Origin of the sequence: Streptomyces sp. NPDC051563 (assembly GCF_044454225.1) — a bacterium.
Lineage (GTDB): Bacteria > Actinomycetota > Actinomycetes > Streptomycetales > Streptomycetaceae > Streptomyces.
Window position 1 is genome coordinate 281,592 of sequence record NZ_JBITDL010000001.1, and the last position, 55,159, is coordinate 336,750.

The 55,159-nt window shown below is 72.2% G+C and carries 53 protein-coding genes, 4 tRNA genes and 1 pseudogene (2 of these 58 only partly in view); 33 read left to right on the forward strand and 25 right to left on the reverse strand.

The window, feature by feature from the left end; translation table 11 throughout:
- The 5 genes from ACIA8F_RS01310 to ACIA8F_RS01330 all read left to right on the forward strand — a co-directional run.
- A protein-coding gene (locus ACIA8F_RS01310) for a S1C family serine protease (RefSeq protein ID WP_399376096.1) crosses the window boundary here: on the forward strand, positions 1–8 show its 3' end. Its footprint begins 1,651 nt before the window's first position; only the last 8 of its 1,659 coding nucleotides appear in the window; its start codon lies off the left edge, out of view; the stop codon is at positions 6–8.
- A 91-nt stretch (positions 9–99) separates the two neighbouring features.
- Positions 100–1,005, forward strand: a complete 906-nt coding sequence (locus tag ACIA8F_RS01315; protein WP_399376097.1) for a LysR substrate-binding domain-containing protein — start codon at positions 100–102, stop codon at positions 1,003–1,005.
- 107 nt (positions 1,006–1,112) lie between these two features.
- Positions 1,113–1,667, forward strand: coding sequence for a cysteine dioxygenase (locus tag ACIA8F_RS01320; RefSeq protein WP_399376098.1), 555 nt, complete (start codon positions 1,113–1,115; stop codon positions 1,665–1,667).
- Positions 1,667–2,725: a YeiH family protein gene (locus tag ACIA8F_RS01325; RefSeq protein WP_399376099.1), complete on the forward strand. Its 1,059-nt coding sequence runs from the start codon at positions 1,667–1,669 to the stop codon at positions 2,723–2,725. Before ACIA8F_RS01320 ends, ACIA8F_RS01325 begins: the two co-directional genes overlap by 1 nt.
- Positions 2,726–2,781: 56 nt before the next feature.
- Positions 2,782–2,868, forward strand: a tRNA-Ser gene (locus ACIA8F_RS01330).
- Between the two features lie 80 nt (positions 2,869–2,948).
- Here ACIA8F_RS01330 and ACIA8F_RS01335 read toward each other — a convergent pair.
- Both ACIA8F_RS01335 and ACIA8F_RS01340 read right to left on the reverse strand, forming a co-directional pair.
- Positions 2,949–3,284 (reverse strand): annotated as a pseudogene (locus tag ACIA8F_RS01335) (alpha/beta hydrolase); the annotation flags it as partial.
- 92 nt (positions 3,285–3,376) lie between these two features.
- Positions 3,377–4,585, reverse strand: coding sequence for an FAD-dependent monooxygenase (locus tag ACIA8F_RS01340; RefSeq protein WP_399376100.1), 1,209 nt, complete (start codon positions 4,583–4,585; stop codon positions 3,377–3,379).
- Positions 4,586–4,891: 306 nt separating this feature from the next.
- On the opposite strand from ACIA8F_RS01340, the gene ACIA8F_RS01345 reads away from it, so the two are divergent.
- From ACIA8F_RS01345 to ACIA8F_RS01385, 9 genes are all read left to right on the forward strand, one after another.
- Positions 4,892–5,302 (forward strand): DUF6344 domain-containing protein, encoded by a 411-nt coding sequence (locus ACIA8F_RS01345; RefSeq protein ID WP_399376101.1) that lies wholly within the window; start codon positions 4,892–4,894, stop codon positions 5,300–5,302.
- A gap of 864 nt (positions 5,303–6,166) precedes the next feature.
- Entirely contained in the window at positions 6,167–6,478 is a 312-nt protein-coding gene (locus ACIA8F_RS01350) for a hypothetical protein (protein WP_399376102.1), read from the forward strand.
- Positions 6,479–6,660: 182 nt separating this feature from the next.
- Positions 6,661–7,818, forward strand: coding sequence for an acyl-CoA dehydrogenase family protein (locus ACIA8F_RS01355; RefSeq protein WP_399376103.1), 1,158 nt, complete (start codon positions 6,661–6,663; stop codon positions 7,816–7,818).
- Between the two features lie 161 nt (positions 7,819–7,979).
- Positions 7,980–8,858 carry a bifunctional MaoC family dehydratase N-terminal/OB-fold nucleic acid binding domain-containing protein gene (locus tag ACIA8F_RS01360; protein WP_399376253.1) on the forward strand — a complete coding sequence of 293 codons (879 nt, stop codon included), beginning with the start codon at positions 7,980–7,982 and terminating at the stop codon, positions 8,856–8,858.
- On the forward strand, positions 8,858–9,904 hold the full coding sequence (locus ACIA8F_RS01365) for an acyl-CoA dehydrogenase family protein (RefSeq protein WP_399376104.1): 1,047 nt from the start codon (positions 8,858–8,860) through the stop codon (positions 9,902–9,904). Before ACIA8F_RS01360 ends, ACIA8F_RS01365 begins: the two co-directional genes overlap by 1 nt.
- Positions 9,901–10,344 carry a MaoC family dehydratase gene (locus ACIA8F_RS01370; protein WP_399376105.1) on the forward strand — a complete coding sequence of 148 codons (444 nt, stop codon included), beginning with the start codon at positions 9,901–9,903 and terminating at the stop codon, positions 10,342–10,344. The genes ACIA8F_RS01365 and ACIA8F_RS01370 overlap by 4 nt, the downstream gene beginning before the upstream one ends.
- Positions 10,341–11,507: a lipid-transfer protein gene (locus tag ACIA8F_RS01375; protein WP_399376106.1), complete on the forward strand. Its 1,167-nt coding sequence runs from the start codon at positions 10,341–10,343 to the stop codon at positions 11,505–11,507. The genes ACIA8F_RS01370 and ACIA8F_RS01375 overlap by 4 nt, the downstream gene beginning before the upstream one ends.
- Before the next feature lie 211 nt (positions 11,508–11,718).
- Positions 11,719–12,252 carry a SigE family RNA polymerase sigma factor gene (locus tag ACIA8F_RS01380; protein WP_399376107.1) on the forward strand — a complete coding sequence of 178 codons (534 nt, stop codon included), beginning with the start codon at positions 11,719–11,721 and terminating at the stop codon, positions 12,250–12,252.
- A gap of 195 nt (positions 12,253–12,447) precedes the next feature.
- Positions 12,448–14,097: a long-chain fatty acid--CoA ligase gene (locus ACIA8F_RS01385; protein ID WP_399376108.1), complete on the forward strand. Its 1,650-nt coding sequence runs from the start codon at positions 12,448–12,450 to the stop codon at positions 14,095–14,097.
- Between the two features lie 18 nt (positions 14,098–14,115).
- On the opposite strand, the gene ACIA8F_RS01390 is transcribed toward ACIA8F_RS01385, so the two are convergent.
- From ACIA8F_RS01390 to ACIA8F_RS01400, 3 genes are all read right to left on the reverse strand, one after another.
- Positions 14,116–14,694 carry an antibiotic biosynthesis monooxygenase gene (locus ACIA8F_RS01390; protein ID WP_399376109.1) on the reverse strand — a complete coding sequence of 193 codons (579 nt, stop codon included), beginning with the start codon at positions 14,692–14,694 and terminating at the stop codon, positions 14,116–14,118.
- 13 nt (positions 14,695–14,707) lie between these two features.
- The gene (locus tag ACIA8F_RS01395; RefSeq protein WP_399376110.1) at positions 14,708–18,208 is read right to left on the reverse strand and encodes a PAS domain-containing protein; all 3,501 of its coding nucleotides are present in this window, start codon (positions 18,206–18,208) and stop codon (positions 14,708–14,710) included.
- Positions 18,209–18,327: 119 nt separating this feature from the next.
- On the reverse strand, positions 18,328–18,783 hold the full coding sequence (locus ACIA8F_RS01400) for an SSI family serine proteinase inhibitor (RefSeq protein ID WP_399376111.1): 456 nt from the start codon (positions 18,781–18,783) through the stop codon (positions 18,328–18,330).
- Between the two features lie 186 nt (positions 18,784–18,969).
- Here ACIA8F_RS01400 and ACIA8F_RS01405 point away from each other — a divergent pair.
- The 12 genes from ACIA8F_RS01405 (at position 18,970) to ACIA8F_RS01460 (ending at position 29,695) form a co-directional block, all read left to right on the forward strand.
- Positions 18,970–19,060, forward strand: a tRNA-Ser gene (locus ACIA8F_RS01405).
- Positions 19,061–19,376: 316 nt separating this feature from the next.
- Positions 19,377–19,449: transfer RNA gene (locus ACIA8F_RS01410), tRNA-Arg, on the forward strand.
- A 272-nt stretch (positions 19,450–19,721) separates the two neighbouring features.
- Positions 19,722–20,087, forward strand: coding sequence for a PH domain-containing protein (locus ACIA8F_RS01415; protein WP_399376112.1), 366 nt, complete (start codon positions 19,722–19,724; stop codon positions 20,085–20,087).
- Positions 20,088–20,204: 117 nt separating this feature from the next.
- Complete coding sequence (locus tag ACIA8F_RS01420; protein WP_399376113.1) at positions 20,205–20,639, forward strand: Lrp/AsnC family transcriptional regulator; 435 nt, start codon at positions 20,205–20,207, stop codon at positions 20,637–20,639.
- A gap of 44 nt (positions 20,640–20,683) precedes the next feature.
- The gene (locus ACIA8F_RS01425) at positions 20,684–21,529 is read left to right on the forward strand and encodes a DUF2797 domain-containing protein (RefSeq protein WP_399376114.1); all 846 of its coding nucleotides are present in this window, start codon (positions 20,684–20,686) and stop codon (positions 21,527–21,529) included.
- Positions 21,530–21,654: 125 nt separating this feature from the next.
- On the forward strand, positions 21,655–21,996 hold the full coding sequence (locus ACIA8F_RS01430) for an antibiotic biosynthesis monooxygenase family protein (RefSeq protein WP_399376116.1): 342 nt from the start codon (positions 21,655–21,657) through the stop codon (positions 21,994–21,996).
- The gene (locus tag ACIA8F_RS01435; protein WP_399376117.1) at positions 21,977–22,858 is read left to right on the forward strand and encodes an amidohydrolase family protein; all 882 of its coding nucleotides are present in this window, start codon (positions 21,977–21,979) and stop codon (positions 22,856–22,858) included. Before ACIA8F_RS01430 ends, ACIA8F_RS01435 begins: the two co-directional genes overlap by 20 nt.
- Positions 22,859–22,934: 76 nt before the next feature.
- Entirely contained in the window at positions 22,935–23,702 is a 768-nt protein-coding gene (locus tag ACIA8F_RS01440; RefSeq protein WP_399376118.1) for a response regulator transcription factor, read from the forward strand.
- The gene (locus ACIA8F_RS01445) at positions 23,702–25,372 is read left to right on the forward strand and encodes a sensor histidine kinase (protein WP_399376119.1); all 1,671 of its coding nucleotides are present in this window, start codon (positions 23,702–23,704) and stop codon (positions 25,370–25,372) included. Before ACIA8F_RS01440 ends, ACIA8F_RS01445 begins: the two co-directional genes overlap by 1 nt.
- A gap of 25 nt (positions 25,373–25,397) precedes the next feature.
- On the forward strand, positions 25,398–26,663 hold the full coding sequence (locus tag ACIA8F_RS01450) for a glycosyltransferase (RefSeq protein ID WP_399376121.1): 1,266 nt from the start codon (positions 25,398–25,400) through the stop codon (positions 26,661–26,663).
- Entirely contained in the window at positions 26,663–28,870 is a 2,208-nt protein-coding gene (locus ACIA8F_RS01455; protein ID WP_399376122.1) for an ArnT family glycosyltransferase, read from the forward strand. Before ACIA8F_RS01450 ends, ACIA8F_RS01455 begins: the two co-directional genes overlap by 1 nt.
- Positions 28,871–28,930: 60 nt before the next feature.
- Positions 28,931–29,695, forward strand: a complete 765-nt coding sequence (locus tag ACIA8F_RS01460; RefSeq protein WP_399376123.1) for a TetR/AcrR family transcriptional regulator — start codon at positions 28,931–28,933, stop codon at positions 29,693–29,695.
- Between the two features lie 9 nt (positions 29,696–29,704).
- On the opposite strand, the gene ACIA8F_RS01465 is transcribed toward ACIA8F_RS01460, so the two are convergent.
- Together ACIA8F_RS01465 and ACIA8F_RS01470 are read right to left on the reverse strand one after the other, a co-directional pair.
- The gene (locus tag ACIA8F_RS01465) at positions 29,705–31,309 is read right to left on the reverse strand and encodes an MDR family MFS transporter (RefSeq protein ID WP_399376124.1); all 1,605 of its coding nucleotides are present in this window, start codon (positions 31,307–31,309) and stop codon (positions 29,705–29,707) included.
- Positions 31,310–31,323: 14 nt separating this feature from the next.
- Positions 31,324–31,800 carry a MarR family winged helix-turn-helix transcriptional regulator gene (locus tag ACIA8F_RS01470; protein WP_399376125.1) on the reverse strand — a complete coding sequence of 159 codons (477 nt, stop codon included), beginning with the start codon at positions 31,798–31,800 and terminating at the stop codon, positions 31,324–31,326.
- Between the two features lie 80 nt (positions 31,801–31,880).
- Here ACIA8F_RS01470 and ACIA8F_RS01475 point away from each other — a divergent pair, with 80 nt between their 5' ends.
- Complete coding sequence (locus tag ACIA8F_RS01475) at positions 31,881–32,120, forward strand: hypothetical protein (RefSeq protein ID WP_399376126.1); 240 nt, start codon at positions 31,881–31,883, stop codon at positions 32,118–32,120.
- A gap of 48 nt (positions 32,121–32,168) precedes the next feature.
- Here the strand turns inward: ACIA8F_RS01475 and ACIA8F_RS01480 are convergent, their stop codons facing one another.
- From ACIA8F_RS01480 to ACIA8F_RS01525, 10 genes are all read right to left on the reverse strand, one after another.
- A complete protein-coding gene (locus ACIA8F_RS01480; RefSeq protein WP_399376127.1) occupies positions 32,169–32,987 on the reverse strand; it encodes a hypothetical protein in 819 nt (272 codons plus the stop codon).
- Between the two features lie 86 nt (positions 32,988–33,073).
- Positions 33,074–33,928 (reverse strand): RNA polymerase sigma factor SigF, encoded by an 855-nt coding sequence (locus tag ACIA8F_RS01485; protein WP_243341827.1) that lies wholly within the window; start codon positions 33,926–33,928, stop codon positions 33,074–33,076.
- A gap of 246 nt (positions 33,929–34,174) precedes the next feature.
- Positions 34,175–35,110: an RNA polymerase sigma factor SigF gene (locus ACIA8F_RS01490; protein WP_399376128.1), complete on the reverse strand. Its 936-nt coding sequence runs from the start codon at positions 35,108–35,110 to the stop codon at positions 34,175–34,177.
- Positions 35,111–35,327: 217 nt separating this feature from the next.
- The gene (locus ACIA8F_RS01495; RefSeq protein WP_204357628.1) at positions 35,328–35,489 is read right to left on the reverse strand and encodes a hypothetical protein; all 162 of its coding nucleotides are present in this window, start codon (positions 35,487–35,489) and stop codon (positions 35,328–35,330) included.
- Between the two features lie 383 nt (positions 35,490–35,872).
- Positions 35,873–36,193: a hypothetical protein gene (locus ACIA8F_RS01500; protein ID WP_399376130.1), complete on the reverse strand. Its 321-nt coding sequence runs from the start codon at positions 36,191–36,193 to the stop codon at positions 35,873–35,875.
- 140 nt (positions 36,194–36,333) lie between these two features.
- Positions 36,334–36,420 (reverse strand) — tRNA-Ser (locus ACIA8F_RS01505).
- A 56-nt stretch (positions 36,421–36,476) separates the two neighbouring features.
- Positions 36,477–36,905, reverse strand: a complete 429-nt coding sequence (tadA, locus tag ACIA8F_RS01510; protein WP_399376254.1) for a tRNA adenosine(34) deaminase TadA — start codon at positions 36,903–36,905, stop codon at positions 36,477–36,479.
- Between the two features lie 77 nt (positions 36,906–36,982).
- The gene (locus ACIA8F_RS01515) at positions 36,983–37,585 is read right to left on the reverse strand and encodes a hypothetical protein (RefSeq protein ID WP_399376131.1); all 603 of its coding nucleotides are present in this window, start codon (positions 37,583–37,585) and stop codon (positions 36,983–36,985) included.
- A 239-nt stretch (positions 37,586–37,824) separates the two neighbouring features.
- The gene (locus tag ACIA8F_RS01520) at positions 37,825–37,998 is read right to left on the reverse strand and encodes a hypothetical protein (protein ID WP_254381952.1); all 174 of its coding nucleotides are present in this window, start codon (positions 37,996–37,998) and stop codon (positions 37,825–37,827) included.
- A gap of 105 nt (positions 37,999–38,103) precedes the next feature.
- Complete coding sequence (locus tag ACIA8F_RS01525; protein WP_399376132.1) at positions 38,104–39,132, reverse strand: universal stress protein; 1,029 nt, start codon at positions 39,130–39,132, stop codon at positions 38,104–38,106.
- 193 nt (positions 39,133–39,325) lie between these two features.
- On the opposite strand from ACIA8F_RS01525, the gene upp reads away from it, so the two are divergent.
- Positions 39,326–39,961 (forward strand): uracil phosphoribosyltransferase, encoded by a 636-nt coding sequence (gene upp / locus ACIA8F_RS01530; RefSeq protein ID WP_243341834.1) that lies wholly within the window; start codon positions 39,326–39,328, stop codon positions 39,959–39,961.
- A 135-nt stretch (positions 39,962–40,096) separates the two neighbouring features.
- On the opposite strand, the gene ACIA8F_RS01535 is transcribed toward upp, so the two are convergent.
- Together ACIA8F_RS01535 and ACIA8F_RS01540 are read right to left on the reverse strand one after the other, a co-directional pair.
- The gene (locus ACIA8F_RS01535) at positions 40,097–40,741 is read right to left on the reverse strand and encodes a LytR C-terminal domain-containing protein (RefSeq protein WP_399376133.1); all 645 of its coding nucleotides are present in this window, start codon (positions 40,739–40,741) and stop codon (positions 40,097–40,099) included.
- 145 nt (positions 40,742–40,886) lie between these two features.
- Complete coding sequence (locus ACIA8F_RS01540) at positions 40,887–41,183, reverse strand: type II toxin-antitoxin system VapB family antitoxin (RefSeq protein ID WP_112446725.1); 297 nt, start codon at positions 41,181–41,183, stop codon at positions 40,887–40,889.
- An 88-nt stretch (positions 41,184–41,271) separates the two neighbouring features.
- Between ACIA8F_RS01540 and ACIA8F_RS01545 the strand changes: the two genes are divergently transcribed.
- Together ACIA8F_RS01545 and opcA are read left to right on the forward strand one after the other, a co-directional pair.
- Positions 41,272–42,843 (forward strand): helicase HerA-like domain-containing protein, encoded by a 1,572-nt coding sequence (locus ACIA8F_RS01545; RefSeq protein WP_399376135.1) that lies wholly within the window; start codon positions 41,272–41,274, stop codon positions 42,841–42,843.
- Between the two features lie 55 nt (positions 42,844–42,898).
- Positions 42,899–43,834 (forward strand): glucose-6-phosphate dehydrogenase assembly protein OpcA, encoded by a 936-nt coding sequence (opcA, locus tag ACIA8F_RS01550; protein ID WP_399376136.1) that lies wholly within the window; start codon positions 42,899–42,901, stop codon positions 43,832–43,834.
- Here opcA and ACIA8F_RS01555 read toward each other — a convergent pair.
- A complete protein-coding gene (locus ACIA8F_RS01555; protein ID WP_399376137.1) occupies positions 43,780–44,256 on the reverse strand; it encodes a cupin domain-containing protein in 477 nt (158 codons plus the stop codon). The two genes, opcA and ACIA8F_RS01555, sit on opposite strands and share 55 nt — an antisense overlap.
- 89 nt (positions 44,257–44,345) lie before the next feature.
- Entirely contained in the window at positions 44,346–45,017 is a 672-nt protein-coding gene (locus ACIA8F_RS01560; RefSeq protein ID WP_399376138.1) for an HhH-GPD-type base excision DNA repair protein, read from the reverse strand.
- Between the two features lie 108 nt (positions 45,018–45,125).
- On the opposite strand from ACIA8F_RS01560, the gene ACIA8F_RS01565 reads away from it, so the two are divergent.
- A complete protein-coding gene (locus ACIA8F_RS01565) occupies positions 45,126–45,938 on the forward strand; it encodes a VOC family protein (RefSeq protein ID WP_399376139.1) in 813 nt (270 codons plus the stop codon).
- Positions 45,939–45,960: 22 nt separating this feature from the next.
- Here ACIA8F_RS01565 and ACIA8F_RS01570 read toward each other — a convergent pair whose 3' ends face one another.
- A complete protein-coding gene (locus ACIA8F_RS01570) occupies positions 45,961–46,308 on the reverse strand; it encodes a DoxX family protein (protein WP_399376140.1) in 348 nt (115 codons plus the stop codon).
- Between the two features lie 127 nt (positions 46,309–46,435).
- Positions 46,436–46,882, reverse strand: a complete 447-nt coding sequence (locus ACIA8F_RS01575; RefSeq protein WP_399376141.1) for a molybdopterin-dependent oxidoreductase — start codon at positions 46,880–46,882, stop codon at positions 46,436–46,438.
- A gap of 198 nt (positions 46,883–47,080) precedes the next feature.
- Between ACIA8F_RS01575 and ACIA8F_RS01580 the strand changes: the two genes are divergently transcribed.
- Positions 47,081–49,765, forward strand: a complete 2,685-nt coding sequence (locus ACIA8F_RS01580; RefSeq protein ID WP_399376142.1) for a PKD domain-containing protein — start codon at positions 47,081–47,083, stop codon at positions 49,763–49,765.
- Between the two features lie 62 nt (positions 49,766–49,827).
- Here the strand turns inward: ACIA8F_RS01580 and ACIA8F_RS01585 are convergent, their stop codons facing one another.
- The gene (locus ACIA8F_RS01585) at positions 49,828–52,629 is read right to left on the reverse strand and encodes a molybdopterin-dependent oxidoreductase (protein WP_399376144.1); all 2,802 of its coding nucleotides are present in this window, start codon (positions 52,627–52,629) and stop codon (positions 49,828–49,830) included.
- Entirely contained in the window at positions 52,626–53,462 is an 837-nt protein-coding gene (locus ACIA8F_RS01590; protein ID WP_399376145.1) for an FAD binding domain-containing protein, read from the reverse strand. Before ACIA8F_RS01590 ends, ACIA8F_RS01585 begins: the two co-directional genes overlap by 4 nt.
- 243 nt (positions 53,463–53,705) lie before the next feature.
- Here ACIA8F_RS01590 and ACIA8F_RS01595 point away from each other — a divergent pair, with 243 nt between their 5' ends.
- Positions 53,706–55,159 carry the 5' portion of a helix-turn-helix domain-containing protein gene (locus tag ACIA8F_RS01595; RefSeq protein WP_399376147.1) on the forward strand. It continues 31 nt past the right edge of the window, so 1,454 of the gene's 1,485 nt are visible here — the first part of the coding sequence; its start codon is at positions 53,706–53,708; its stop codon lies beyond the right edge, outside the window.

A 55,159-nucleotide genomic window follows, 5' to 3' on the forward strand; every position in this document is an offset into this window, starting at 1 on the left:
AGAAGTAGCCGGTGCGACGGATCCAACTGGCTTGATGGCGAGGGGCCGTAGGCGCGATTGTGCCTGCGGCCCCTCCCAACGTCCGCTTATGCTTCGACCGTGTTCGATTCGCGGCACATACGGACGTTCCACGAAGTGGTCGCCTCGGGTTCCTACTCGGCCGCCGCCCGGGTCCTCGGGTACACCCAGCCCGCGATCACCCAGCAGATGAAGGCGCTCGAACGCGCCGTCGGCACACCGCTGTTCACCCGCATCGGGCGCCGCATGCAGCTCACCGAGGCCGGGGAGTCCATGGCCCGGCACGCCGAGGCCATCCTCGGCAGCCTCTCCGCCGCCGAGGCCCAGCTGAAGGCGTACGCCCGGCTGCGGACCGGGCGCGTCCGGCTGTGCGGCTTCCCCAGCGCCAACGTCACCCTGGTCCCGGAAGCCCTGAGCAGCCTGGCCAAGGAGCATCCGGGCATCCAGGTCGAACTGCTGGAGGGGGAGCCCCCGGACTCCTTGCGCAGGCTGGAACGCGGCGAGTGCGACATCACCCTGGCCTTCACCTATCCCGGCCTCCACGATGAGGTGCCGGAGGAGGTCGCCGAGGTCAGGCTCATGGAAGACCAGCTGACGGTGCTGCTGCCGACCGGGCACCCGCTGGCCCGGCGGCGGGCCGTGAACCTCGCGGACCTCTCCGAGGAGCGCTGGATCGCGGGCTGCCCGCGGTGCCGGGCGAACCTGCTGCACGAATGCGCGGGGCTCGGCTTCGTCCCCGACATCCGCTTCGCCACCGACGACAACCTGGTGGTCCAGAGCCTGGTCGCACAGGGCCTGGGCGTGGCCATGATGCCCGCCCTGGTCCTGCCCTCGCTCTCGCTGAGCAAGGTGTGCGGGCGGGCCCTGCAGCCGGCCGCGCGCCGTCACATCGCCGCACATGTGTACCGCGACCATCTGCGGATCCCGGCGACCGCGGTGGTGCTGCAGGCCCTGAAACAGGCGGCCTCCAACCGCGTGGGCTGCTGAATCGGACCGCCCGCGGTGGGTCGCACCCCCAACCCATAAGCCGGACTTGGGATTTCAGCTCATAACTGTCGTTGGACGTGATGGGTGGGCTCCTCGACGCTCCCCTTATGACCACCACCACGCCGGCCCGCACGACCGCGAGGACGGCCGCCCTCGTCAGCGAGATCCGTACGGTCGTGGACCGGGGGCTGGCCCCCGACCTGACCGCCTACCTGGTCGGTGAGCGCCTCGCCCCGCACCTGGGGGCGCCCGGTCTGCTCACCGCGCAGCAGCGCGAGGGGCACCCGGACCGCTACCGGCAGCACGTCCTGCACGCGGAGCCGGACGGCAGCTTCTCCGTGGTGGCCCTGGTGTGGCTGCCGGGTCAGGAAACCGCCGTCCACGACCACGTCTCCTGGTGCGTGGCCGGGGTGCACGAGGGCGAGGAGAGCGAGCTCCGCTACCGCCTCGCCCCCGCCACGGCCACCACCGGAGCCCGCCTGGTGGCGACCGAACACGTGGTCAACGGCCCCGGTGACGTCTGCGGGTTCGCCCCTCCCGGGGACATCCACAAGGTCCGCAACTCCTGTCGCACGAAGGCGATATCCCTGCACGTCTACGGCGCCGACGTCGTACGCCTGGGCAGCAGCGTCCGTCGCGTCTACACGCTCCCCACCGGCTGATGGCCCTCCTCAACCGCCCGGTGCGCGGGGCGGGATCACTGGTTCCGGTCGATGTTTCACGTGAAACATCCTCACCCCGGCCCGGGTTGGGCCTCGCCGCGGCCGGAGTCCTGGTCGCCTGGTCGGTACACCGGCTGGCGCCCTGGGCCCCGATGCTGACAGTGTCGGTGGTGCTCGGCATCACCGCGGCGCACCTCCCCGGCCTACGGGGCTTCGTACGGGGCCCCGCCCGCCCGGGACTCTCCCTGGCCGGGCGGCGCCTGATGCGGATCGGCATCGTCCTGCTGGGCCTGGCACTGGGACTGGACGAGGTGCTCCGGCTGGGCTGGGCCACCGTGGCGATGGTGGCCGGGGTGGTGGCGGCGACCTTCCTCGGCACCCTCTGGCTGGGCCGGCGCCTCGGACTCCCCGGGGACCAGCCGCTGCTGATCGCCACCGGCTACTCGATCTGCGGGGCCTCGGCCATCGGCGCCGTCAGCCAGGTGTCGGGCAGCGACGAGGAGGACGTGGCCACCTCGGTGGCCCTGGTCACCCTGTGCGGAACCCTCGCCATCGCGGTGCTCCCGCTCCTGCAGTCCCCGCTCGGCCTCTCCGACCCGGACTTCGGCCGCTGGGTCGGCGCGAGCGTCCACGACGTGGGCCAGGTGGTGGCGACCGCCCAGACGGCCGGCCCCGGCGCCCTCGGCGAGGCGGTGCTGGTCAAGCTGATGCGGGTGGCCCTACTGGCCCCGCTGGTCGCCGCGGTGGCCTTCTCGGTACGGGCCCGCAGGCGCGGAGTGCGCACACCCTCGGGACGCAGGCCGGCTCCGGTGCCGCTGTTCGTGGCCGGCTTCCTGGCGGCGGCCGCGCTGCGCGCCACCGGGGTGCTGCCCGGCGCGGCACTGGAATGGGCGCACACCGCCCAGGAACTGCTGCTGGCCGCCGCCCTGTTCGGCCTGGGCAGCGCGGTCCACCTGCCCACCCTGTCCCGCACCGGCGGCCGGGCCGCCCTGCTGGGTCTCGCGGCCTGGGTGGTGGTGGCCGGAGCCTCGTACGCGGGCGTCCTCCTCACCACCTGACCCCTGGGAATCCCCAGCGCCGCCCACCCCCACCGCCCGGTACTCTGTACGCGCCAGGTGGGTTGCCCGAGCGGCCTAAGGGAACGGTCTTGAAAACCGTCGTGGCAGCGATGTCACCGTGGGTTCAAATCCCACACCCACCGCACCAGGTCAGACGACGCGCTGACCAGAAGGGGTGTCCCTCACCAGGGACACCCCTTCTGCGTGCTCCCGGGCCCCGGGGTCACGGGCGGATCAGGGCATCGGCGGCGGCCCGGGCGAAGCCGTCGGGGTTGTCGAGCATGATGTTGTGCCCGCAGTCCGCGACGGGGACGACCGCCACCCCGGCCGCTTCCAGGGCCTCGGTCCCGGGGAGGCCGCCGTCCTCGGCCGGGAACAGATAGCCGCGCGGAACCTTCAGCCGCAGGAGCAGCTCGCGCATCGTCGGCGTCGTGCCCGCGGCCAGATGAACGGCGCTGCGGTGCAGGGCGACGCGGCCCGCCAGCCGCATGGTGGACCACCAGTGCTCGCCGACCCGGTCGCGCACCTCGGCCCACCCGCCGGCCAGGAACTCCCCCACCGGTGTCGCGCAGGCCGAACAGGGACCCGAAGGCGGCGTAGGAACGCCCGTTGTAGAGGTCCGCGATGTCGGCGGCTTTGTTCCAGCCGCGGTCAGTAGTCCTTGAGGGTGATGGAGTTCGCGGCCTTCTGGATCGGCTCCATGACCTTGGCCATCATGCGTTCCTTGCCCGGCAGGCGGCCCAGGACGGAGAGCAGGGTCAGCTGGATCGAGATCTGGCGCTTGGTCCGCATGACCATGTGCTTGACGTTCGAGGGGCCGAGCTTCTGGTTCTCCTCCGCGAAGCGGCGCATCTCGCGTTCGTACGCCGCGAAGCCGGCCACGTGGTCGCCGCCGGCCGCAGCGAGCTCGCCCGCGAGGACGTAGGCGCCGACCAGGGCCAGGCTCGTGCCCTGGCCGGAGGCGGGCGAGGCGCAGTACGCGGAGTCGCCGACCAGGGCGGTGCGGCCCTTGGACCAGTGGTCCAGGTGGGCCTGGCTGAGGGAGTCGAAGTAGAAGTCGGGGGCCTCGTCCAGGGCCGCGAGGAGCCGGGGCACCTCCCAGGCCTCGTCCGCGTACGCCTCCGCCAGCAGCTTCTTCTGCCCGGAGACGTCGTGCCGGTCGTACTCCAGTGGCTCCGAGGCGAAGAGGAACATCGCCTTCGCGCCGGTGTCCTTGGCGGTGCTGTACGTCAGGGCCGTGCGCAGGGGGGAGACGTAGGTCAGCTCCCAGCGGTCGAGGTCGAGGTGGTTGGGGACGCTGTAGATCGAGACGTAGTAGCCGAGGTCCCGGATGAAGCGCTCCTCGGGGCCGAAGACCAGCGCCCGGGTGTGGGAGTGCAGCCCGTCGGCGCCGACGAGCAGGTCGAAGACGCGGTTCGCGCCGCTGTCGAACGTGACCTCGATGCCGTCCGTGGTCTCCGTGGCGGAGGCGATGGAATCGCCGAAGAGGTACTCGACGCCGTCGGCTCCGTCGATGGTGAGGTCGTAGAGGATCCGGTTCAGGTCGCCGCGCAGGATCTCCGCGTCGTGGCCCGCCCGGCCGCCGAAGGTGTCGCCGTCCAGCGTGGCCACCCGCTTGCCGGCCGCGTTGACGATGGAGCCGCCCTGGACGTCGGTCCGCTGGGCGCGGACCGTGTCGAGGACCCCGGCGCGGGAGACCACGTCGAGCGCGGCACCGCGGATGTCGATCTTGTACCCGCCCTCCCGAAGGGCGGGGGCGCGCTCGACCACGGTCGGCCGGAATCCGTGGTGGCGCAGCCAGTGGGCCAATGCGGTGCCCGCGATGCCCGCACCCGATATCAGGACGTTTCGGTTCTGCATGGAACTTGGTCCCCCGACCATGAGAAGAAGATCCGCCGCGCTGTGGGTGGAGCATGCGGGGCGGGCATGTCGCGTGTCAACAGCCTTCTGTGGAAGGGGAGATGGAGCGTTTCCGGCGCACGCCCGGTGCATGCCCGGCGCGGTTTCCAAGCGGGGATCCGAGGGGCCGGAATTATGCGATTAGCCCCTTTGAGTGGTGTTTGTCGGAAGATCGGCGCGGGGCGTGGAGGCGCTCCGCTTGCGCCCGCATCATGACGAATGTATTCAGATCCGCCCGTCGGAACATCGCGAAAAGAGGGACCCGTCATGGCTCACCGCAGCACCATCACGTCGATCTGGACCACCGTCCTCGCGGCCCTCATGGCCCTCCTTGCTTCCCTCGGCTTCGGCGGCAAGGTCGCCCAGGCCGCCGCCACCCCGCTCTCCTCCTCGCCCGCCGCCCCCGCGGCCGTCGCGGTGAACCGGCCGGCCTTCATGGCCCGGCGGACCTGGAGGGCGATGATGCGCGGTGGTTCGCTCCCGCCCACCATCAAGCAGCGCATCCGCGCCGAGGCCCACGGCAAGACCCCGTCCGTCCGCCGCTCCACCACCGCCCTGGCCGCCGGCTCCGGAGCCGAGTTCGAGTCCGCAACGGGCGGCGACGGAGTCCGCAGTGCCACGATCGCCGCAGCCGTCCGCGTCGGGGCCGCTCGCCGGGACATGGCGCTCGCCGCTTAGCGCACGGCACGGGGCACCCGGATCACCCGGAGCGCTCGGAGCAGCACCTGGAGCACTCGTACCGCGAAGAGGCGGCACCCGTGGGCCACGGGAACCGTTCTCAGCAGGACCCGCAGAACCGTACGTAGCAGGACTCAGGACGCAGGATCCGTTGACAGCAGGCCGCAGGCCGCAGTGCGCGCAGGTGCAAGGTGTAGGGCCCAGTGCGCGGCGCCCGGTATGCAGGACACGGCGGCAACCAGTCCCATGATCAGTACCAGTACCAGTACCACCAGCAGGAGTACCCGGCGTGCCCGATACCCGGTACGCCACGGGATGCAGGACGCAGGCCACAGCACGCAGGAGCAAGCAGGAGCAAGCAGCGCCAAGGCAGCAGAACGCGAGAACAGCCCCGCAGCAGGCGCTGGAGCCCGGTCGGTCGGTGTGAGCAGGCCGCGACCGCGGATCGTGCCGTGAAGGTGCCCCGGAGCGGGGCACAGTGGGAAGGTCCCGGCGAGCGCCGGGGGCGTGCAGGGGGCGTGAAGCTTGGCAGCGCAGGGCCGTAGGCCCGGGAGACGGTGGGGTTCCCGGACGGCGCGGCCCTTTTTGGCATGTCCGGGGTCGGCCGGTTTGGCGGAACGGTTCGTCCCTTGCCCGGCAGGGGTTTCAGCGGGTCTCAAGGCGCTGACCTGGGGCGCCGGGGGCGCGAATGGGGTTTATCCGATGTTGGTCATGCTTGCGGGGGAATCGAGGGCTCCGGGGTGGTTCGCCGGGGATTCGGTGGGCAACTCTGGTCCTGCGACGTCGTCACCACACGGAATGACCGAGGCGGTCGGCCAACTGCCTTGGAGCAAACCCCACTTCGGTTTTCTGGAGGATACAGACATGGCAAGCATCCGTACCGCCCGCGTCATCGCCGCCGTCGCCGCTCTCCCCCTCGCCGTCGCCCTCTTCGGCGGGGTGGCATCGGCCGACAACGGCTCCTTCGCGAACGACGGATCGAATGCGAGCGTCGCCAGCATCATCGGCAGCGGCGTGGGCGGCAACAACCACGGCAACTCCTCCACCTCGCAGCAGGTGGCCACCGGATCCGGCGCGTCCAACCAGAACAACACCGCGCAGGTCAACGGTTCGGCCTTCACCGCGATCGACCAGCACAACTCCACCGTCGCGGTGAACTTCTACCGCTGGTGGTAGTCGCGGCCTGAGCCGCACCGACTCTTGAGGGCGCCTGCGCGACCGGACCGGCTGGGGTCCGGTAACGCGGGCGCCCTCGGGCGTTTTACGTGCTCCGTCACAACGCCCCGGCCTTGACATCCGCCTGGAATCTGACGGACAGTCAGCTCAACTTGCTGATGCGATGCCGGGAGGCCAGCGCCGTGCACCTCGCCCCGACCGAAGGCCAGTTGCGGCTCCGCTCCGAGCTGCGGGAGTACTTCGGAAACCTGCTGCCGGACGGGGTGCCCGAGGACCCCGCCGAACATCGCGCACTCCTGCGCCGCATAGGCGCCGACGGACTTCTCGGACTCGGCTGGCCCGTCGAGTACGGAGGCCAGGGCCGCGGCCCGGACGAGCAGTTCGTGTTCTTCGACGAGGCCTACCGGGCCGGCGCCCCCGTCTCCATGGTCACGCTCAACACCGTCGGCCCGACCCTGATGAAGTACGGGACGCAGGAGCAGAAGGACTACTTCCTGCCCCGGATCCTCAAGGGCGAACTCGTCTTCGCCATCGGCTACTCGGAGCCCGAGGCGGGCACCGACCTCGCCTCCCTGCGCACCAGGGCCGTCCGCGACGAACAGGACTGGCTGATCGACGGCCAGAAGATCTTCACGTCCAACGCCCAGAACGCCGACTGGATCTGGCTCGCCTGCCGCACCGACCCGGAGGCTCCCAAGCACAAGGGCATCTCCATCATCCTGGTGCCCACCGACGACCCCGGCTTCTCCTGGACCCCGATCGACACCGTCGGCGGCCTGACCACGACCGCCACGTACTACGACTCCATCCGCGTGCCCGCCGGCAACCTCGTCGGCCCCGAGCACGGCGGCTGGGGGCTGATCACCAACCAGCTCAACCACGAACGCGTCGCCCTCGCCGCCATCGGCATGCAGGCCGAGGACTTCTACCGGGGGGCGCTCGACCACGCCCGCACCCCCGACCCGGTCACCGGCGAGCGTCCCGCCGACCGCCCCTGGGTGCAGTCGCGGCTCGCCGAGGCCCACGCGCGCCTCGCCGCCGTACGCCTCCTCAACTGGCGCCTCGTCCAGGACGTGGGCGCCGGCACCCTGGCCCCGGGCGACGCGAGCGGCGTGAAGTTCCTGGGCACCGAGTCCACCGTCGAGGTGTACCGGATCTGCCAGGAGGTGGTGGGGGAGGAGGCGCTCGTCCGCGGATCCGGCCCCGGGGTCTTCGCGGGCGGGGAGCTGGAGCGGATGAACCGGGCCGCCCAGATCAACACCTTCGGGGGCGGCGTCAGCGAGGTCCAACGGGAGATCGTCGCCATGATGCGGCTCGGCATGAAGGGAAGGAAGCGATGACCGCCAGGCCCGCCACCGAAGCCACGGCAGCGGCACCAGCAGGAGCAGGAGCGGAGGCTGAAGCGGCAGCGGAGTCGGCGCGCTTCCACACCCTGCTCGCGTCCTTCGAAGGGCAGCCCGCCGCCACCGCGGGCCGGGGCAAGGACGCGGTCAACGAGCCGATGATCCGCCACTGGTGCGAGGCGATGGGCGATGCCAACCCCGCGTACACCGGACCGGACGCCATCGCCCCGCCCACCATGCTCCAGGCATGGACGATGGGCGGGCTCTCCGGTCACAGCGACCGCTCCTCGGCCTACGACGAGCTCCTCGCGCTGCTCGACGGCGCGGGCTGCACCTCCGTCGTGGCCACCGACTGCGAGCAGGAGTACCTGAGGCCGCTGCGCCCCGGCGACGCGATCACCTTCGACGCCGTCATCGAGTCCGTGTCGCCGCGCAAGACCACCAAGCTGGGCACGGGCCACTTCGTGACCACCCGCATGGACGTCCGCGCGAACGGCGAACTCGCCGGAACCCACCGCTTCCGGATCCTCAAGTACGCCCCGGCGGCGCCGAAGCCCACCGCACCGCCGAAGCCCACCGCACCGCCGAAGCCCGCCGCATCGCCGAAGCCCACCGATTCCCAGAAGCCCGCCCAGCCCGCCCGCCGCCCCCGCCCCGTGATCAACCGCGACAACCAGGGCTTCTGGGACGGCGTCCGCGAGCACAGGCTGCTGATCCAGCGCTGCACCGCCTGCGCGACGCTCCGCTTCCCGTGGCTCCCCGGCTGCAACACCTGCGGAAGCCCGGACTGGGACACGGTCGAGGCGTCCGGCTCCGGCACGGTGTTCAGTTACGTGGTCATGCACCATCCGCCCTTCCCCGCCTTCGACCCGCCCTACGCGGTGGCTCTCGTCGAACTCGCCGAAGGGGTCCGCATGGTCAGCAACATCACCGGCGTCCCGTACGACAAGGTCCGCATCGGACTGCCCGTGCGCCTGGAGTTCCTGCGCGTGGACGAGGAACTGGAACTGCCCGTCTTCCGGGGGAGCGAAGCCTGATGGACTTCCACCCCACCGAGGAACAGGCCGCCGCGGCCGGACTCGCCGCGCAGATCTTCGGCGACCTCTCCACCCACGACCGCCTGGGCGCCGCCGGCACCGGCAGTGACGCCGAGCTGTGGAAGGCCCTCACCGCCGCCGGGCTGACCGCCGCCGTCGAGGACGTCGGCCTGCTCGGCCTGGTGCTCCTGCTGGAGGAACAGGGCCGCACGACCGCGCAGGTCCCGTACGCCGCCACCTGCGTCTACGGGATCCTCGCCCTGACCCGGCACGGAACCGCCGAGCAGCGTGCCCGGCTGCTCCCCGCGCTGGGCTCCGGCGAGGCGGTCGCCACCGGTGCCTTCCCGGACCGCAGCCGGATCACCGCCTCGCCGGACGGCCGGCTCACCGGCGGCGCCCTCGCCGTGCCGTGGCTGCGCGAGGCCACGCACGTCCTGGTCCCGGACGGGACGGGAGCCCTGTGGCTCGTACGGACGGACGCGCCCGGGGTGCGTACGGAGCCGGTGGAGACCACCGCCCCCTGGTCGGCCGGCAGCCTGACGCTGACCGGAGCCGAGGCGGAACGGGTCGGCGGAGAGGGCGCCTGCGCGGACGTACTGGCCGTCGCGCGGACCGCCTTCGCCGGCCTCCAGGCGGGGGTCTGCGCGGGCTCGCTGGCCCGCGCCGTGGAGTACACCTCCACCCGCGAGCAGTTCGGCCGGCCGCTCTCCACCAACCAGGGCGTCATGCTGCGCGCGGCCGACGCCTACATGGACACCGAGGCGATACGGGTCACCGCGTACGAGGCGGCCTGGCGCGTGGACGAGGGGCTCCCCGCGGGCGAGCACGCGCTGACGGCGGCCTGGTGGGCCTCGGAAGCGGGCAAGCGGGTCGTCCACGCGGGCCAGCACCTGCACGGCGGCATGGGCGCCGACCTCGACCACCCGGTCCACCGGCACTTCCTGTGGGGGCGCCAGCTCGACGCGTACCTGGGCTGCGGCAGCGAACTGCTGGCCGAGCTCGGCGCGGTCCTGTCCGAAGACACCTCCGAGGGGGACGAGGCATGAACATCGGCGACACGCTGCCGCCGCTGGAGATACCGGTCACCCGCACCCTGATCGTCGCGGGTGCGATCGCCTCCCGCGACTACCAGGACGTGCACCACGACGCGGTGCTCGCGCGGGAGAAGGGCTCCCCGGACATCTTCATGAACATCCTGACGACCAACGGCCTGGTCGGCCGCTACATCACCGACCACCTCGGCCCGCGCGCCGTCCTGCGCAAGGTCGCGATCCGCCTCGGAGCCCCGAACCATCCCGGCGACACCATGACGCTGACCGGCACCGTCACCGCCCTCGACGGGAACACCGCCGAGATCCGCGTGGTCGGCGCCAACGCCGTCGGCCACCACGTCACGGGCACCGTCACCGTCACGCTGGACCCCACGGCGGCCGGCACCACCGCCCCCGGCACCAACGCCCCCGGCACCCCGGAGGGCACGGCATGAGCGTCCGCACCCGTGACCAGCTCGGCGGCCGCGCCGCCATCGCCGGCATCGGCGCGACCGAGTTCTCCAAGGACTCCGGCCGCAGTGAGCTCAAGCTGGCCGTCGAAGCCGTCCACGCGGCCCTCGACGACGCCGGGCTCACCCCCGCCGACGTGGACGGCATGGTCACCTTCACGATGGACACGAGCCCCGAGATCACCGTCGCCCAGGCGGCCGGCATCGGGGACCTCTCCTTCTTCTCCCGCATCCACTACGGCGGCGGCGCGGCCTGCGCCACCGTCCAGCAGGCCGCCCTGGCCGTCGCCACCGGGGTCGCCGAGGTCGTGGTCTGCTACCGCGCCTTCAACGAACGCTCCGGCCGCCGCTTCGGCTCCGGCGTCCAGCAGCGCGAGCCGTCGGCGGAGGGCGCGGCGCTCGGCTGGTCGCTGCCCTGGGGGCTGCTCACCCCGGCCTCCTGGGTGGCCATGACGGCCCAGCGCTACCTGCACGCCTACAACCTGACCCCGGAGGCCTTCGGCCACGTCGCGGTCACCGACCGCCGGCACGCCGCGAACAATCCGGCCGCCTATTTCTACGGCAAGCCCATCACCCTCGCCGACCACGCGGCCTCGCGCTGGATCGTCGAGCCGCTGCGGCTGCTCGACTGCTGCCAGGAGACGGACGGCGGCCAGGCCATCGTGGTCACCACCGCCGAACGGGCCCGCGACCTGCGGCAGAAGCCGGCCGTGATCACTGCCGCGGCCCAGGGCGCGGGCCGCCGGCAGGAGGCCATGTCCTCCTTCTACCGGGACGGCCTCACCGGGCTCCCGGAGATGGACGTGGTAGCCCGCCAGCTGTGGCGGACCAGCGGACTGCGGCCCTCGGACATCGACGTCGGCATCCTCTACGACCACTTCACGCCGTTCGTGCTGATGCAGCTGGAGGAGTTCGGCTTCTGCGCACCCGGGGAGGCGGCCGGTTTCGTGGCCGCGGACGCGCTGCCGCTCAACACCCACGGGGGGCAGCTCGGGGAGGCGTACCTGCACGGCATGAACGGCATCGCCGAGGCGGTCCGCCAGCTGCGCGGCACCTCGGTCAACCAGGTCACCGGCGCCGCCCACGCCCTGGTCACGGCCGGTACCGGAGTTCCGACCTCCGGCCTGATCCTGGGCGCGGACGGCTGATCCGCCCCGCGCGGGAGGCCGATCTGGCCCCGTGCGGCCGCCCTCGGAAGCCCCGTAGCCCCACCCGGAAAGCCCTGTGGAACCCCCGCGGAAGCCCCGCCTCCTCCACCTTCAGGAGGTGGGGCGGGCCCCGGCCCTACAACCTGAGGCGGATCCCGTTTCGGCACTTGCGGCCGATCCCACGAGGCCGCGCCGCTCCTAGCGTGGAGGCATGACCACGCCTGTGTGCACGCTCGCCTCGAATCCGACGCCGTACCCGTCGTTCTCGGCGTACGTCCGGACCCGCGGCACGGTCCTGATGCGCACTGCGCGCTCGCTCACCGCCAACCCCTGCGATGCGGAGGACCTCCTCCAGACGGCGCTGGCCAAGACCTACGTCGCGTGGGACCGCATCGAGGACCACCGCGCCCTGGACGGGTACGTCCGCCGGGCCCTGGTCAACACCCGCACCAGCCAGTGGCGCAAGCGCAAGGTCGACGAGTTCGTCTGCGACGAGCTCCCCGAGGCCGATGGACCGGCCGCCGCCGACCCGGCCGAGGCGCAGGCACTGCGTGACGCGATGTGGCGCGCGGTGACCCGGCTGCCCGACCGGCAGCGGGCGATGGTCGTCCTGCGCTACTACGAGGACCTGAGCGAGGTCCAGACCGCCGAGCTGCTCGGCGTCTCCGTGGGCACGGTCAAGAGCGCCGTCTCCCGTGCGCTCGTCAAGCTCCGCGAGGACCCGGAGCTGACACCCGTCCGCTGAGCTGACCCCGGTCGTCCGTTGTTTCACGTGAAACAACGCGCCAGTTTCCACTGAGCCGGGCCCCGGTCGTCCGTTGTTTCACGTGAAACAACGCGCCCGTTTCTACTCTTGGGTAGTGACATGCCGACCGGTACGTGCGCAGAATCGCAGCATCCGTAGCCGCCGCAGCGCCGCAGCGCTCACCGGGAGGACGCTTTGCTGAGCACCATGCAGGACGTACCACTCCTCGTCACCCGCATACTGCAGCACGGGATGACGATCCACGGGAAGTCCCAGGTCACGACCTGGACCGGGGAGGCCGAGCCGCACCGCCGCAGCTTCGCCGAGATCGGGACCCGTGCCACGCGCCTGGCCAACGCCCTGCGCGACGAGTTGGACGTCCGGCAGGACGACCGTGTCGCGACGCTCATGTGGAACAACGCCGAGCACGTCGAGGCGTACTTCGCGATCCCCTCCATGGGTGCCGTCCTGCACACGCTGAACCTGCGGCTCCCTCCCGAGCAGCTGGTGTTCATCGTCAACCACGCGGCCGACAAGGTCGTCCTGGTCAACGGCACCCTGCTGCCGCTGCTCGTCCCGCTCCTGCCGCACCTGCCGACCATCGAGCACGTCGTGGTCGCGGGCATCGGCGACCGCTCCGCGCTGGAGGGCCTCGGCGTGCGCGTGCACGAGTACGAGGAGCTCCTGGCGGGCCGCCCGGACACCTACGACTGGCCCGAGCTGGACGAGCGCCAGGCCGCGGCCATGTGCTACACCTCCGGCACCACCGGGGAACCCAAGGGCGTCGTCTACTCCCACCGGTCGATCTACCTGCACTCGATGCAGGTCAACATGACCGAGTCGATGGGCCTGACCGACAAGGACACCTCCCTCGTCGTCGTCCCGCAGTTCCACGTCAACGCCTGGGGCCTGCCCCACGCCACCTTCATGACCGGCATCAGCATGCTGATGCCGGACCGGTTCCTGCAGCCCGCCCCGCTCGCCGACATGATCGAGCGGGAGAGGCCCACGCACGCCGCGGCCGTCCCCACCCTCTGGCAGGGACTGCTCGCCGAGGTCACCGCCAACCCGCGCGACCTGACCTCGATGAAGCAGGTCACCATCGGCGGCGCCGCCTGTCCGCCGGCCCTCATGGAGGCCTACGACAAGCTGGGCGTGCGCCTCAACCACGCATGGGGGATGACCGAGACCTCCCCGCTGGGCACCATGGCCCACCCGCCGGCCGGTCTGACTCCCGAGGAGGAGTGGCCGTACCGGATCACCCAGGGCCGTTTCCCGGCGGGCGTGGAGGCCCGGCTGGTCGGCCCCGGCGGCGACCTCCTGCCCTGGGACGGGGAGTCCGCGGGCGAGCTGGAGGTCCGCGGCAGCTGGATCGCGGGCGCCTACTACGGCGGCGCGGCCGGCGAACCCTTCCGCCCGGAGGACAAGTTCAGCGCGGACGGCTGGCTCAAGACCGGCGACGTCGGCGTGATCAGCCCCGACGGCTTCCTCACCCTCACCGACCGCGCCAAGGACGTCATCAAGTCCGGCGGGGAGTGGATTTCCAGCGTAGAGCTGGAGAACGCGCTGATGGCCCACCCCGAGGTCGCCGAGGCGGCGGTCGTCGCCGTCCCCGACGAGAAGTGGGACGAGCGCCCGCTGGCCACCGTCGTCCTGAAGGAGGGGGCCACTGTGGACTACGCGGGACTGCGCGCCTTCCTCGGGCAGACGATCGCCAAGTGGCAGCTGCCGGAGCGCTGGGCGTTCGTCGAGGCGGTGCCGAAGACGAGCGTCGGCAAGTTCGACAAGAAGGTGATCCGCAAGCAGTACGCGGAAGGCGGCCTCGACGTCACCAGGCTCGACTGATCCGCCCGCGCCCCGGGGCTACTGGCCGCGCGTGAGCCAGGGCCGCAGCAGCTTGCTGATCGCCGGCATGGCCACGTAGGTCATCAGGGTGCTGAAGACGACGGCGAACGCGGCCGTCCGCAGCACGAAGTGCAGGTTCACCAGGTACGGCCCGAGCAGCGCGTTGCCCGCGAGCGAGATCGGGAAGATGGCCAGCCCCGAGCTGATCACCATCTTCCACCGCGGGGGCGCGGGCCGGGCCGTACCCGGCTTCGCGAACCAGGTCTCCATGCCGTGCAGTTCGCGACGGGCTATCTCGGTGTGGTGGTGCCCGAGGCAGTTGGAGAACCAGGCGGCGCGCTCGGCGGAGTCCTGCCACCGCTGGAAGGCCGCCTGGTTGCGGAACCGGTGCACAAGGAACCAGGGCCCGCCCTCCACGGCCGGACGGAACAGGCCGTACCCCAGGTGGTCCGGGAAGGCCGCGGCCGTCTCCAGGATCCCGTGGGCCCAGGCCTCGAAGTTCTCCTCGTGGCCCGGGTCGACCTGGCGCGCTATGAGCAGGCTGACCTCCCCGTTGTCGGCGGGGACGGTCTGCTCGCTCGTGTCGGTGATGGCCATGCGGCCAGGATGACTAGTTGGTGCCGATCTTGGCCAGCAGGTCCACGATGCGGCCCTGCACGTCCGCCGTGGTGGACCGCTCGGCGAGGAACAGCACGCTCTCGCCCGAGGCCAGCCGCGGCAGTTCGGCCGGCTCGATCCCGGTGGCCGTGTAGACCACCAGCGGGGTGTGGTTCAACTGCCCGTTGGCGCGCAGCCAGTCCACGATCCCGGCCCGGCGGCGGCGCACCTGCATCAGGTCCATCACCACCAGGTTCGGCCGCATCCGGGTCGCCAGCTCCACCGCGTCCGTATCGGCGTCGGCCCGCGCGACCTGCATCCCGCGCCGCTCCAGGGCGGTGGTCAGCGCGGTCGCGATCTCGTCGCGCTCCTCGATCAGCAGCACCCGCGAGGGATGCTGCTCGCTGTCGCGCGGCGCGAGCGCCTTGAGGAGCACCGCCGGATCGGCGCCGTACGCGGCTTCGCGCGTGGCGTGCCCCAGTCCGGCCGTCACCAGCACGGGCACCTCGGCGGCCACCGCGGCCTGGCGCAGCGACTGCAGGGCGGTCCGGGTGATCGGCCCGGTCAGCGGGTCCACGAACAGCGCGGCGGGGAACGCGGCGATCTGCGCGTCGACCTCCTCGCGGGAGTGCACGATCACCGGGCGGTAGCCGCGGTCGCTGAGCGCGGCCTGCGTCTGCGCGTCCGGAGCCGGCCACACCAGGAGCCGGCGCGGGTTGTCCAGCGGCTCGGGCGGCAGCTCGTCGTCCACGGGACGCGGCACGGTCCGGTTGACCACCTCGACGGCGCCACCGGGCCCGTCCAGCGGCTCGGGACCCTCGGCCGAGCCCTCCTCGGGCGCTCCTATGGCGAAGGCACGGCCCTCGGGCGCGGGCTCCGCGAGGCGGCGCCGCCGGCCGGAGCCGTTGGTGTCGCCGGACCCGCCGCCGCCCTGGCCGAGGCTGCCCAGAGCACGGACGCTGATCGGCGCCCCGGCGGCCTCCGCGGGGGCGTCCTGCGGCTGCCGGGCTCCGGGTACGGCGATCTGCCCGCTGCCGTCAGAGTCCTCGGGCGCGGTACGGGCGGCCGGAACCGGCCAGGCCGGGGTCGCGGGCAGCGCACGCCGCCGCCCGGTGGGATGCGTCTCGGGGGCTACGGGGCCCTGCGCACCGGCGTCCGGCCGCCCGGCGGCGGCTTCGGCGCCCTCGGAGCCGGTGCCGGGCGCCCCCAGTACCCGGCGCCCGCGCCGCCCGCCCGCGGCGTCGGCGTCGGCCTCGGCCGCAGGAGCGGAGCCGGCCATGGCGGGGGACTGCGGGGGCTGCGGAGCCGGCGTCGGGCCGGCGGGCAGCGCGAAACCGCCCTCGGGGGCGATGGGCCGCACGGGAGCGGGAGCGGGCGGAGCCGCCGGCCCCGGTGCGGGCGTCGGCCCGAGCCCGGTCGCCGGCACGGGTCCGCCCGGCTGCGCCGGTCCCGCCGCACCCAGGGCACGCCGCCGCCCGGCGGGGTGCTCCGTCAGCGGCACGGGCAGCCCCGGGAACGGGGGCACCGGCACGGGAGGCACCGGCATGGGCGGGAGCGCCGGCACAGCGGTCCCCTGCGGCGGCACGGGCCGCCCGGGGCCGCCCGGACGCTCGCTGCCGCCGGCGGGGTCGCCGCCGCTGCCGTCGCCGTTCTGGCCGCGCCGCCGCCCGGTGCCGCTTCCACCCAGGCCCGCCGGATTCACGGGGGATTGGGCGAGCTCCGCGGGAGCCCCGTCACCGGACCGGGCCACCGCCGCAGCCTCGCCGCCCCGGCGCCGCCCCGACGGCAGCGCCAGCGCGCTCCCGCCGTCTGCGCCGTCTGCACCGTCGGAGGCTTGGCCCGCCTTCGCCACACCACTGCCGGAGCCGCCGCCGGCTCCCTTCCCGGAGGCCGCACCGGCTCCCGGACCGGCAGCTGCGTCGTCGTCGAGGAACGCGTCCACGCCGCGCCGGGCCCGCCGGCCGCCGGAGACCTGCCCCGGCCCGCCCTCGGTGCCCGGCCCGCCCGCGGTGGCCGGCTCGGCCGGCGGAGCCTCCTCCGGCTCGGGCAGGGTGACCGTCCCGGCCCCCGCACCCAGCGGCAGCTCCAGCACGTACGCCCCGCCGGGCGCGCCCGGCACCTCCACCGTCTGCAGCACACCGCCGTGCGCCTCCACGATGCCCCGCACGATCGGCTCGTGCACCGGGTTGCCGCCCTCGTACGGGCCGCGCACCTCGATCCGTACGACCTCGCCGCGCTGCGCGGCGGCCACCACGATCGTCGAGTCCATGTACCCGCTGCCCTGGCGGGTCTTGCCGGTGGCGTCCACCCCGGCGACGTCCGCGACCAGGTGCGCGAGGGCGGTCGAGATCCGCTCCGCGTCCACCTCGGCCTCGATGGTCGGGGCGTGCACGGCGAACTGCGCCCGCCCGGGGCCGATCAGCTCCACGGCGCCGTCGACGCCGGCCGCGACGACCCCGTCGATCAGCACCTTCTTCTTGTCGAGCTTCTCGCCGCCCGCGTCGAGGCGCTGGAAGGAGAGCACGTTGTCGACGAGCGTGGTCATCCGGGAGTACCCGGCGGCCAGGTGGTGCAGCAGCTGGTTGGCCTCCGGCCACAGCTGGCCCGCGTCATCGGCGGCCAGCGTGGCCAGCTCCCCGCGCAGCTCCTCCAGCGGCCCGCGCAGGGAGTCTTCGAGGACGGACAGCAACTGGGCGTGGCGCGCGGCCAGCGCGTCGTAGGACCGCCGGTCGGTGAAGGTCATGACGGCGCCGACGAGCTGCTCCCCGTCCCGTACGGGAGAGGTGGTCAGATCCACGGCGACGGGCTGCCCGGCCTTGTTCCACAGCACCTGGCCGCGGACCCGGTGCTTGCGCCCGCTGCGCAGGGTGTCGGCGAGCGGGGACTCCTCGAAGGGGAACGGCGAACCGTCGGCGCGCGAGTGCTGGACCAGCCCGTGCAGTTCGCGGTTGCCGAGGTCGGTGGCGCGGTAGCCGAGGATCTGCGCGGCGGCCGGATTGACCAGCACCACCCTGCCGTCGGTGTCCGTACCGACGACGCCCTCGGCGGCGGCGCGCAGGATCATCTCGGTCTGCCGCTGGGAACGGGCCAGCTCGGCCTCGGTGTCCACCGTCTGCGAGAGGTCCCGTACGACGAGCATCAGCAGCTCGTCACCGGTGTACGAGGGCTGCGGCTCGCGGTAGGCGTCACGGCCGTCGAGATGGGCCGCGGTGACCTCCACGGGGAACTCGCTGCCGTCGGTGCGCCGGGCGACCATCCGTTTCGGGCGGGCACGCCCGCCCTCGTCCTCGCCGGGCCGGCGCATCGAGCCGGGGATCAGCTTGGAGTCGAACTCGGGCAGGAGGTCGAGCACGCCCCGGCCGACGAGCCCGGTACCGGGGCTCTCCATGACCTCGAGGGCGATCGAATTCGCGTTGACGACCGTGCCGTTGGCGTTGACGAGCAACAGCGCGTCCGGAAGAGCGTCGAGTATTGCTGCGAGGCGAGCAGCGCCTCGGGATGGCCTGCTGCTCACGACGAGCTTCCTCCCTGACCACAACTACCGGCATGTCACGGGAGGAGTCTAAGGGCACGGGCTCCCGGCGAGGGGGCGGATGTCGGGTGCATACCGCCCGACCCTCGCATCGTCCCAGGTCAGGAACGCCCACGTGGAAGGACAGGTTCCAAGTCGTTCCACCGGCGGATCTCGCATCCGTTCGTCCGGCGGAACCGGGAGTCCACCCTCTGGCCGTGCCACGTTCCGGTGATCCGGGCGGTGGCGCGGCCGCCGTCCTGCATGGTGCACAGCTGGTTCTTGGGCTCGGGGGCGAAGGGGTCCTTCCCCTCGCGCGCGAGGGCTTCGAGGCGGGCGCAGGCGTCCTCGGCCTGCGGGTGGTTCCCGCCGGGCGGGTCGCACTCCAGCCGGTACTCACCGTCCGCCCGCGGGTTGCCCGTGTCGGCGACGGCGATGGTGAGCCGGTCGGGGGCGGGGGCGGGGGCGGGCGCGGTCAGGAGCCGGCTCAGGGGCGGCAGCGGGGGCAGGGGGCCCGCCGGGCCCGCAGCCGCTGCGGCCAGAGCGGAGGTGACGGCGAAAGCGGCGAGACGCAGCATGGGGAACTCCAGGTCGTCCGTACGTCGTACGACAGACCAACGACGCGGCGGCGCCGACGTTCTGCACACAGGGCTGCTTAAGGCTTTGCTCTGCGGGCCGCCCTCCTTGTACCGTGGGAGCGGATTGGTGACGGGCCCCTGGCCTGTGTCATCATCTGCACGCACCCTCGTACGCGGGGGTGTGCTGGAGGCGTCGCCTAGTCCGGTCTATGGCGCCGCACTGCTAATGCGGTTTGGGGCTTACCCCCCATCGAGGGTTCAAATCCCTCCGCCTCCGCACATCACGAAGCCCCGGTCCTCACGGACCGGGGCTTCGGTGCGTTCGGGGTCCGCGCACCGAGTCTGTGTGCGGAGTCCGCGTTCGGGGTTCGCGTACCGAGCCGGTGTGCGGAGTCTGCGTTCGAGGCGGGAAGCCGGCGGGATCTGCCCGCCCGGACCCCCGCCGGGGATACCCGGGCGCCCAACCGGATGATCTTCTTCCAGGCCGTTTCCGCAGGTCAGAGCGGGTGGGCCTAATGGATTTCGCGTCCCGGCGAGGTCCATGTATTGTTGTTCTCGCAAGGCCAACGGGGCGCAAAACCCCGGCCCGCCAAGCACTCGTAGCTTAACGGATAGAGCATCTGACTACGGATCAGAAGGTTGCAGGTTCGAATCCTGCCGAGTGCACAGCCCAAGAGGCCCCCCGGTTCGCCGGGGGGCCTCTTGCGTTGTCCTCCTTCTTTCTTCTCCCTCTCCCTCTCCCTCTCCCTCTCCCTCTCCCTCTCCCTCTCCCTCTCCCTCTCCCTCCTCTTCTCCTCCTGAGTGATGACGCCTGGCTCCGGGGAGCTACGGGGTGAGATGGCTCTGCCGGGGGACGCGGGGTGCGGAAGCCCGCGGCTACGGTTTCCTGGAGATCGACTCACCGAGACCGGTTCACCGGGAAAGCAGGGGGAGCTCACATGGGACTGTTCGGGAACGCGCACGCCGTGGATCCGGCGTCGGCGCACCGGGAGTACGCGCGGCTGCTGGGGCAGGGGGAACAGGTGCACGCCGCCTATCTGCTGATCCGCGACACGATCCTGTTCACGGACCGGCGGCTCGTGCTCGTCGACAAGCAGGGGCTCACGGGCAAGAAGGTGGAGTACCACTCGATTCCGTACCGGAGCATCACGCACTTCTCCGTGGAGACCGCCGGCCACTTCGACCTGGACGCGGAGCTGAAGATATGGCTCTCCGGCAGCTCGGAGCCGATAGCGAAGACCTTCACCAAGGGCGTCGACATCTATGAGGTCCAGGCGATCCTGACGCAGTTCGTCGCCCGATAGGCGAGGGCCGGGGTCGAGAGCGGACCGGGGGTGCCGAATGGTGTTCGGCAGGGTGGGGTGATTTCAGGATCAGGTAGCGTCTCCGCGAGGGTGTGCAGGGACGTGGGAGGAAGTTCGGTGGACGACATCGACCGGGCGCTGATCCAGCGCCTCCAGGAGGACGCGGCCCAGCCGTACGCTGCGCTGGCGGCCTCCGTCGGGCTCTCCGCGGGAGCCACCCACGAGCGCGTGCGCAAGCTGCGCGAGCGGGGGGTCATCCGGCGGACCACGGTCGAGGTGGATCCGGCGGCCGTGGGCAGCGGGGTGCTGGCCTACGTGATGGTCGACTCCTCGGCCTGGATGGGCGACTCGCGGGCCGCCTTCGAGGACATCGCGGAGATCCAGGAGGCGCACATCATCGCCGGCAGCGCCTCCGTCATGGTCAAGGTCCGCACGGCGACCACCGAGCAGCTGCAGGACGTCCTGCGCCGCCTCTACGCCATCGACGGTGTCAGCGGGACGCAGGCCACCGTCGTCCTGGAGACCTTCTTCGAGCGACCGCTCCCCCTGTGACCTGGCGGTGCACCGGCCTCCGGTGGAATGACGGCCGGCCCGCCATGGGCTGGTACGGGCAGGGACCGGGGCGGGGAGAGCGCATCAGCCTCCTCGGGTACGGGCAGCCGCTCGCCTTCGCCGCCCGGGGCGAGCGCCACTGCCTCGGCGTCCGGAGGGCCGGACGGCGGACGCCGTGCCCGACGCAGCGGACCGTCCCCGGCCGGGCCGGCAACGCCCAGTGCCCCGAGTGCGCGGGCCTGGACCGTTCCTTCTCGGTGGCGGCCGACACCAACGCCGGGGATCCGCGCACCTACCGGGTGTACCTCGCCTGGTTCGGGACCGGGCTGGTCAAGGTCGGGATCACCGCCGAGGAGCGCGGGTCGGTCCGGCTGCTGGAGCAAGGGGCGGTGGCCTGGGCCTGGCTGGGGCGCGGGCCGCTCATGGCCACCCGCCGGACCGAGGAACTGCTGCGGGCCGCCCTCGGAGTGCCCGACCGGATCGCCTACGCCCGCAAGCGGTCCGTACGGGGAGACCTGCCGCCGGGGCCCGAGCGGGCGGCGGAGGTGGCGGCCCTGCACGCACGGGCGGTGGCGCTGGAGGGGTGGCCGGAGTCGCTGGAGAGGCTGGAGTGCGAGGTGACCGACCACGCCGGGGTGTTCGGGCTCGACGCGCTGCCCGCGCCTGCCCGGGTGATCACCGAGATGGTGCCCGGCGGGACCGTCGCGGGGCGACTGGCCGGCGCGGCCGGTCCCGATCTGCACTTCGCCGACGGGCTGGTGGTGGACGCCCGGCTGCTCGCGGGATGGGAGCTGATCGCGCCCGGGGAGGGCGGTGCCACCGACGTGCCCGTGGCAGAGGTCCCGGCCGGTGGGCGGGACACCGGCGCCGCGCAGGACGGGCTGTTCTGACCAGGAGGGGTGGGGAGGGGAGGGAGGGGCAGGGGGAGGGGCCAAGGTCAAAATTTGGATCCCTTTGGCTGTCCGGGCCGTTTTCCGGTGGACATGCCATGTATCGGCCGCAGAGGGTGGTGGGCATGACCATTCAGCCCGTACAGGCCTTCGAACCGCCCTATGTCATGAGCGTGTTCACCAGTGTCCGGACCGCCGAGGACAGTGGATACCCCGAGACGCTCGACCGGATGACCGAGCTCGTCAGCGGCAATCCGGGTTTCCTCGGCTACGAGTCCGCGCGGACGCCCGGCGGGCTCGGGATCACCGTCGCCTACTTCCGCGATCACGAGTCCCTGGCTCTGTGGCGCAAGGACATGGAGCACCAGGCGGCGATGAAGCAGGGGCGCGCCGACTGGTACGAGAGCTACACGCTGCACATCGCGACGGTCGAGCGGAGTCACGGCTTTGTCCGCGAAGACGGCTGAGGCCGTCCGGGCGTTCCGGGAACGGCTCGGGGTGCCCGGGCTGGTCGACGTACACACGCATTTCATGCCCGAGCGGGTTCTGGACAAGGTGTGGGACTACTTCGACGCGGTGGGTCCGCTGACCGGAGTCGAGTGGCCCATCACCTACCGGCACGAGGAGGAGCAGCGGGTCGCGCTGCTCCGCCAGTTCGGGGTCCGGGCCTTCACCGCCATGCTCTACCCGCACAAGCCGGCGATGGCCGCCTGGCTCAACTCCTGGTCCGCCGATTTCGCCGCGCGCACCCCGGACTGCCTGCACACGGCGACCTTCTTCCCGGAGGACGGGGTGCGGGAGTACGTGGGCCAGGCCGTCGCGGCGGGGGCCCGGGTGTTCAAGGCACACCTCCAGGTGGGCGGGTACGACCCCACCGACGACCGGCTCGACCCGGTCTGGGGGCTCCTCGCCGAGGCCGGGATCCCGACGGTCGTGCACTGCGGTTCGGGGCCCGTCCCCGGGAAGCACACCGGACCCGAACCGATCGCCCGGCTGCTGGCCCGCCACCCGAGGCTGCCGCTGATCGTCGCGCACATGGGGATGCCGGAGTACGCCGACTTCCTCGACCTCGCCGACCGGTACTCCGAGGTCCGCCTCGACACCACCATGGCCTTCACCGACTTTTCGGAGCAGTTCAGCGGCTTCCCGCCGCAGGACCGCGGCCGGCTCGCGGACCTCGGCGACCGGATCCTGCTGGGCACCGACTTCCCGAACATCCCCTACCCCTACGAGCACCAGCTCGAGGCCCTGGACCGCCTCGGCCTCGGCGACGCCTGGCTGCGCGCCGTCTGCCACGACAACGGAGCCCGGCTGTTCCGCCTCCCCTGAGGGCGGGGAGGGGTTTCTCAGGGAATTCACAGCTTCAGGCAAGAGCGCTCTCACGGGCGGCGGCCAGCGTGTACGCATGACTGCGACGACCACTTCCCACGCGTCCACGTCCACCGGCAATCACACGGCCCTCGTCCGGCCCGACGGCAGCCCCTGCCGGGTCCTCGTCGTGGACGACGAGGCCGCCCTCTCCGAGCTCCTTTCCATGGCCCTGCGCTACGAGGGCTGCGAGGTCCGCAGCGCGGGTGACGGTGCGGGCGCGGTGCGCGCGGCACGGGAGTTCCGGCCCGACGTCGTCCTGCTCGACATCATGCTCCCGGACATGGACGGGCTGGCCGTCCTGGGCCGTCTGCGCAGGGAGCTGCCGCACGTGCCGGTGCTGTTCCTGACCGCGAAGGACTCGGTCGAGGACCGGATCGCGGGTCTGACGGCGGGCGGCGACGACTACGTCACCAAGCCCTTCAGCCTGGAGGAGGTCGTCGCCCGGCTCCGCGGCCTGGTCCGGCGCTCCGGCGCGGCGCAGGCCGCCCGCAGCGGCTCGGTGCTGGAGGTCGGCGACCTGCGGCTCGACGAGGACAGCCACGAGGTGATCCGGGGCGGCCAGGACGTCCACCTGACCGCGACCGAGTTCGAGCTGCTGCGCTACCTGATGCGCAACCCGCGCCGGGTGCTGAGCAAGGCGCAGATCCTGGACCGCGTGTGGTCGTACGACTTCGGCGGTCAGGCCAACGTCGTCGAGCTGTACATCTCCTACCTGCGGCGCAAGCTCGAGGGCGGTACCGGCCTCCCGCCGATGATCCACACCCGCCGAGGCGCGGGCTACCTGATCAAGCCGGCCGACTAGTGGCGGCCGGCGAGCCCCGGCGCACCCGGCGTCCCCGCCCACCGGGCCGCCCGGGACGTCCCCCGGGCCCCCGCCGCCCCCGATGGAGCCGCCGCCCCCTTTGGAGCCGCCCCCGCTGGAGCCGGCGCCCCTGGTCGCTGCGGACCCGGCTCGTCGTCTCGGCGGTGGCCCTCATCGCCGTCGTCGGCGCGGCCATCAGCACCGTCACCACCGTCGCGCTGCGCTCGTACCTGGTCGACAAGGTCGACGAACAGCTGCGCGTCTCCGTCGAGATGGCGAGCCGCCCCGGCGCGGGCAAGTTCCCCCGGGAGAGCAACCTCGGCGTCGTCATGGGCCCCGGATCCCCGCTGGGGGCCGTCGGGGCCCGCTTCGATGCCGAGGGCAAGACCGTCGACAGCGTCCGCAGCCAGCGCAGTGCCGCCGTCGGCGGATCCGGGGCCGGCGCCCACCCGCCCCTCACCGCCGACCAGGCCTCCGTCCTCGCCGGGGCCGCGCACAAGACCGCCGACGGCCGTCCGGGCCACCCGGTCGAACTGGGGCTGCCCGGACTCGGCGGCTACCGGGTGCTGAGCTCGCCCGACGGCCGGATCGTGCTCGGCTTCCCGCTCACCGAGGTCGACTCCACCGTGCACACCCTGATCGCGGTGGAGGTCTTCGTGACCCTCGCCGGGCTGATCGCGGCCTCCCTCGCCGGACAGGTCCTGGTCGGTGTCGCCCTGCGCCCGCTGCGCCGGGTCGCCGCCACCGCCACCCGGGTCTCCGAACTCACCCTGCACAGCGGCGAGCCCGCCCTCCACGAGCGGGTTCCCGATGCCGAGGCCGACCCCCGTACCGAGGTCGGGCAGGTCGGCGCGGCCCTCAACCGGATGCTGGGCCACGTCTCCTCGGCCCTGACCGCACGCCAGCAGAGCGAGACCCGGGTACGGCAGTTCGTCGCCGACGCCAGCCACGAGCTGCGCACCCCGCTGGCCTCGATCCGCGGCTACGCCGAACTGACGCGGCGGGGCCGCGAGGAGCCGGGCCCCGACACCCGGCACGCCCTGGGGCGGATCGAGTCCGAAGCCACCCGGATGACCGGGCTGGTGGAGGACCTCCTGCTGCTGGCCCGGCTCGACGCGGGCCGCCCGCTGTCCACCTGCGACACCGATCTGGCCCCGCTGGTCGTGGACGCCGTCAGCGATGCCCGGGCCGCCGGCCACGAGCACCACTGGCGCCTGGAACTGCCCGAGGATCCGGCGCCGATCCACGCCGACCCGGCGCGGATCCAGCAGGTGCTGGTGAACCTGCTGGCCAACGCCCGCACGCACACCCCGCCCGGCACCACCGTCACGGCCCATGTTTCACGTGAAACATCCGCCGTCCGGCTCCGGATCGAGGACGACGGCCCCGGCATCCCGCCCGAGCTGCTGCCCCACGTCTTCGAGCGCTTCGCCCGCGGCGACGCCTCCCGCTCCCGTTCCGCGGGCTCCACCGGTCTCGGCCTGGCCATCGTCGCCGCCGTGGTCGCCGCGCACGACGGCCACGTCACCGTCCACAGCGCCCCCGGCCACACCTCCTTCGAGGTCCTGCTGCCCCTGGCCGCCCCCGCCCCCGCCCCCGCCCCCGCCCCCGCACCCGCTGCGGCGCGGCCGCACTCACAGACGGGCCACAGGGTCAGCACACAGCGGTGACAGCCCGGCCCGGGAGGGTCGGATCATGCCTACCGACACCTCTCCCGGAGCGCTCCCGGTACGGGCGCCCCTCGCTCCCGTACCGGGTGAGCCCGTCCTCGACGTGGTGATCCCGGTCTTCAACGAGGAGACGGACCTCGGCCCCTGCGTGCGCAGGCTCCACGAGCACCTCACCCGGACCTTCCCGTACCCCTTCCGCATCACCATCGCCGACAACGCGAGCACCGACCGCACCCCGGAGGTCGCGGCCGCCCTCGCCGCCTCGGTGGCCGGGGTACGCAGCACCCGGCTGGAGCAGAAGGGCCGCGGGCGGGCCCTGCGCACCGTGTGGGGGGAGTCGGACGCGCCCGTCCTGGCGTACATGGACGTGGATCTCTCCACCGACCTCAACGCCCTGCTGCCGCTGGTCGCCCCGCTGATCTCCGGCCACTCCGACCTCGCCATCGGCACCCGCCTGGCCCGCTCCTCGCGGGTGGTCAGGGGAGCGAAGCGCGAGTTCATCTCCCGCGCCTACAACCTGCTCCTTCGCTCCTCGCTCTCCGCCCGCTTCAGCGACGCCCAGTGCGGTTTCAAGGCGATCCGCCGCGAGGTCGCGACCCGTCTGCTGCCGCTGGTGGAGGACTCCGGCTGGTTCTTCGACACCGAGCTGCTGGTCCTCGCCGAGCGGGCCGGGCTGCGGATCCACGAGGTCCCGGTGGACTGGGTCGACGACCCCGATTCCACCGTGCACATCGCCCGCACGGCCGCGGAGGACCTCAAGGGCGTCTGGCGGGTGGGCAGGGCGCTGGCCGTCGGCGCGCTCCCGCTGGACCGGCTCGCCCGCCCCTTCGGTGACGACCCGCGCGACCGCACCGCCCTGCCCGGGGTCCCGGGCGGGCTGGCCCGCCAGCTTCTGGGCTTCTGCGCGGTCGGCGCCCTGTCCACCCTGCTCTACCTGCTCCTCTACTCCGCCGCCCGGACCGCAGCGGGCCCCCAGCTCGCCAATGCCGCCGCGCTGCTGCTCTCCGCCGTCGCCAACACCGCCGCCAACCGCCGGCTGACCTTCGGCGTCCGCGGCCGGGCCCGCGCCGTGCGCCACCAGGCCCAGGGGCTCGTGGTGTTCGCCATCGGACTGGCGCTGACCAGCGGATCGCTCGCCGCCCTCGGGGCCGCCAGCGCCACGCCGGGGCACAGCACCGAGCTGGCCGTGCTGGTCACCGCCAACCTCGCCGCCACCGTGCTGCGGTTCCTCCTCTTCCGCGCCTGGGTCTTCCCCGACCGGCGCGCCACTCCCGCGAAGGACCACTCCTGATGACCACGGCAGCGCTCCCGCTCCCTCCGCCCTCCCCGGCCGCCCCGTCCCGCGGGGCCGCCCGGGTGCTCGCCGCGCGGCCCGGCTGGGAACGCCCCGCGTTCCTCGGGCTGCTCCTGTTCACCGCCGTGCTGCTTTTGTGGGACCTGGGGGCGTCCGGCTACGCGAACTCCTTCTACTCCGCAGCGGTCCAGGCGGGAGGCGAGAGCTGGAAGGCCTTCTTCTTCGGATCCTCCGACGCCGGGAACTCCATCACCGTGGACAAGCCCCCGGCCGCGCTGTGGCCGATGATGCTGTCCGTCCGGCTGTTCGGCCTCGGCGCCTGGCAGATCCTGGTCCCGCAGGCGCTCATGGGCGTCGGCACGACCGCCGTGCTCTACGCGGCCGTGCGCCGCCAGTTCGGCCCGGCGGCGGCCCTGATCAGCGGGGCCGTCTTCGCGCTCACGCCGGTGGCCGCGCTGATGTTCCGCTTCAACAACCCCGATGCGCTGCTGACCCTGCTGATGACGGTCACCGTGTACTGCGTGCTCCGGGCCCTGGACGGGGCGCACACCAGGTGGCTCGTCGGGGCCGGGGTCGCGGTCGGCTTCGCCTTCCTGACCAAGACCCTGCAGGCCTTCGTGATCCTGCCGCCCCTCGCCCTGCTGTACGCGGTCTGCGCGCCGACCGGGCTGCGCAGGCGTCTGGGGCAGCTGCTGCTCTCCACCCTCGCGATGGTGCTGGCCGGCGGCTGGTGGGTGGCGGTCGTGGAACTGTGGCCCGCCTCCTCCCGCCCGTACATCGGGGGTTCGCAGACCAACTCCTTCCTGGAGCTGACCCTCGGCTACAACGGCCTCGGCCGGATCAACGGCGAGGAGACCGGCAGCGTCGGCGGCGGAGCCCGCACGGCCGCCGAGGGCATGGCCGGCGGCCCCGGTGGCGGAGGAGGCGCGGGCGGCGGGATGAGCTGGGGGGAGACCGGCATCGACCGGTTGTTCTCCTCGAACATCGGCGGCCAGATCGGCTGGCTGCTGCCGGCCGCGCTGATCCTGTTCGCCGCGGGCCTCGTGGTCACCTGGCGGGCCCGCCGGGCCACCGACTCGCTGGAGGGCATGGCCCGCGCGGCGTTCCTGGCCTGGGGCGGGGCGCTGCTGATCACCGCAGGGGTGTTCAGCTTCATGCAGGGCATCTTCCACGAGTACTACACCGTCGCCCTGGCCCCGTACATCGCCGCCCTGGTCGGCATGGGCATCGCGGTCCTCTGGGAGGAGCGGGGCAGCCGGGCCGCCTCCGTCACGCTCGCGGGGACCCTGGCTCTCACGTCGTACTGGGCCTTCGTGTTGCTCGGTCGCTCCGCGGAGTACGTGCCGTGGTTGCGCTGGTTGGTCCTCGCTGCCGGACTCGGCACGGCCCTGCTGCTGCCGTTCACCGCGCGGCTGGGCCGCCGCACCGCCCTGGGCGTCGCGGCAGTCGGCCTGGGCGTGGCCCTGGCCGGTCCCCTCGCGTACAGCCTGAGCACGGTGACCACCCCGCACACGGGCTCGATCGTCACGGCGGGCCCGGCGGTCGCGGGAGGCCGCGGCGGCCCCGGCGGCGGGATGCGCGGCTTCGAGATGCCGGGCGGCGCCGGGATGCCCGGCGGCGGAGCCGCACCGCAGGGCATGCCCCCGGGCGCAACCGCCCAGGGCGGCCCGGCCCCCACCGGCCAGGCCCCCGGCGGCCCCGCCGGCGACGGCCGGGGCACGCGGACCGGCGGCGGCCCCGGCGGCCCGGGCGGCCCCGGCGCAGGCGGCATGGGCGGCCTGCTCGGCGGGACGAGGACCAGCGCGCAGGCCACGGCCGCGCTGCGTGCCGACGCGGACCGGTACACCTGGGCGGCGGCCGCCATCGGCTCGCAGAACGCGGCGAGCTACCAGCTGGCTTCGCAGCAGCCGGTGATGGCCGTCGGCGGCTTCAACGGCAGCGACCCCTCGCCGACCCTGGAGCAGTTCAAGGCGTACGTGAGCGCCGGGAAGATCCACTACTTCATCGGCCAGGGCGCCACGGGAGCCGACGGCGCCGCGGCCGGCGGCGAAACCGGCGCCGGAGGGGAAACCGGTACCGCGGTCCGCGGCGGCGGCGGTCCGGGCGGCGGCGCGAGCAGTGCGATCGAGGCCTGGGTCAAGGCCACCTTCAAGGCCTCCACCATCGGTGGCGCCACCTTCTACGACCTCACCTCGACCCCCTAGCATCAAGGGGGCGGACCGGGCATTCCGGGCTGGTCCCGTGCGTGCGAGGAGGATGCCTCCATGGTCACCCCGGCCGATCCCGGCACGGCCCGGGCCAGCGTCTGGCTGGCCGTACGGCCGGACGCACCCGCCCGGCGGCGCAGTGAGGACCCGGCCGGGCTCGACCGGGAGCGGATTACGGCCGCGGCCGTGCGGCTGCTGGACACCGAGGGGCTCACCCGGTTCTCCATGAGGCGGCTCGCCGCCGGGCTCGGGGTCACCGCGATGTCCCTGTACTGGTACGTCGACACCAAGCACGATCTGCTCGAACTCGCCCTGGACAGCGCCCTGGGCGAGCTCGGAGAACAGCAGGAGCCGGCCGGGCCGCCCGCGGAGGGCTGGCCCGGCCGGCTCCGTTCGCTGGCCCGGGGCTACCGGAGGCTGCTCGTGGACCACCCGTGGGTGGCTCCGCTCACCGCCGCCTATCCGAACATCGGCCCGCACGCGCGGGCCTTCGACGCGGCCCTGCACCGGCTGCTGGACGCCACGGGTCTGCCGGACGCCACCCGGGCCGGGGCCCGGCTGGCCGTTTCCCAGTTCCTGCACGGCTGCGGGGGCACGGTCCGGCGGCCGCCCGACGGGGAGTTCTGCCTCGCACTCGACGTCCTGATCGCCGGGATCCAGGCGCACACCGCACCCACCGGAACCGCCGGGCCCACCACACCCACCGGGCCCGACGGAACCACCACACCCACCGGGCCCACCACACCCACCGGGCCCACCGCACCCACCGGGCCCGACGGACCCGCCGGGCCGGTCATGCCGGCCGCTCCCGCAGCCCCGTAGGCCGTCCGGTTACTCCGCCGAGGCGGCGGCCGGTTCGTGGGCGGCCGGCTTCGAGCGGAGGGCGACCTCCTTGATGAACACCACCAGCACCAGGGCGAGCAGCGCGGTGGGGGCGGCGTAGAGGAAGACGTCGCCGACGCCGTGCCCGTACGCGGACTCGATGACCGTGCGGAAGGGTTCGGGCAGCTTGGCGAGGTCGGGGATGGCGCCCCCGCCGGTTCCGCCGTGGCCGAGGGCCGCGGCCTTCGGGCCGAGCTCGGCCAGGCCGTCCTTGACGTAGTGGGTGACCCGGTTGGCCATGACCGCGCCGAGGGCGGAGACGCCCATCGCGCCGCCGAGCGAGCGGAAGAAGGTGACGACCGAGCTGGCGGCGCCGAGGTCCTCGGGGGCCACCTGGTTCTGGGCGGCGAGGACCAGGTTCTGCATCATCATGCCGAGACCGAGTCCGGTCAGTGCCATGAAGATCGCGATGTGCCAGTACGGGGTGTCGTACCGCAGGGTGCCCAGCAGGCCGAGTCCGGCCGTCAGGAGCGCGCCGCCGGAGACGAGCCAGGCCTTCCACTTGCCGGTCTTGGTGATCACCTGACCGGAAACGGTGGAGGAGACGAACAGGCCGCCGATCATCGGGATCGTGAGGATTCCGGACATCGTGGGGGTCTCGCCGCGGGCCAACTGGAAGAACTGGCTGAAAAACACGGTGCCCGAGAACATCGCGATGCCGACGAAGAGCGAGGCCGCCGAGGCCAGGCTGATGGTCTTGTTGCGGAAGAGGCGCAGCGGAATGATCGGGTCGCTCGCCCGGGACTCGACCAGGAGGAAGAGCAGGCCGAGGACGAGGGCGCCGCCGGTCATCGCCGCGGTCTGCCAGGAGATCCAGTCGTACGAGGTGCCGGCCTGCGTCACCCAGATCAGCAGGGACGAGACGGCGCCGCTGATCAGGAAGGCGCCCAGCCAGTCGACCTTGACCTCGCGGCGTACGACGGGCAGGTGCAGGGTGCGCTGGAGGACGATCAGCGCGATGATCGCGAAGGGGACGCCGACGTAGAAGCACCAGCGCCAGCCGAGCCAGCTCGTGTCGGTGATGACCCCGCCGAGCAGCGGGCCGCCGACGGTGGCGACGGCGAAGACGGCGCCGAGGTAGCCGCTGTACCGGCCGCGCTCGCGCGGGGAGATCATCGCGGCCATCACGATCTGGGCGAGGGCGGAGAGCCCGCCGACGCCGATGCCCTGGACGACGCGGCAGGCGATGAGCATGCCGGTGTTCTGGGACATGCCCGCGACCATCGAGCCGAGGACGTAGATCACCAGGGATATCTGGACCAGCAGCTTCTTGCTGAAGAGGTCGGAGAGCTTGCCCCACAGCGGGGTGGCCGCCGTCATCGAGAGCAGGGCGGCGGTGACCACCCAGGTGTACGAGGACTGGGTGCCGCCGAGGTCGCCGATGATCTGGGGCAGGGCGTTGGAGACGATCGTGGAGGACAGGATCGCCACGAACATGCCGAGCATCAGCCCGGAGAGTGCCTTCATGATCTGCGGGTGGGTCATGGGCGCACTGTCGGACGTGGTTTCCGGCCGGCCGTTGCCCCGCACACCGGTGGGTGTGGTCGTAGCCATGTGTTTCCTTCGGTCTAGCTGTCTGGAAGCGTGAAGCTCGATCGGAGTCGGGCCAGCAGGACGTTGAGGTGGTCGAGGTCCGCGTCGGACCAGTCGGCCAGGGCCTTCTCCAGCACGGTGGTGTGGCGGACGCCGAGCTCGGTGAGGAGCGTGCGGCCGGCCGGAGTCAGGCGCAGGATCCGGCAGCGTGCGTCGCCGGGATCGGTGTCACGGGTGATCCAGCCGCGGCCGGCGGTGTGCGCGACGTGCCGGCTGGTCACGGAGATGTCGATGGCCAGGTATTCGGACAGCCGCCCCAGCCGCATCTCGCCGTGGCGGTCGAGCACGGTGAGCACCGCCGCCGAGCCGGGCGGGCAGTCGGTGGGCAGCAGCCGGGCGAGGTCGCGCTTGACGGCGCCGATGCCGGTGAGCTGGCGGGCCAGTTCGGCGTAGCGCGTGACGGGTGCGGTCACCGGGGCCCCTCTCCGAATGTCGTTGCTTCGGGCAACCATAGAAGCAGATGGTTGTTACAGGCAAATGAATCGGAGGGCTGGGCGGTAAAGGAATCGGAAAACCGGCTAGGGTCCTGCGCATGGCTGCGAATCACGACTCGAACCACAACTCACCGGCTCCCGAGGGTGACTACGACCCCGCGGGCAGCACCCAGATGTTCCGGGCCTTCGTCGACGAGCCGGTACCGGCTCCCGCCGTCCCGGGGTCGCGCATGCAGAACCGCGCCGCGCGCAAGTCGGGACCGGGCGCGGGTCTCTGGATCGGGGTCGGCCTCGCCGTCGTGGTCCTGATCGCCGTGGTGGCCTGGCTGGCGCTCTGACGGCCGCGGGGCCCGGCTCCGGCCTTCGGCTCCGGCCGGTCGCGTCCCTCAGTTCCAGGCGGCCGTGACCTTCTGGGTCTCCACGTGCATGCCCAGGGGGACGCGCCAGGATTCGACGCAGATCCGGTAGGTCTGCGTCTTCGTCGTGCCGCCCGCGATCGGCGCGGGCAGCGGCTGGGTCGAGGTGATGGTGGCCCAGTCGACGCCCAGGGCGCCGATGATGTGCGTCGCGAAGCCGACCGTGCCCGAACGGGCGGCCGTGCCGCCGGTGTTGGTGAACGCCACCGTGACCTGCTCGCACCAGCGCTCCGCCGTCGCGGTACGGGAGGGCGCGCCGATGCTCAGTTTCGCCGGCGTGGCCGGCGGCGGCGCGGGCGTGGACGGCCCCGGCTTCGGGGGCGGGCCGGACGGAGTCCCGGGCTTGCCGCCCGGGGCGGTGGGTGTCGTACCGGGTCCGGTGCCGGGCGGGTTCCCGGAGCCGCTGGGGACGGTGGGCGCGCCTTCGCCCGGAGCGGAGCCGCCCGGGGCCCGGGAGCCCGGAGCGCCGGGCGGCGTACCGCCGGGGGCATCGCCGGGAGCGGCGCCCGGAGTGCCGCCGGCCCGGCCGTCGGCCGGGAGGTCCGCCGAGGTGCTGCCCGACGTGCCGTCGGAGGATGCGGAGGATCCGGGCGAGGCCGGCGGGAGCGACTGGAACTCGACCCCGGCCCGGGGTGCGACGTTCTCCCCGGCGCCCCGCTCCGGGCCCGGAGCGGCCGCGCCCACGGCCACGTAGCCCTCGCGCGCCGGTCCGCCGCAGCCGGTCAGGGCGGCGGTGGCGGCCGTGGCGCTCAGGACGAGGACGACGGCCTGCCGCGATACCTTTCGCATCCCGGCAGTTTTCCTGACGCGTCGTCAATTGGGAAGCGGGTGCGGTGAATTGCCCGAGCGCACCCGCACCCGGTGGCTTGCGGGGGCTACTCGCCGATCAGGCCGACGCGGAGCTGCGCGAGCGTGCGCGTGAGCAGCCGGGAGACGTGCATCTGGGAGATGCCGACCTCCTCGCCGATCTGCGACTGGGTCATGTTCGCGAAGAACCGCAGCATGATGATCTGCCGTTCCCGGGGCGGGAGCTTGGCCAGCAGGGGCTTGAGGGACTCGCGGTACTCGACGCCCTCCAGCGCGGTGTCCTCGTACCCGAGCCGGTCCGCGAGCGAGCCCTCGCCGCCCTCGTCCTCGGGGGAGGGCGAGTCGAGCGAGGAGGCGGTGTACGCGTTGCCCACGGCGAGGCCGTCGACGACGTCCTCCTCCGAGACCCCGAGCACGGCCGCGAGCTCCGGCACGGTCGGCGAGCGGTCGAGCTTCTGGGCGAGCTCGTCGCTGGCCTTGGTGAGGGCCAGGCGCAGTTCCTGGAGCCGGCGCGGGACGCGCACGGACCAGGAGGTGTCCCGGAAGAACCGTTTGATCTCACCGACGACCGTCGGCATGGCGAAGGTCGGGAACTCCACGCCGCGTTCGCAGTCGAACCGGTCGATGGCCTTGATCAGCCCGATCGTGCCGACCTGGACGATGTCCTCCATGGGCTCGTTGCGGCTCCGGAAGCGGGCCGCGGCGTAGCGCACGAGGGGCAGGTTCAGCTCGATCAGGGTGTCCCGCACGTAGGTCCGCTCGGGGCTGTCCGCGTCGAGGCCGGCGAGCCTCTTGAACAGGGAGCGGGAGAGCGTGCGGGTGTCGATCCGGGTGTCGATGGCTTCCGAGCGGTGGGACACTGCCGGCACTTCACGCTGCTTGACGAGCGTGAGCACCTGTGAGCTGCCCTGGTCTACGGACATGCCACCCCCTTGAGGTCGCGGACGGTCGCGCTTCATCTGCGCGCCCGTCGGAGGAACGCAGCCTCCACCTGAATACCGGAGGCGGGGCTGCGGCAAACGCGGTTCCAGCAGAATGTCACATGTCGGCAACACGCTGTAGCGCCATGTCGACAAGTATCTCCAGCGACAGAACACGATAGGCCTGCTCTAGGACGGGAATCTGCCGCTCTGTCAGGAAACGCGGAGATTGATCTCCACTCGATCCGGTTAGGCCTCGATCCTGTTTGCGGATCTCAGCCGGGCGAAGCTCCGGGCGAGGAGTCGGGAGACGTGCATCTGGGAGACGCCGAGCTCGGCGCTGATCTGCGACTGGGTCAGATTGTTGTAGTACCGCAGGAGGAGGATCCGCTGCTCGCGCTCGGGCAGCTGTACGAGGAGATGGCGGACCAGGTCGCGGTGCTCCACGCCGGCCAGCTCGGGGTCCTCGTAGCCGAGGCGGTCGAGCAGGCCGGGCAGCCCGTCGCCCTCCTGGGCGGCCTCCAGGGAGGTCGCGTGGTAGCTGCGGCCGGCCTCGATGCAGGAGAGCACCTCGTCCTCGCCGATGCGCAGCCGCTCGGCGATCTCGGGGGTGGTCGGGGTGCGGCCGTGCAGGGTGGTGAGGTCCTCCGTGGCGGCGTTGACCTGGACCCACAGCTCGTGGAGGCGGCGCGGGACGTGGACGGTGCGGACGTTGTCGCGGAAGTACCGCTTGATCTCGCCCACGACGGTCGGCATCGCGAAGGTCGGGAACTGCACCCCGCGCTCGGGGTCGAACCGGTCGATCGCGTTGATCAGCCCGATCGTGCCGACCTGGATCACGTCCTCCATCGGCTCGTTGCGGCTGCGGAAGCGGGCGGCCGCGTACCGGACGAGCGGGATGTTGGCCTCGATCAGGGCCCCGCGGACCCGGGAGTGCTCGCTGGTGCCCGGCTGCAGGTCCTTCAGCTGCCCGAACAGCACCTGGGTGAGGGCCCGGGTGTCGGCGCCCCGGCTCTGCGGCCTGGGGGCGGCCGGAGGCTCCTCGGGGGCCTCCTGCTGGGGCGGTACGTGGGACTCCGCCTGCGGGGCCTGCGGGGGCGGTGGGGCATCCCGGTGCGGTTCCCGCGGGTGCTCCTGCTGCGGGTCCTGCTGGGGCGGCACCTCGGGCGCAGTACTGGCCGGCACGGTCACGCCACCCCTTCACGTCACGTCATCAACTCATCCGTCAAAAGCGGTCATAGCATCACAAGACATGTGCACTGTGTGCAAGCACCGTATATCGCCGTGTTGAGGGCAAGTTGGGCATAACTGGGCATCTTGCCCCGTGTGCGGGAACGCGAAAAGCCCCCCACCCGTCGGAGTGGGGGGCCGGGAAGTCCGGAAACCGCTTCAGCGTACGGGTTCAGCGCACCAGTTCGGTCATGAACTCGCCGATCGCCGTTGCGGCATCCGAGATTCCTTGGAAGCCTATTTGCACCATATCGGCGGCTTTTACGGGCTGAGTGATGATGATGAAGAGGACGAAGACGACCAGGGCGCCCGAGATCAGCTTCTTGGTTTCCACGTGCGCTGTCGGCCTCCCCAACCGGTCCTGCAAGGTCGGGAGAGTCTAGCCCGTCGCGTTCGAACACTCACCCGGCCTTTAAGGACCAATGACCTGGCGGCACAGGCCCTTTGCCGGTGTGCCGGAGGCCCCGGCGGGCGCAGTATTGAACACGAGCCCACCGGTTCTGGCAGGAAATCGGTGAGCGAGGGACAGGACCTCACTGCGGGGTCCGAGCCGCAAGCTTCCCCCCTGACTGCGGCTTGGACTGGCAGGTTCCGTCCTCATCGGGGGAAGTGGCTTGTCCCCCCGATGCCACTTCCCCCGTCCCAACCGTTGAAGGTCCCGACTCAGGTCGGGGCCTTCTTCGCGTTGTCCGCCGAACGGTGGTGGTGGGTGGGGGGCTACTCCAGCCCGCCGGCCAGGTCGGTGATCGGCTGGACCGGGGCGATCACGGGCGCGAGCTGGTTCGGCAGCTCCATCAGCTGGTTGAGCTGGTTCAGGCCGCCGCTGACCTGGCCGCCGATCTCCTGCACCGAGGACGGGCTGGCCCCCTCCGGCATGCCCTGCGGCGCCGGGAGGTCCGGGAGGGTGAGGGGAGCGATCGGGGCGGCGGAGGCGGCGGGCGCCGCGAGGCCCGCGGCGGCCCCCGCGAGGGCGAAGGCGGCGAGGATGCGCTGGGTCTTGGTCATGCCGTGACAACGGCCCAGGGCGCGGGCGGTCACGCGGATGTCCCTCGGACGCCGGAAACTCGGGGAACGACCCGGTGCATCCGTCCGATGCATCCGCCCGGTGCATCCGAACGGCCCCGACCCCGGAAACGCCGAGAGCCCCGACCCTTGCGGGGCGGGGCTCTCGATCAGAGCGGTAGCGGTGGGATTTGAACCCACGGATAGCTTGCACCATCACACGCTTTCGAGGCGTGCTCCTTCGGCCGCTCGGACACGCTACCGAGAGAGAGCTTAGCCCAAGGAGACCCGTGCTCTGAAATCCGTACCCCCGAAACCCTCAGAGGTCGCGGAAGAAATCGGTGAGCTGCCGTGCGCACTCCCCCGCGAGCACGCCGGCGATCACCTCGGGCCGGTGGTTGAGCCGGCGGTCCCGTACGAGGTCCCACAGGGACCCGGCGGCGCCCGCCTTCTCGTCGGACGCCCCGTAGACCACCCGGGCCACCCGTGACTGGACGAGGGCGCCCGCGCACATCACGCACGGCTCCAGGGTCACCACGAGGGTGCACCCGGGGAGGCGCCATTCCCCGAGGGCGGTGGCCGCCCGGCGCAGCGCCAGTACCTCTGCGTGTGCCGTCGGGTCTCCGGTCGCCTCCCGCTCGTTGTGCCCGGCGGCCAGGAGCCTGCCGTCCGGGCCGAGCACCACGGCGCCGACCGGCACGTCGCCGGCCGGCACCGCCCGGGCGGCCTCCCGGAGCGCCAGGCGCATGGAGTCCTGCCACGGGTCCCGTACGGGATCGGGCGTGTACGGGGTCGGCCGCGGGGTGTCGTGGTGCGCGGGGATCACTAGCGGACGGCCTCCAGGACCTCGGTGGCGCCGAGGGAATCGGCGATCTCCGAGAGTGCGTCCCCGTCCAGGGTCATCAGTTGTTTGTGGCTCACCCCGAGGTCGTCGAGCAGCCTGGGGTCGCCGAGCGGGCCGGCGGGTGCCGGTTCGGCGCCGGCCCTCGCCCCGTGGATGTCGTCGGCGGCGCGAGCGGTGTCGGGGTCTTCGTCTTCGTCCTCCTGGTCTCGGTCGGCGGGGCCGCCGTCCGGGTAAGAGGCGATGACCTCGTCCTCGCCGTCCTCGGTGCCGTCGAGGTCCAGCTCGTCGAGTTCGTCGTCCTCGTCGTCCTTTCCGAGCAGCTCGTCGGTCAGCATCGAGCCGTAGGAGCTGCGGGAGGCGGCGGAGGCGTTGGACACGTAGAAGCGCGGGTCCTCCTCGCCGTCCACCCGGACGACCCCGAACCAGGCGTCCTCCTGTTCGATGAGGGCTACCACCGTGTCGTCGTCGACAGAGGCGGAGCGGGCGAGATCGATCAGATCACTCAGAGACTCGACATCGTCGAGTTCCATGTCGCTCGCTTCCCACCCGTCTTCGGTGCGCGCGAGCAGTGCGGCGAAATACACCGTGACTCTCCCACTGGTCATAGGCGTGCCGGTTGGAGTTCCCCCGGCCGGAGGTGGGTGGGGGTGGAACGGCCGCCGTGCTCACCGTTTCGTACCCCGCCCAGTCGGCATCGTGGCAGAAACGGAGCCAATGCGAGAGGTGTTCCGCGCCGTGGCGCGGGCCGCGCGTGTTGTACGGGGCCTCGTGCCGGGGCCGTGACGGCGGCCGGGCGGGACCCTGCCGGGGCCCCCGGCAGGGCTCACCAGCGGAAGGTGCGCATGCGCATCTGCTGGCGCATGCGGGCGGCGCGGGCGCGTCTGGGCTGCACCCGGTCGCGCAGTTCCCGTGCCTCGTGCAGGTCACGGAGGAACTGCGCGCGTCGTGCTCTGCGCTGCGCCGTCGTCTCCAGTGGCTCGTGATCGTCTTCGGGCATGGGTCACCGCCCCTGGCTGGTCCGGTCCGGTCCGTCCCCCCCGAACCCCCACCTTCCCTCGGACCGGCCGTTTGATGCCACCTTCTGCCACGACTCGGCAGGAATTCAGTCGGATTCCGACAATCCCGGCGCCGCGGACTCCCCCGCCGCTGCCTCCCCCGCCTCCCCCGCCGCCGTCTCCTCCGCCGCCGTCTGCTCCGGCTCCGGCAGGGTCGGGACGATCGCCACCGGCCCGTGCGCGTGCTGCAGCACGGCGTTCGCGACCGAGCCGATCATCAGGGACCGGATGTGCCGGCGCGGGTGGTGGCGGCCCACGACGACCAGCGCCGCCGACTTCGAGGTGTCGACCAGCCGCCCGGCCGCGTCCCCGGGGACCGCGGCCTGCTCGACGGGCACGCCCGGGTACCTCGCCCGGAACGGCGCGAGCCGCTCCGTCTGGGAGCGGAGCATCTCCCGCTCGGCCGGTACCGCGTTCTCGTCCTCCCCCACCAGCGCCTCCGGCGGGATCACCGCGAACGGGCTGTCGATCACCATCGTCGGCGACGGCGGGATGCTGTACGCCGAGACCACCTGGAGGGTGGTGGCCCGCGCGGCGGCCTCCGCGAAGGCGAAGTCCAGTACGTTGTCGGGCGTCTCCGCGGCGTGCAGTCCCACCACCACGCGCCCCGCCGAGGGGTGGCCCGCCGCGTCCGCCCCGCGCGCCTCGTGCGCGACCACGACCACCGGACAGCCGGCGCTGGTGGCCACGGCACGGCTGTTGGAGCCGAGCAGCAGCGCGGCGAAACCGCCGCGGCCCCGGGATCCCATCACCAGCATCCGGGCGCCCTCCCCGATGTCCCGCAGGGCCTCCGGGACGGAGCCCTCCAGGGACTCGTAGCGGAATTCGGAGGGGAGCGGCCCCCCTTCGGCCAGATGGGCCCGTATGCGCACGCTGACGGGGTCCTCGGTCTCCTCGGGCTCGCCGCGGTCGTGGAGGGAGGAACGGCGTGCCGCGTAGAGCTGGACGCTGTCGGGCAGCACGTGGGCGACGAGGAGCCCGGTGCCGTGGCGCACTGCCGCAGCCCTTGCCCACTCCAGGGCCTTGAGGCTGTGTTCGGATCCGTCTACGGCGGCGATCACCCGTGCTTGGCTCATCCGTCCAGCGTGCTGGGGGTCCGGGCGGGTCGCATCTCCAGGGGTTTGCGGGCGTGGCCGGGGCTTCGGGCGCGAAGCGGTGGGCGCAGCGCGTAGCCTTTTGGGTGTGGGTCGCGCGTTTGCGGCCGTTTTCGCAGGTAGCGGCGGTGCAGGTCGCAGCTTTCGCTGCGGCAGCCGAGTCTTGGAGGATGTTGTGCGTTTGCAGGTCGTGGATCACCCGTTGGTGGCGCACAAACTCACCACTCTGCGCGACAAGCGCACCGACTCCCCCACCTTCCGGCGGCTCGCCGACGAGCTGGTGACCCTGCTCGCGTACGAGGCCACCCGGGACGTGCGCACGGAGCAGGCCGACATCGTCACCCCGGTCGGCCCGACCACCGGCGTGAAGCTCTCCTACCCGCGGCCGCTGGTCGTACCGATCCTGCGCGCCGGTCTCGGCATGCTCGACGGCATGGTGCGGCTGCTTCCGACCGCCGAGGTCGGCTTCCTCGGCATGGTCCGCAACGAGGAGACCCTGGAGGCCTCCACATACGCGACGCGCATGCCGGAGGACCTCTCGGGCCGCCAGGTCTACGTGGTGGACCCGATGCTCGCCACCGGCGGCACGCTCGTCGCGGCGATCAAGGAACTCATCAAGCGCGGTGCGGACGACGTGACCGCGGTGGTGCTGCTGGCCGCGCCCGAGGGCGTCGAGGTCATGGAGCGCGAGCTGGCGGGCACCCCGGTGACGGTGGTGACGGCCGCGGTGGACGAGCGGCTCAACGAGCACGGCTACATCGTGCCGGGCCTGGGCGACGCGGGCGACCGCATGTACGGCTCGGCGGAGTAGACGCGGCGCGGGCGCTTCAGGCCGGGCAGCACGCACGGAGCGGCACGGAGCGGCGCGGCGCGGCGCGGAGATACGGGAAGGCCCGGTCCCCTTCGGGGGGCCGGGCCTTCCGGCCGTCCGGTCGGTCTCAGCCGGTCAGCACTTCTTGGCGGGAGCGGGCTGGGGGTTGGCCAGGGCGGCCAGGGCCTTGTCCGCGTCGGCCTTCGGCGTGAGCTCCTTGAAGGCGTCGCCCAGGATCAGGTCGATGTCCGCGCTCTCGCGGGTGTCGGTCTGCTGGATGGCGCCGGCGAGGTTGGTACCGAGGACGGAGAAGGCGGCCTTGTCCGTGGTCGGCGAGCCGACCAGTATCCCGGCCCCGGGGACCTTCTTGTCGAAGTCGGCGGGGGCGTTGCCGACCTTGCCGATGGTGAAGCCGCGGCTCTTGAGCTCATCGCCCACGGCTTTGGCGAGGCCCGCGCGCGGGGTCGCGTTGTAGACGTTGACCGTGATCCCGCCGGGCGCCGGGAGCGCGACCTGCGGCGCCGCGGAGGCCGCGGAGCCCGCCTTGGGGGCGGGGGTGGCGCAGTTCTTGGCCGCGGCGGCCGTCTTGCGTTTGTTCGCGTCACCGCCGAAGACGTCGATGAGCTGCACGGCCCCGTACGCGATCAGGGCGAGCCCGATGATCGATCCGAGCACCACGAGGACGATCCGGCGGCGGCGTCGAGGGCGGGTCATGCGGGGGTAAGCCGCTCCCGTGACCTTGTACTTTCCGCCCATGCCAGGGGGAGTGAGCATGCTCATGTGCGCAGCGTAATGCCGACCACTGCCGATGCCCACTGAATCATCTGTTGATAGGGCAAGACTGACCCGAAAGGCGCAACCGGGACCTATCCGGCACCCGGCGAGGGGGGACGTTCCGGTGCGCGGAACGGCCCGGTGCGGGGAATCAGCCCAGTTCGAGGACGCGCGCGTGCAGGACCTGGCGCTGCTGGAGCGCGGCGCGGACGGCGCGGTGCAGGCCGTCCTCGAGGTACAGGTCGCCCTGCCACTTCACGACGTGGGCGAAGAGGTCCCCGTAGAAGGTCGAGTCCTCGGCGAGCAGCGTTTCGAGGTCGAGCTGGCCCTTGGTGGTCACAAGCTGGTCGAGCCGGACCGGGCGCGGGGCGACATCCGCCCACTGCCGGGTGGTTTCCCTGCCGTGGTCGGGGTACGGCCGCCTATTTCCGATGCGCTTGAAGATCACACGGAAAGCCTACCGGGCAGGGGCCTGCGGGCGCAGCCTTGCGATGACGGTGCAAAGGTGGCAAATAGTGCTATTTCGGGAGTGATATATGAGCCAGAGCACCGACCCCGCGTCCCCTGCCGGCCAGATCGCCGCGGGGTACGCCTTCACCGGACCCGCGCTCGATCTCGGGGCCCTGCTCTGGGACGGGGCCTGCCTGCCGGAGCACCAGATCCGCATCCCGCTGTCGATGCTCAACCGGCACGGACTGGTCGCGGGAGCCACCGGAACCGGCAAGACCAAGACCCTGCAGCTCATCGCCGAGCAGCTGTCGGCCAACGGCGTCCCGGTCTTCCTCGCGGACATCAAGGGCGACGTCTCCGGGATCTCCGCGCCCGGCGCGCCCAACGACAAGATCGAGGAGCGGGCCAAGGACGTGGCCCAGGAATGGGAGGGCGCCGGATTCCCCAGCGAGTTCTACTCGCTCGGCGGGATCGGCCCCGGAATCCCGCTCCGGTCCACCGTGACGAGCTTCGGCCCGGTCCTGATGTCCAAGGTGCTCCAGCTCAACCAGACGCAGGAGCAGTCCCTGGGGCTGATCTTCCACTACGCCGACAGCAAGGGACTGGAGCTGATCGACCTCAAGGACCTGCGGGCGGTCGTTGCCTTCCTCGTGTCGGACAAGGGAAAACCGGAGCTCAAGGGGATCGGCGGACTCTCGACGGTGACCGCCGGGGTGATCCTGCGGGCGCTCACCGCCTTCGAGCAGCAGGGGGCCGCGGAATTCTTCGGCGAGCCCGAATTCGACACCAGTGAATTCCTCCGAACGGCGGCGGACGGGCGCGGTCTGGTCTCGGTACTGGAGCTCCCGGCGGTGCAGGACAAACCGCAGCTGTTCTCCACTTTCCTGATGTGGCTGCTGGCGGATCTGTACAGCGACCTTCCGGAAGTCGGCGACCTGGAGAAGCCCAAGCTCGTCTTCTTCTTCGACGAGGCGCACCTTCTGTTCAACGGGGCCTCGAAAGCCTTCCTCGAAGCCATCACGCAGACGGTCCGGCTGATCCGCTCCAAGGGAATCGGCGTCTTCTTCGTCACCCAGACCCCCAAGGACGTGCCGGCCGACGTGCTGGCGCAGCTGGGCAACCGGGTGCAGCACGCGCTGCGCGCCTTCACCCCGGACGACGCGAAGGCGCTGAAGGCGACGGTGAAGACCTTCCCGAACTCCGCCTACGACCTGGAGGAGCTGCTGACCGGGCTGGGCACGGGCGAGGCGGTGATCACGGTGCTCAGCGAGAACGGTGCGCCGACGCCGGTGGCGGCGACCCGGCTGCGGGCCCCGCAGTCGCTGATGGGGCCGGTCGACGCGGCCGCGCTCGACCAGGCGGTGAAGTCCTCGCTGCTCTACTCGCGGTACGCGGAGCCGATCGACCGCGAGTCGGCGTACGAGAAGATCAGCGCCGAGCAGGCGGCCGCGGAGGCCGAGGCCGAGGCGGCGGCGGCCGCGGCGGAGGCGGAGAAGCAGGCGAAGGCGGCCGCGAAGGCGGCGCCGAAGCCGGACCCCTCGCTGGCGGAACAGGTGGTGGGCAGCGGGCTGTTCCGCTCCCTGGCCAGGTCGATCGGTACGCAGCTGGGCCGCGAGATCTCCCGGTCCATCTTCGGCACGGCCAGGCGGCGCCGCTGACACCGCCCGCCGGATTCCGTAGCTGGGGCCCCGTCCGGCCTGCGAGACTCGGAGCATGCGGACCGAACTCACCGATACGACCTCCAGCAAGGTCAACAAGGCCCTGCTCGACGCGCGACGGGCCGTCGGGAGCCCCACGATGGGGCTCGTGCTCAACCTCCTCGTCGCCACGGACGAGGAGAACGCCTACGACGCCGTCCGCGCGGCCTCCGAGGCCTCGCGGGAGCACCCCTGCCGGATCATCGCGGTGATCAAGCGCACCGCGCGCGGCTCGCACCGGCTGCGCCAGAACCGGCTCGACGCCGAGCTGCGGGTCGGCGCCGACGCCGGGTCCGGGGAGATCGTGCTGCTCCGGCTGCACGGGACGCTCATCGAGCACGCGGGCTCCGTGGTGCTCCCGCTGCTGGTGCCGGACGCGCCCGTGGTGGCCTGGTGGCCGGCCGAGGCCCCGGACGCCCCCGGCCGGGATCCGCTGGGCGCGCTCGCGCAGCGCCGGATCACGGACGCCGAGGCGGCCGCCGACCCGGTCGCCGCGCTCGACGCCCGGGCCGGTGCCTACGAGCCCGGGGACACCGACCTGGCCTGGACCCGGCTCACCCCGTGGCGCTCGCTGCTGGCCGCCGCCCTGGACCAGAAGCCGCTCCCGGTGACGGGCGCGGCCGTGGAGAGCGAGCCCGGCAACGCGAGCTCCGAGCTGCTGGCCCGCTGGCTGGAGGACCGGCTCGGCGTGCCCGTGGAGCGGGTGGAGACCGCGGGCCCGGTCATCACCCGGGTCCGGCTCACGACCACGGCCGGGGAGATCCGCGTGGACCGCCCGGACGGGGTCCTGGCCACCCTGCTCCTGCCGGGCAGCCCCGACCGCAAGGTGGCGCTGAAGATCCGCAGCAGCGCCGAGCTGATAGCGGAGGAACTGCGACGGCTCGACGCCGACGAGATCTACGCCTCGGCGCTGCGCTTCAGGCGGCCGGCCCAGGCCTCGCTCTCCGCGTAGTGGTTGTCGTAGACGGGCTGGCTGTCGATGATGTCCTGCACGGTGGCCTCGCCGGCCCGGACCCGGCCGAGCAGCCGGTAGTAGTCGAAGCGGCCCATGCCGGGCGTGAAGCCGACGAAGACCTCGGCGGTGCTGTCCGCGGCCGGGGCGAAGGCGTGCTTCACGCCGGGGGGCACGGCGAGGAAGTCGCCCTTGGTGAGGGTGTGTATCTCGTCGCCGAGCAGGACGTCGAGCGTGCCGTCCGTGACGTGGAAGAACTCGGTCGCCTTGGTGTGGAAGTGAACCGGGGCACCCGCCGCGCCGACCTCGAAGGTGGCCGTGTTGCAGGTGAGCTCGGCGGTGTCCGTGAGCAGCGTGATCAGGCTGCCGGGACCGTCGGAGATGATCTCGGCAGTGGCGGCGCGGGTCAGGTTCTCAGTCATGATCACGAGTTTAGGGGCCGGGTCTGACAACGGACGGGCACGCGCCCGAACCGCCAATTCCGTTTGCGGGAAGGGCTGGTGGGCCCCTTCTAGGCCTTCCCGGGCTTCCCGGGCTTCCCGGGCTTGCCGGCCTCCGCGCCCTGCCCGGCCTTCGCGGCGGCCTTCGCCTCCTGCTTGTGCGCCCGCACCCTGGCCAGCGACTCCGGGCCGGTGATGTCGGCCGCCGACCGGTAGACGTTCGCCGGGCCGTACCCGCCGGCCGCCTCGCGCCAGCCGCGCGGCCGCACCCCGAACCGCTTGCCGAGCAGCGCCAGGAAGATCTGCGCCTTCTGCTCCCCGAAGCCGGGCAGTGCCCGCAGCCGTGCCAGCAGCTCGGTGCCCGTGGCCGCGTCGGCCCATACCGCCGCCGCGTCCCCCTCGTAGTGCTCCACCAGGTACGCGCACAGCTGCTGCACCCGCTTCGCCATGGAGCCCGGATAGCGGTGCACGGCCGGCTTCTCGGAGAGCAGCGCCGCGAAGGCCTCCGGGTCGTAGGCGGCGATCGCGTGCGCGTCCAGGTCGTCGGAGCCGAGCCGCCGGGCGATCGTGTAGGGCCCCGAGAAGGCCCATTCCATGGGTACCTGCTGGTCCAGCAGCATCCCGACCAGCGCGGCCAGCGGGCTGCGCCCGAGCAGCTCGTCGGCCTCCGGTTGCTGCGCGAGCCGGATGGTGACGGCTGTTTCTTTGTTGTCCCTGTCGTCCCTGTCGTCCCTGTTGTCCATGACTCCAGGGTCCCGCGCGGCGCTGCTCCCCGCGCGATTGTCGGACCCCGCGCCTAGCGTGAGTAACGAGACGGGTCACGTCGTACACGACACAGGAGTCGATCGATCATGACTGAGTTCACCGAAGGCGCGCCCTGCTGGGTGGACGCCATGTTCTCCGATCTGGAGGGCGCCAAGACCTTCTACGCCGATGTGCTGGGCTGGACCTTCGGCGAGTCCAGCAGCGAGTACGGGAACTACACGCAGGCCTACTCCGACGGCAAGGCCGTCGCGGCCGTGGTGCCGCCGATGCCGGGGGCCGAGGGCCAGTCGCAATGGTGTCTCTACCTCGCCTCGCCCGACGCGGAGGCCACGGCGGCGAAGATCAAGGCGGCCGGCGGCCAGGTCCTGATGGAGCCGATGCAGGTCGGCTCCTTCGGCTCGATGGCCATCGCGCAGGAGCCGAGCGGCGCCGTCTTCGGTGTCTGGCAGCCGGGAGACCACAAGGGCTTCGAAAAGATGGGCGAGCCGGGTGCGTACTGCTGGGCCGAGTTCTTCTCGCGCGACGTGGCCAAGCCGGACGCGTTCCTCCCGCAGGTCTTCCCGTACGGAACCCAGCAGATGGACCTCGGCGACGACCCCGAGGCGGCCGGGATGGACTTCAAGGTCTTCAGCCTGGACGGCCCGGAGAATCCGGTGCTGGGCCGGATGAACATGGGCAGCGACTTCCCGCCGGAGATCCCCTCGTACGTCCAGGTCTACTTCGCCGTACCGGACTGCGACGAGGCGGTCGCCAAGACCCGGGCGCACGGCGGCAAGCTGCACTTCGGTCCGATGGACAGCCCCTTCGGCCGCTTCGCGGCGGTCGCGGACCCGCAGGGCGCGGCCTTCGCCGTGATCGACGTGTCGAAGACGGCCGGCGAGATGCCGAAGTTCGCCTGACGGGTCCGCCTGACGGGTCCGCCTACGCGGCGAAGCCGAGGGCGAAGGCGGCGACGACCGGGGCCATGTAGATCACCGGAAAGGGGACGTGGGCGTACGCCCGGGCCCGGAGCACGGTGATCACGGCGCCGGTGTAGTAGAGGACCAGGCCGATGCCGGCGGCGATGCCGAGGGCCGGCACGAAGAACCCGGCCAGCAGGCCCAGGGCTCCGGCGGACTTGGCCGCCCCGAGCGGGTTCCACCAGGCCCGGGGGACCTCGTACTGCTCCATGGCCTCCACGACCCAGGGGGCGCGGCGCAGGAGCGAGTACCCCGAGAAGCCCGACATGGCGGCGGCGAGGACGGTGACGACGGTGGCGGCGATCTGCATGAGGGACTCCCCGGTAGGCGGTGCGGACGGTGGTTTTTCCGTCCTCACCGCACTGACCCGCGCCGCCGCCCGGGTGTGACAGGAATCCGGGAGGAATCCCGGAGATCTTCGCCGGCCGATCGGGTGGTCACAGCCCCAGGCTCGGCGGCGACAGCGCGCCGAACCACACGTGCGTGACGGCGCTGACGTAGCGCGCCCCGCACCGGTCCGAGGGGACGACCAGCTGAGCACCCGCCTCGTCGAGGTCCTCGCCGTCGAGACGGGTCGCCAGGAGTACCGGGCTCGCGCCGAAGTCGGCGTCCAACTCGGCCCAGGACAGCATCGAATGGTGCCCGTCCCCGCCGGTCACGGCGAGCAGGAACCGCGAACGGTCCTTGCGGCGGCGGGCGTCGAAGGACGGGCCGGCGTCCGAGACGACCTCCCGGAGCAACGGGCCCTCGAACACATGGTGCTGCGGACCGTTCGTCGCGCAGTCGAACGTGACCGCGGCCCGGTGCTGTGCCCAGTCCCGCAGATCCGCGACGCTGAGCGTCGCCGGGTGGTCCAGGTCTCCGTGCAGCATGAGTTTGGCCATGCGTCGTACATGCCCGGCGGCAGGCTTCCGGGAACCTTGTCTGCAAGGTTCATAGCTTGATATGAGCCGCACTTGTGTAGTTGATCGTCGATTCTGCCTGGCAGATTCGGATCGCCGAACTCCCCCTGCCCCCCGTACAACCATGCGGCGGGACGGGAGGTCTCCCCTGTGACGGTGGAGCAGATCTCGGGGGGACACATGAACAAGCGCATCAGCGCCGTGCTGTGCACGGCGACGGCCATGGCTGCCGTACTGGCCGTACCGACGGCGGCCCACGCGGACGATCCCTACCCCTCGTTCACCACGTACACGGAGAACAACGGGTCGGTGGTCCTGGACTTCCCCACCACCGGTGACGATCCCAAGAACCTCAAGGTCCACCTGCGCAAGAAGAACACGGCCGAACGGGTCGCCACCATCACGAAGTTCACCGCGGTTCCCGGCGAGATCTGCTCGCCGTCCTGCGAGGACGACCTCACGGGATGGCTTCCCCTCACGACCGGATCGCTGAAGCTTGCCGCGCTCGGCGAGTACAGCGTCGACGTGGAGTACGACGGCACCCGGGGCGAGAGCGTCCTCCACAAGGACCGGGCGACGCTGAACTATCAGATCTCGCCCTCCCTCACGCACCTGGCTTCCTCGAACGAGGTGTCGCTCGCGCATCCGGACACGACGGTCTCGGGCAAGCTGTGGCTCTTCGACCCCCGTGACGGGTCGCGGAAACCCTTCGCGGGCGGCGCGCTCACGGCGAAGACCTCCACCGGCTCCACGAGACTCACGGCCGACGCACAGGGCCGCTTCGAGTCCCGCGTCACGCTGTCCGGCCGCGACCACGAGGGCGAGGACCACGAGGACATGCCGCACGCGAGCGTCCCCCTCGAGGTCGAGGCGAACGGTCTCAAGGAGTCGGAGTCCGTACGGGTTCCCGTGACCTCCGTACCCGGACGCATCAGCCTGGACACCCCGACCCTGACCGGCCCGTACGGAACGCAGGGCAAGGCCGGGGGCACCGTCACCTGGCAGGCCGACGACGGGACGTGGAAGCCGGCCCCCGCCGGCGTCGGCCTGAAGACCGACGCCGGCCAGTGGGTCAGCACCGACGACGCGGGTCACTTCACCGCGTCCCCCGAGTTCCGCAAGGACGAATGGTGGGGGATCTTCGGCGCCACGTGGGTGGAGGCCGACGACCACGTGCAGCTGGACACGACGGCCGGTACCGCCTTCTCCGGCTTGGACGTCGCGGTGGACCGGAACAAGAAGGTCACGGTGAGGGGCCGGTTCGGGCGGGGCGAGATCCCGGCCGGTGTCACCTCGCTGACGGCGGACGTCCAGACCTCGGCGGACGGCAGGACGGGCTGGAGCACGGTCAGGAGCGTGGAGGTCGCGACCCGGCCCGGCGCCAACGCGGAAGCGCAGATCGACACGACGCTGCCCGACGGGGCGCAGGGCTACGTGCGACTGCGGTACGCGGGCACCCCGGACATCCACGGCTCCGCTTCCCCCGTCGCCGAGGCGCTGGCGGCGGACTTCACGGCCGCGCCGGGCCTCCCGGACTCGACCCTCCCGTCCGCGCCGCGGGTCGCCCCGCTGACCACGCGGTTCGACTTCACGGGCACGGAGCCGTCCGAGAAGGTCCGGTTCCTCGCCGTGGACTTCGGTGACGGGTCCGGCGAAAGGCTCGTCCGGGCCGACACGCTCGACCACACCTACAAGGCGCCCGGCGCCTACGAGGTGAAGGTCACCGTGGAGAACGAGGAGGGCGTGAAGTCCTCGGTCGCCAAGACCGTCCAGGTGGACTACGCGGCGTCGGGCTACGTGGCCACCGAGCCCTTCCGCCTGCTGGACACCCGCACCGCCAAGACCCCGGTCAAGGGCGGGGCGGTCACCCCCGTGGACCTGCCGCTCGGCGGTGGCGCCTCGGGGCAGCCGCTCTCGCGGAGCATGGCCTCGGCCGTCCTGAACGTGACCGTGACCGATGCCACCCAGGACACCCACCTGACCGTCTGGGCCTCCGGCCTGCCGAGGCCGTCGACGTCGAACGTGAACGTCCGCGCGGGCGAGACCTCGTCCAACACGGTCACCGTCCCGGTGGGCGCGGACGGAAGGATCCAGGCCCAGCTGAACTCCGGCAGCGCCTCCCTGATCGTGGACTTCGTCGGCTACTACCAGCCGAACGCCGGCGAGCGCTTCTCCCCGCTCGCCCCGACCCGCGTCCTGGACACCCGTACGACCGGCGGAGCGCTGCCCGGCGGCAAGACCCGCACCGTGAAGGTGGCCGGAGTCAACGGCATCCCGGCGGACGCCAAGGCGGTCGCGCTGAACCTGACGGGCACGGGTGCGACGCAGCCGGCCCACGTCATCGCCTACCCGGACCCGGCGAAGCGTCCGGCCACCTCGAACCTGAACGTGGAGCCGGGCAAGGACAAGTCCAACCAGGCCGTCGTCCCGGTCGGCCCGAACGGCACCATCACCCTCTTCACCAACACGGGTTCGACGCACCTGGTCCTGGACGCGGTGGGCTACTACGGCAAGGACGGCAAGGCCCTCTTCACCCCGGTGGTCCCCCAGCGCCTCGCGGACAGCCGCACCACCGGCAAGGTCGCCCCGGGCGCCACCACCACGGTCTCCGGGCTCCCGGCGAACGCCGTCGGCGCGGTCCTGAACATCACCGCGACCGACTCCAACGGCCCGGGCTTCCTCACCGCGTACGGATTCGGAGCCACCCGCCCCGGCGCGAGCAGCCTCAACACGCTGCCGGGCATCACCGTCCCGAACCACGTGACGACCCCCGTCGGCCCCGGCGGCAAGGTCAGCATCTTCAACAGCCACGGCGGCCCCAACCACGTGATCACCGACCTCCTCGGCTACTTCACGCAGGGCTAGCCCCCCCCCGCCGCGCACCGAATTCCGTGGGGCAGCTCCGCCGGAGCTGCCCCACCGGCGTTTCAGGGCCGGCCGCCCGCTTCGTGGATCTTCTGCCAGACCACGTCCCGGGTGACCGGCATCTCCGTGAAGCGGATCCCGGTCGCATCGCGCAGGGCGTTCGCGAAGGCGGGGGCCACCGGGTTGAAGGGGCTCTCGGACATGGACTTGGCGCCGAGCGGGCCGATGGAGTCCGAGGTCTCCATGAAGTGGACCTCGGTGCGCGGGACGTCCGCGTACTGCGGGAGGCGGTAGCGGCGGAAGGCGGCCGTGGTGACCTCCCCGCGGTCGTCCACCCGTACCGTCTCGAAGAGGGTGGCGCCCAGTGCCTGGGCCACGCCGCCCTCGACCTGGCCGCGGCACTGCATCGGGTTCATGACCTTGCCGGCGTCGGCCGCGTGGACGGAGCGCAGGATCTTCATCTCGCCGGTGTCCGGGTCGACGGCGATCCGGAACCACTGGGCGTTGAAGGCCACGGAGCGGGGGGAGCCGCCCCAGTGGCCGTCGGCGGCGATCTCTTCGAGCTTGCCCTTGTCGTACGCGGCCTCGTAGAGCTCCTTGAGGGTGACGGTCCGGCCCGCGCAGACGAAGGCCTCGGCCCCCAGCGTGCACAGGTGCCGGGCCACGCCCGTGTGGCGGGCCGCGAAGGTCTTGAGGCGTTCCGCGAGGGAGTCGGCGGCCAGCATCACGGCCTTGCCCGCCACCACCGTGCCGGCCGACCCGAAGGCGCCGGTGTCGTGGCGGACCACGTCCGTGTCCGACTGGCGGACGGTGATCCGGTCCACCGTGGTGTTCAGCGCACCGGCGGTGATCTGCTTGTGGACGGTGGTGGTGCCGTTGCCGAACTCGGCCGTGCCCACCGCGATGTCGTACGTGCCGTCGCGCAGCAGGCTGATCCGGGCGTCGGCGTAGTGGCCGCCGGGCGGGCCGGTCGCGATCATCGCGACCGCCGTGCCCTGGCCGGTGAGCCAGCCCTCGGGCACGTCCTCGTGGCTGCGGTCCTGGGCGATGGCCTTGCGGACGACGTCCATGCACTGCTTCATGCCGTACGAGGCGATGAAGAGGTCCTCCTCGTGGCCGATCGGGGTCACCATGTGGTCGCCGGGGCCGATGACGTTCTTCTCGCGCAGGGCGAGGGGGTCCATGCCGAGCCGGACGGCGAGCTCGTCCATGACCGATTCGACGGCGAAGAGGACCTGGCCGAGGCCGTAGCCGCGGAAGGCGCCCGCCGGTACGCCGTTGGTGTAGACGGAGTACGCCTCCACCTCCTTGTTGGGCGCCTTGTAGACCGCGAAGGACTCGCCGACGCTGTGGAACATGACGGCCGGGCCGTGGTTCCCGTAGGCGCCGGTGTTGGACAGGACCCGGATGCGCAGCGCGGTGAGCGTGCCGTCCTTCTTGGCGCCGATCTTGACGGTGATCTTGAAGGGGTGGCGGGTGGTGGCCCCGTAGAACTGCTCGGCCCGGGTGAACTCGAGTTTCACCGGGCGCCGCAGCTTCAGGGCGGCGAGGACCACGATGTCCTCGGTCAGCATTTCCTGCTTGCCGCCGAACCCGCCGCCCACGCGGCCGGCGACGACGCGGACCTCGTCCTCGCCCAGGCCGTAGAGGGCGCACAGGGCCCGCCGGGTCAGGAACGGCGCCTGGGTGGAGGAGCGGACGGTGATGCGCTCGCCGTCGCCCTCCTCCTTCGGTTCGAAGTACGCGACGCTGCCGTGGGTCTCCAGGCTGGCGTGCTGCACGCGCTGCGTCTGGAAGGTCTCCTCGTAGACGAGGTCCGCCTCCGCGTACCCCTTCTCCATGTCGCCGATGGTGTTGTGGACCTCCCCGCACACGTTGTTCTCGGCGCGGAAGATCCCCGACTCGGGCCCCTTGGGGTGCAGGACGGGCGCGCCGGGCAGCATGGCCTGCTCCGGGTCGATGACGTACGGGAGTTCCTCGTACGTGACGACCACGCGGCGGCAGCCCTCCTCGGCGGCCTGCTCGGAGTCGGCGACGACGGCCGCCACGCGCTGGCCGACGAAGCGGACCACGTCGTCCAGGACGCGGGTGTCCATCGGGTCTTCGGTGGGGTGCTCGTGCCGGGCGCTGGAGTACAGGTGGTCGGGGGCGTCGTGGTGGGTGAGGACCGCGTGCACGCCGGGGACCTGGAGGGCGTCCGTGGTGTCGATGGAGACGATGCGGGCGTGCGGGTGCGGGGAGCGCAGCAGCTTCATGTGGAGCAGGCCGGGGACGCTGACGTCGAAGGTGTAGCGGGCCGTGCCCGTGACCACCTGCGGGCCGGCCGGTGCGCCGAGGGACTTGCCGACGGCCTGGCCCGCCTCGGGGGCTTCGACGTGCTTCACACCGCGTACGGCGTCCTCGATGGCGCGGTAGCCGGTGCAACGGCAGATGTTGCCCTTGAAGGCGCGGGGGAGGTCGTCGAGCTTGCCGTCGTCGTGGGCGGTGCCCCGCTCGGCCTGGAGGGCGGAGGTGGTCATCAGGAATCCGGCGGTGCAGAAGCCGCACTGGAAGCCCTGGGCGTCGAGGAACTGCTGCTGGGCGGGGTGGAGTTCGCCGCCGGGCGAGCAGAGCCCCTCGACGGTGGTGACGGCGCGGCCCTCGGCGCGTACGGCCGGGTAGAGGCAGCTGTGGACGGGCTGCCCGTCGACGTGGACCGTGCAGGCTCCGCAGTCGCCCTGGTCGCAGCCCTTCTTCACGCCGAACCAGCCGCGGTCGCGGAGGTAGGTGCGCAGGCACTGGCCGGGGCGGGGCTCCTCGGTGAACCGCTGTCTGTTGATGTCGATCTCGTAGCCGCTGCTGTTGCCGCTGCTGCTCTGGGTCATCGCGGTCCCTCCGGAGCGTCGTCGCCGGTCAGTTCGCGGCGGACCTCCTCCGCGAGGCGCAGGCCCATGTGACGCCGCCAGGCGGGCAGTCCGTGGATGTCGTCGTACCACTCGTCGGGCCGGACGGTGTCGTCGATGGTCCGGCGCAGCTCGGCGGCCGTGGGCGGCAGCGCGAACCAGAACCGGAAGGGGCGGGTGGTGGCGGCCGAGACCGTGACGGCGAGGGAGCCGTCCTGGGGGTCGTAGGCGCCGATGACGAGGGCGCCGGAGCGGCCGAGACCGTAGAGGGAGGCCTGCCGGAAGGCAGTACGGGAGTCCAGGGCGCGGGCGGGGAGCCGGATCGAGCGCAGCAGCTCGCCGTCGCGCAGGTCCTTGACGCCGGCTCCGCGGATGAACTCGGTGACGGGCATGCGGCGGGTGGAGCCGTCCTGGCCCTGGAGCAGGACGGTGCCGTCGAGGGCGGCGGTCAGGGAGACCATCGGGCCGGCGGGGAGGCCGTTGCAGAGGTTGCCGCCGACGGTCGCCATGTTCCAGATCTTGAAGCTGGCGAGGAAGGCCCGGCAGCACTGTTCGAAGAGCGGTGCGGCCGTGGTGGGCAGGGTCCGGGCGAAGCGGGACAGCTCGGTGATGGTGCAGGTGGCGGCGATGTCGAGGGAGCCGTCGGGCTGCCAGGACAGCGGCGGCCAGCCCATCCGGGAGAGGTCGACGAGACGGCGGATGTGGGGCTGGGGCTCGGAGAAGAGGTACGTCCCGCCACCGAGCCAGGCGTCACCCGGACGCCAGGGTTCGCGGCGGCGTGCGTCGCGTACGTCGAGCACCGTATTGAGGTCCATTTCCCGCCATCCTTTCCGTCGTCGTCTCGCTGTTTTGATCGCTTTTCGTCGTCCAGCTCAGTGAAACAACGGGCCGGGGTCGGGGACGACTGGTCCCCGGCACGGAAAAACACCAGGGCCGACGGGGCGTCCCTGGTGAATCATCCAAGAGGCTGTTCGAAGGGTTGCCCTTGCATTTACCATGGCAATCCTCATATTCGCCTCGCGATTGTGGGCTGCCACCCGCCGCAAGGAGTCCCCGCCATGCATGTCCTCGACCTACTCCAGTCCGACAACCTCGGCCTCACCCTGCTGTGGGGCGAGCAGTCCCTTCTCGGCCAGGAGGTCAGCGGGGTGACCGCCACCGACCTGGAGGACCCGGGCCGGTTCCTGGGCCCCGGCGAGCTGGTGCTCAGCGGCCTCGTGTGGTGGCGTCCGGGGGCCTCCGCCGCCGCCAGGACCGACCGTTTCGTCGCCGCCCTCGCGGACGCCGGAGCGCGGGCGCTGCTGGCCGGGGAGGAGACCCACGGCGGGGTGCCCGAGGAACTCGTCGCCGCCTGCCGGGCCCACCGGATGCCGCTGGTGGCGGTGCCCGCGCGGACCAGTTTCCGGGCCGTCACCGAAGCGGTGTACCTGCGCCAGTGGGGCGACCTCAGCCGCCGCCCGACCCGGCACTTCGCGCTTCCCGAGAACGTGCGCAGCGAGCTCAGCCGGCTCCTTGAGGGCGGGGCCGGGCCGGCCGAGCTGCTGGACCGGGCGTGCGCGCACCTGGGCCGGCTGCCCTGCTACCTGCTGACCACGAGCGGCCGCACGGTGGCCCGTACCGCGTCCGCGCCCGCGATCCCGGCGCAGCGGGCCGCCTCCGCCGCGAAGGGCGGGGTCTCGCTCGGAGTCGAGGCCGAGAGCTCCCCCTACGACGCCTGGCTGCTGCACGTCCCGGACGCGGACGCGGCGCCGCCGCGGGTGCTCCACGAGATCGCCGAGGTCTTCGCCCAGTACCGCGACGGCACGGCCCGCCGGGTGGCCGCGCGCCGGGACGCCGGACGCGACCTGCTCGCCCTGGTGGCGGCCGAGGCCGAACCGGACCTCCTCGCCGCCGCCCTCCAGACGGCCGGACTGCCCGCGGGAGGCCCGTACCGCGTGGTGACCGCGACCGACGGGGACGCCCTGGCGGAGGCGCTGGGGCACCTGGAGGGTGCCCGGTGGGCGGCGGGCCCGGGCGGGGCGGTGCTGTACGAGGGCCCCGACGGAGCCGATGCCGGGGCGGGCGCCGCGGGCGGGACCGCCGCCGATCTCGCCGACCGGCTGCGCGCCGTATGGCCGCTGCTCCAGGCGTGCGCCGAGCCGGGGGCCGACCTGCGGCTCGGCGTGGGCGCGCGGACGGCTTCGGCGGAGGGGCTACGCGCGTCACTGTGCCAGGCGCGCTTCGCCCTGACGGCGGCCGACGAGACGGTCGCGGTCCGCGGGGTCGAGCAGTTGGACACCCTGGCCGAGCTGCTGTCCGGGGTCCCGCCGGAGGTCCGCGGGGTGTTCGGGACGCGGACGCTGGGCTCGCTCGGGGACGGGATGCTCCGCGAGACCCTGGAGGTGTTCCTCGCGAACAACTGCTCGTGGACGCGCACGGCGGAGGCGCTGCACCTGCACGTGAACACGGTCCACTACCGGATCGAGCGGGTGGAGGCGCTGACCGGCCGCGACCTGTCGCGCCTCGACCACAA

Bases quoted from the DNA above. Each gene is read 5' to 3' on its own strand.
- ACIA8F_RS01320 (WP_399376098.1), top strand. From the start codon at position 1,113: ATGACCACCACCACGCCGGCCCGCACGACCGCGAGGACGGCCGCCCTC.
- ACIA8F_RS01325 (WP_399376099.1), top strand. From the start codon at position 1,667: ATGGCCCTCCTCAACCGCCCGGTGCGCGGGGCGGGATCACTGGTTCCG.
- ACIA8F_RS01340 (WP_399376100.1), bottom strand. From the start codon at position 4,585: ATGCAGAACCGAAACGTCCTGATATCGGGTGCGGGCATCGCGGGCACC.
- ACIA8F_RS01345 (WP_399376101.1), top strand. From the start codon at position 4,892: ATGGCTCACCGCAGCACCATCACGTCGATCTGGACCACCGTCCTCGCG.
- ACIA8F_RS01350 (WP_399376102.1), top strand. From the start codon at position 6,167: ATGGCAAGCATCCGTACCGCCCGCGTCATCGCCGCCGTCGCCGCTCTC.
- ACIA8F_RS01360 (WP_399376253.1), top strand. From the start codon at position 7,980: ATGATCCGCCACTGGTGCGAGGCGATGGGCGATGCCAACCCCGCGTAC.
- ACIA8F_RS01365 (WP_399376104.1), top strand. From the start codon at position 8,858: ATGGACTTCCACCCCACCGAGGAACAGGCCGCCGCGGCCGGACTCGCC.
- ACIA8F_RS01370 (WP_399376105.1), top strand. From the start codon at position 9,901: ATGAACATCGGCGACACGCTGCCGCCGCTGGAGATACCGGTCACCCGC.
- ACIA8F_RS01375 (WP_399376106.1), top strand. From the start codon at position 10,341: ATGAGCGTCCGCACCCGTGACCAGCTCGGCGGCCGCGCCGCCATCGCC.
- ACIA8F_RS01380 (WP_399376107.1), top strand. From the start codon at position 11,719: ATGACCACGCCTGTGTGCACGCTCGCCTCGAATCCGACGCCGTACCCG.
- ACIA8F_RS01390 (WP_399376109.1), bottom strand. From the start codon at position 14,694: ATGGCCATCACCGACACGAGCGAGCAGACCGTCCCCGCCGACAACGGG.
- ACIA8F_RS01400 (WP_399376111.1), bottom strand. From the start codon at position 18,783: ATGCTGCGTCTCGCCGCTTTCGCCGTCACCTCCGCTCTGGCCGCAGCG.
- ACIA8F_RS01415 (WP_399376112.1), top strand. From the start codon at position 19,722: ATGGGACTGTTCGGGAACGCGCACGCCGTGGATCCGGCGTCGGCGCAC.
- ACIA8F_RS01425 (WP_399376114.1), top strand. From the start codon at position 20,684: ATGGGCTGGTACGGGCAGGGACCGGGGCGGGGAGAGCGCATCAGCCTC.
- ACIA8F_RS01430 (WP_399376116.1), top strand. From the start codon at position 21,655: ATGACCATTCAGCCCGTACAGGCCTTCGAACCGCCCTATGTCATGAGC.
- ACIA8F_RS01440 (WP_399376118.1), top strand. From the start codon at position 22,935: ATGACTGCGACGACCACTTCCCACGCGTCCACGTCCACCGGCAATCAC.
- ACIA8F_RS01450 (WP_399376121.1), top strand. From the start codon at position 25,398: ATGCCTACCGACACCTCTCCCGGAGCGCTCCCGGTACGGGCGCCCCTC.
- ACIA8F_RS01455 (WP_399376122.1), top strand. From the start codon at position 26,663: ATGACCACGGCAGCGCTCCCGCTCCCTCCGCCCTCCCCGGCCGCCCCG.
- ACIA8F_RS01460 (WP_399376123.1), top strand. From the start codon at position 28,931: ATGGTCACCCCGGCCGATCCCGGCACGGCCCGGGCCAGCGTCTGGCTG.
- ACIA8F_RS01465 (WP_399376124.1), bottom strand. From the start codon at position 31,309: ATGGCTACGACCACACCCACCGGTGTGCGGGGCAACGGCCGGCCGGAA.
- ACIA8F_RS01470 (WP_399376125.1), bottom strand. From the start codon at position 31,800: ATGGTTGCCCGAAGCAACGACATTCGGAGAGGGGCCCCGGTGACCGCA.
- ACIA8F_RS01475 (WP_399376126.1), top strand. From the start codon at position 31,881: ATGGCTGCGAATCACGACTCGAACCACAACTCACCGGCTCCCGAGGGT.
- ACIA8F_RS01480 (WP_399376127.1), bottom strand. From the start codon at position 32,987: ATGCGAAAGGTATCGCGGCAGGCCGTCGTCCTCGTCCTGAGCGCCACG.
- ACIA8F_RS01485 (WP_243341827.1), bottom strand. From the start codon at position 33,928: ATGTCCGTAGACCAGGGCAGCTCACAGGTGCTCACGCTCGTCAAGCAG.
- tadA (WP_399376254.1), bottom strand. From the start codon at position 36,905: ATGCGCCTGGCGCTCCGGGAGGCCGCCCGGGCGGTGCCGGCCGGCGAC.
- ACIA8F_RS01520 (WP_254381952.1), bottom strand. From the start codon at position 37,998: ATGCCCGAAGACGATCACGAGCCACTGGAGACGACGGCGCAGCGCAGA.
- ACIA8F_RS01525 (WP_399376132.1), bottom strand. From the start codon at position 39,132: ATGAGCCAAGCACGGGTGATCGCCGCCGTAGACGGATCCGAACACAGC.
- ACIA8F_RS01535 (WP_399376133.1), bottom strand. From the start codon at position 40,741: ATGAGCATGCTCACTCCCCCTGGCATGGGCGGAAAGTACAAGGTCACG.
- ACIA8F_RS01545 (WP_399376135.1), top strand. From the start codon at position 41,272: ATGAGCCAGAGCACCGACCCCGCGTCCCCTGCCGGCCAGATCGCCGCG.
- opcA (WP_399376136.1), top strand. From the start codon at position 42,899: ATGCGGACCGAACTCACCGATACGACCTCCAGCAAGGTCAACAAGGCC.
- ACIA8F_RS01555 (WP_399376137.1), bottom strand. From the start codon at position 44,256: ATGACTGAGAACCTGACCCGCGCCGCCACTGCCGAGATCATCTCCGAC.
- ACIA8F_RS01560 (WP_399376138.1), bottom strand. From the start codon at position 45,017: ATGGACAACAGGGACGACAGGGACGACAGGGACAACAAAGAAACAGCC.
- ACIA8F_RS01565 (WP_399376139.1), top strand. From the start codon at position 45,126: ATGACTGAGTTCACCGAAGGCGCGCCCTGCTGGGTGGACGCCATGTTC.
- ACIA8F_RS01570 (WP_399376140.1), bottom strand. From the start codon at position 46,308: ATGCAGATCGCCGCCACCGTCGTCACCGTCCTCGCCGCCGCCATGTCG.
- ACIA8F_RS01575 (WP_399376141.1), bottom strand. From the start codon at position 46,882: ATGGCCAAACTCATGCTGCACGGAGACCTGGACCACCCGGCGACGCTC.
- ACIA8F_RS01580 (WP_399376142.1), top strand. From the start codon at position 47,081: ATGAACAAGCGCATCAGCGCCGTGCTGTGCACGGCGACGGCCATGGCT.
- ACIA8F_RS01585 (WP_399376144.1), bottom strand. From the start codon at position 52,629: ATGACCCAGAGCAGCAGCGGCAACAGCAGCGGCTACGAGATCGACATC.
- ACIA8F_RS01590 (WP_399376145.1), bottom strand. From the start codon at position 53,462: ATGGACCTCAATACGGTGCTCGACGTACGCGACGCACGCCGCCGCGAA.